We start from the raw sequence: 40,676 nt of genomic DNA, 5'->3' as shown, positions 1-40,676 counted from the left end.
GATCTTCAACGAGGGTCAGGTCATCGACCTGCCGGGGCTGACGAAGTCCGCCGAGCCGTCCTTCCGCTCCGCGCTGAAGTCGCTTCGCGGCGCCCGGCCCCTGCGCCCCATCGACGCGGCGGTGCTCGCCCTCCCGGCCGCGTTGCTGCTGGGGACGGACCGCGCCTCCCGCGAGAAGGCCCGCGCGCAGGCGGACGCGGTGGCGAAGGGCCTGCGCACGCTCCAGGACGAGCTGGGCGTCTGCTTCCCCATCTACGTGCTGTTCACACAGGCCGAGGTCCTCCCCGGGTTCGCCAGCTTCTGCCGCGCGCTGCCCTCGGACATGTGGAACGAGATGTTCGGCTGGTCCAACTCGCATCCGTTCGAAGCGGCGTGGCGCGCCGAATGGATCCCCGAGGCCTTCGAGCGCCTCCACGGGACGCTCACCCGCGTGCAGCTCGAGCTGCTCGCCAGCGAGGAAGGACAGAACGCGCAGGAGCGCGACGCGGCCTTCACCTTCCCCTCCGCGCTGCGGGGGCTGACCGAGCCGGCGCGCGCCCTGCTGGATCCCATCTTCCGGGCCAGCGTCCACCACGAGGCCCTGCCGTTGCGCGGCGTGTACTTCAACGGGGACCTCAGCGCGAGCGAGCGGCTCACGGAGCGAACCCTCGGAGCGCCCGCGCCCGGGCCGCACCCCATCTTCCTCACGCATCTGCTCGACCAGAAGGTCTTCCCTGAAAGCAGCCTGGCCCGTCCGTCCGCTTCGGAGAAGCGCCGCAACCAGCGGGCGCTGATGGCGCTGCGGTGGTCGCTGGCCGTGAGCGTGGTGCTCCTGCCCGTCGGCCTGTGGACGCTCGAACAGCGCCTGCGCGGTGACACGCGGCCCGTGGCCGAGGGCATGGCGGGGCTTGCCCGCCTGAGCACGGAGCGCGCCCAGGGAGCGCCGGACGCGGAGGCTGAACGCCGCCGCGCGGCGACGGTCCTCCAAGAGCTGGCGAAGCTGCCCGGCACGCCCGCGTCGACCCTGGCCGGACAGCTCCAGGACGCGCTCCGCGTCAGCTTCGAGGACCTGGTGCTGCCCACCCTCCACCGGGAGCTCGGAACAAGGCTCCGGCAGATCCTCGACGGTGAGGTCCAGCACCCCGCGCTTCCTGACGGCCTGCTTGCTCCCGAGGAGACCCCCGAGTTCCAGGCGCTGCGCTCGCTGGATCAGGAGCTGGCCATTTTCACCGCCCAGGTGGATGCGTTCAATGCCCTGCAAGGCCAGTCCGGACGCAAGCGGCTGGAGACGGTGGACGGGCTCGCGCGGTACCTGCTGCATGCCGACCCTGGCACCGCGTTCCTCCAGAACGGCGCGCGCTACGAAGAAGCGCTCGCGCAGGCCTCCGCGCCCCGCTTCGAGGCGTCGTTGCAAGAGGCGGCGCCCCGCCGGGCCACCGCGCTCGCCGCGAAGCTCTCGCGCCGCCTGTTCGTGGAGAACCCGCTGGAGGCGCGGCTGGCGGCGTGCGTCGCCCTGGCCACCCGGCTGGAGGGACGTGGCGGGGAAGGCACGTCCGTGGCCCGGACGGCCCGTGAGCTCGCGCAGGCATTGGAGCGTCTGCGGACGGAGCTGGCCCGGCCCGGGGCTGTCTGGCTTGGCCCGCCTGGCCTGGGGAAGTCCCTCACCGGGCTGCTGGACTCCGTGCGCAAGTCGCGCGCGCTGGGTGAGCCGGCGGCGGCGGACATGGAGCGGCAGTGGACGGGAGAGCTGGACGCGCTGAAGGAGCGGCTGTGCGCGCTCTCCACGCGGGCCACGGGGCCCCTGCTGGCGCGCGACGAACAGGGCTGCAAGCTGGAGCTGTCCGCGGGCGCGCTCGCCCTGGAGAAGGCGCTGAAGGACCTGCTCGCCCAGGGCTTCATGGCCGAACCCGACGCGCCCCCGCCCGCTTCGTCCAAGGGGCCCGTCCGCGTCTTCTGGTCCGAGCCCGCGCTGGACGAAGCCCTCCGCCTCACGAAGCTCTACGAAGGCTTCCTCACCGAGGGGCTGGCGGCGTTCCCCGGCGAGCTGCACGAGGTGGTGGCGGAGGTGGCCCGCCAGCAGCTGGAGCGCCGGCTGAGCGTCCAACTGCTCCGCGCCCGGAAGCTGGAGGCGATGCCGGCGGGTGAAGCCGCCACCCACTCACCCCAGGCCGAGTCCCAGCTCGCCGCCGAGCTGGCCAACCTCAAGCAGGTGGACGGCAAGTTGCGGCAACTGCGCGACCTCGGAGACCAGCTCCTCCTGATCAGCACCCGTCAGGAATTGGGAGACCTGCTGGCATCCCAGGCAGGAAGCCTGCTGGAGCGCGTGGACGCCCTCTTCGAGCGGGACACGCTCTACGCGCCGGATCCGCGCTTCTCGCGGTGGCAGGGAAGGTCTCCGGCGGCGCTGGAGGCCTTCGGGGTGTCGGACGCCGTGGCCCTGGGGCAGTACCTCAAGACGCAGCGCACCCGCGCCGCCACGCTGGCCCGGGACTTCGCCACCCTGCCCGTGTCGCTGCTGTGGGAGGTGTCCGCCACCAGCGAGCGTCCTCCGCTGCTCCTCAAGTGGCGCCGCATCGGGGACGAGCTGCGCGACTGGGAACAGCAGGTGCCCGGCAACTCCGTCCAGGCGCTGGAGTCGTTCGTCCAGCAGGGCCTGATGAACGTCACCCGCGAGCACTGCCTCCAGGGCCTCCCGCCCGCCGGAGACGCGGGCAAGGACTTCTTCCTCGCCCGCCGCGCCAGCCTGCAAGGCCTGGTGGCCCGCCGCTGCGACCAGCTCGTCAGCGATCAACTGGGTGAGTCCTACGCCCGGCTCGCGCGCCGCTTCAACACCACCCTGGCCGGCCGCTTCCCGTTCACCACCGACGCGGTGGAGGCCCCGGACGCGCCCCTTCCGGAGGTCCGTGCCTTCTTCCTCGCGCTGGACGAGGTGCTGCCCCTGGTGGACGTCCCGGAGCGCCGGTCGCTCCCGGCCGAGGCACTCGCCTTCCTGGAGCAGGCCCGCGCCACCCGCGCCTTCCTCGCGCCGTTGCTCGTGGACGAGGACGAGGGGCAGGCCGGCTACGGCCTCAAGCTGGAGCCCCGCGTCAACGTGGGCGAGGAGCGGCTCGCCAATCAGATCATCACCTGGAGCCTGGTGATGGGCGGACGGCGGCTGGCCGCGGGCAAGCCGGGCGCGTGGCATCCCGGGGAGCCCCTCCAGGTGGCGCTGCGCTGGGCGAAGGACGCCCCTTCCGCGCCCCTCGCTCGCGGAGAGGCCTGTGGCGGCCCGCGAGCCCCGGACGCGACGGCACGCTTCGAGTTCGGCGGCACCTGGGCCCTGCTGCGCCTCCTGCGTGCCCAGCAGGGCCGGCCCACGGACTTCGGCGGCGGCGCGGATCCGCGGCCACACACCCTGCGCTTCGCCATCCGTGTCGAGGAGAAGCAGAGCCGCCTCTGCGAGCAGGCGGTGGCCTTCCTCCGCGTTCCCCTCACCGGCCTGGAGGGCAAGACCCGCTTCACCTCGCCCCGTCTCTGGCCCACGCGCGCGCCGTCGGGTGCACCCGCCACCTCACTGACCCGGAACTCCACGCCATGAGCGCCCCCCTGCTCGACCTCGAGAAGCTGCTCGCGCCCGTCTCCGAAGACGCTCCAGCGGGCCCCCACCTGCGTCACGATCTGACGTACGACGCCATCCGTGAGGCCCGGCGCGAAGACGATCCCGCGCTGCTGAAGGACATCGGGCGGGACCAGTTCAAGCACGCCCACTGGCGGCAGGTGGCCCAGCTCTGCCAGGAGGCGCTGCCGCGATCCAAGGACCTGCAGCTCGCGGCCTGGCTCACCGAAGCGCTGCTCGAACTGCATGGCCTCCAGGGACTCGCGGAGGGACTGCGCCTGCTGGCCGCGCTGGCTGACAGGTATTGGGACACCGCCTGGCCCGCGCTGGAGGGCGGCGATGTCAGCCCTCGCGTCTCGGTGCTCGAATGGCTCGACCGGAACGCGACCCCGAGGCTCAAGCGCATCCCGCTCTCCCAGCCCACGGGAGGCAGCGGCACGGCCTGCTGCTACGCGGACTGGGAGCGCATCCTCCACCGCGAGAAGCATGAAGCGCGGTCGCGCGACGACGAGCCGGCGCGGGACGGCTCCCAGCCCCTGGACGCCCAGGGCTTCCTGAGCGCCCTGCGGTCCACGCCCGCGGCCTTCTACCCTCCCCTGGGCCAGGCCCTGCGCGAAGTGAACGACGCGGCGCTGGAGGTGGAGAGCGTCTTCTCACCGCACCTGGACGAGGAGCGCCCCCTGCTCGGCCAGCTCCGGCGCGCGCTGGAGGACCTGCGGACGGTGCTGGCGCCGGTCAGTGACCTGATGGAGCCCCCGGCCCGGAGCGACCCTGCGTCCCCGCCGGATCCATCCGCGCCCATCCCGCCCGTGGCCCCCCGGAGCTCCATCCAGAGCCGGACTGAAGCCTATCAATGGCTGACAGAGGCCTCCGACTACCTGCTCCGCACGGAGCCCCACAGCCCCACGCCCTATCTGGTGAAGCGGGCCGTGCAGTGGGGAGCGATGCCGCTCGGGAGACTCCTCGAGGAGCTGGTCCCAGGCACGGACGACCTCAAATCCATCTTCGCGTTGCTCGCCATCCGGGACGCGAAGTGAAGCGCGCAACCCACGAACAGGAGAAGCAAGACCATGAGCAGTGAAAGCAAGCAGCACTGGCTGGACCGGAACAGGCCGCCGCGGGTGCAGATCACCTACGACGTGGAGACGCTCGGCTCCGCCAAGAAGATGGAGCTCCCGTTGGTGGTCGGCATCCTCGCGGACCTGCTGGGCGACACCGTCCTGAGCGACCCGCTCAAGCAGCGCAAGTTCGTCCAGATCGACCGCGACACCTTCGACGACTTCATGGGCAAGCTCGCGCCCACGCTCAAGCTGGGCGGGAAGGCGGGCCCGGCCGGGCTCACCTTCAAGAAGATGGAGGACTTCGAGCCGCTCCAGATCGTGAAGCAGGCCCCCCAGCTGAGCAAGCTGCTGCGCGAGCGCCAGCGCCTGGTGGACGTGGTGGCGCAGCTGAGCGGCAACGACAGCCTGAACACCTCTTTCCAGAAGGTGTTCAGTGCCGACTCCGCGGCCCTCAGTGTCAAGAAGACTCAAATCCAGGAGCAGCGCCAGCCCTTCAAGGGGGCTCGCGACGCCGCCAAGACCCTCACTGCGAAGGCCCAGGTGTTCATGGAGCGTCTGGAGGCCGTGGCCAGCGTCATCCACGTGGCCCAGCAGAGCCAGCGCGTGGCGGGGGCCTTCGACCACCTGACGCGGCTGCTCCCGGGAGAAGACCTCTCGGAGCTCAAGACAGGTGACGCGGCGAAGCTCAAAACCTACCGGGAGCAGCACCAGGGCCTCCTGGCGCCTGATGCCAGCAAGAGGATGGAGGGCGCGATTCAAGCGCTGGAAGGCGCGTTCAGTCAGACGCCACCTGACGACGCCGTGAGCGCGCAAGCACAGAAGGACCTCGGAGGCCCGGCGGCAGGCCTCAAGGCGCTCACCGATCTCACCGCCGGCATCGCCGACCCAACCAAGCGCGCCCAGGCCTTGGACGTGCTCCGCAAGATCGCCAAGGGGGCCAGTGCCATCGGTGATGCCCTGAAGAACCTGGAGGAGGCCCCCGGCGTCAACGCAGCGGAAAAGGCCCGCGACGAGAAGATGTTCGAGGCCGCCAAGGACCGCATCAAGAAGACGTCGCTGGCGAACGCAGACAAGATCATCGCGGAGAGCGAGACCTTCGCCAAGGACCCGAGCAAGCCCGACTCGCTCCAGAATGAGCTCAAGGCTGCCTTCCCCAGGCCGCTCCCGGAGGAACTGGAGCTCTCCCAGGTTCAGGTGCTGCTCGGGCACCAGCAGAAGATCATGGACGGCGCGGAGGCCCGGGTCATCCAGGCCCACCGCTTCATGGATGCCAGGTCGCAGGAGAAGGCCCTCGCGGCGCGCGATGAGGCCCGCCAGGTCCTGGAGACCGCGGAGAAGCTCGAAGGCCTCGTCAAGGTGCTGGACGGCAGCCCCCCCGAGAACCCGGAGCAGCTCGAGTCCGTCCATCAGCGCGTGGAGGCGCTCCGCGGTGCCGCCGACGCCGCCGACGCCGAGACCCGGCTGCAGCTCGAAGCCTTCGACAGCCTCCACTCGTAATCCCAGCCCAGGAACCCAGCCATGCCCTCAGCAAACGCAACGATTGATTCGGAGTTGGTGACAAACCTCGTCAAGCAGATCAAGGGGGTGATTCCAGACGAGACCCTACGGAAAGACGAAGAGCAGGCGCTGAACGCGCTCCTCCTCGATCTCATCCAGACCCGGGAGGTGGTGGTCGGCCCCAATACGGTGACGATGCTCCAAGTCCAGATCGCCCAGATCGACGAGGAGCTCTCCCTGCTCCTCAACGCCATCCTCCACGACAAGGACTTCCAGAAGCTGGAGGCCACCTGGCGGGGCCTGCACTCGCTGGTGAAGAACACGGAGACCGGCACCGGCCTCAAGCTGCGCGTGATGCACGCCACGCAGAAGGAGCTGCGGGTGGACCTGGAGAGCGCCATCGACTTCGACCAGAGCGCGCTCTTCAAGAAGGTCTACGAGGAGGAGTACGGCACCTTCGGCGGGCATCCGTTCAGCCTGCTCATCGGCGACTACGAGTTCACCCACTCGCCGGAGGACGTGGCGCTGCTGACGAACCTCTCCAACGTGGCCGCCGCCGCCCACGCGCCCTTCCTCGCCGCCGCGAGCCCCCAGCTCTTCGGCCTCAAGGACGGCAACTTCACCGGGCTCGACGTGCCCCGCGACCTGGCCATGCGCTTCGAGGCGTCGGACATGATCAAGTGGCGCAGCTTCCGGGAGACGGAGGACTCGCGCTACGTCACCCTGGTGCTGCCACGCGTGCTGATGCGCCTGCCCTACGGCAAGGCCACGGTCCCCGTGGACGGCTTCACCTTCGAGGAGGACCTCAGCGTCGCGGGCAACGGCGGAGACGGCGCCAAGGCCCACGGCAACTACCTGTGGGGCAACGCCGTCTGGAAGCTGGGCGAGCGCATCACCCACGCCTTCTCGCTGTACGGCTGGTGCGCGGCCATCCGCGGCTTCGAGGGCGGCGGCACCGTCTCCGACCTGCCCCTGCACACCTTCACCACGGACAGCGGTGAGGACGCGGTGAAGATCCCCACGGAGCTGGCCATCACCGACCGCCGGGAGAAGGAGCTCAACGACCTGGGCTTCCTCGCGCTCGTCTACCGCAAGGGGGACGACAAGGCCGTCTTCTTCGGCTCGCAGACCACCAACAAGCCCACGAAGTACGCCAGCCTGGACGCCACCGCCAACGCGCAGGTGTCGTCGATGCTGCCCTACCTGCTCGCGGCCTCGCGCTTCGCCCACTACATCAAGGCGATGATGCGCGACAAGGTTGGCAGCTTCATGACGCGCGGGAACGTCGCCTCGTTCCTCAACAACTGGATCAGCGACTACGTCCAGCTCAACGACGAGGCCTCCCAGGACATCAAGGCCAGGCAGCCGCTGCGCGAGGCCCGGATCGACGTCACCGAGGTGCCCGGCAAGGTGGGCTCCTACAAGGCGGTCGTCTACCTCAAGCCGCATTTCCAGCTCAACGAGCTGAACGCCTCCATCCGGCTCGTCGCCAGCCTGCCTCCGCCCGCAGCCTGAACCCTCTCACGTCTGGAATAACCCGCCATGCAAAACATCTACATCAGCTTCCCTGACGTCAAGACGCTCGCTGGCCAGTCCACCACCACGGAAGGCAAGGATCAGATCGAGCTGCTCTCGTTCAGCCACGGGGTGTCCATGCCGCTCTCCGCGGGCGCGCCCTCCAACACCAGCCGCAGGCACGGCCGGTGTTCCCACCAGGACTTCACCATCACCAAGTACGTCGACACGGCGTCTCCGTCCCTCAACCACTACTGCAGCGGTGGCAACACCCTGAAGAAGGCCATCATCACCATCTACCAGGCGAGCGAGGAGGACTCGAAGAGCGCGCCGGTGGCCTTCTTCACCTACGAGCTGGACAACGTGCTCATCAGCTCGGTGTCGGTGGGCGCGGGCGGCGGGGACCTGCCCATTGAAACCATCTCGCTCAACTACACGGCGATCAAGTGGGCCTACAAGAAGCAGAAGCAGGAGAGCCCGGGCACCGCCAGCGGTGATGTCTCGTCGTCCTGGGATCTGACGAAGAACGCGTAGGTCCCCGCGACAGGGGCACCGGAGCCACGAGATGAAACAGCGCAATGACAATCATGTGGCCCCGATGCCCCTGTTCGACCGGCTCATCGACGATGAGCCGAGGCGGCGGAGCGGCCCACCCCTGCCGAAGACCTTGAGCGAGGAGCAGCTGCGGGAGTCGGTGCACCGGGAGCTGACCCGGCTGCTCAACACCCGGGGCCGCCTCTCGCTCCAGCAGGCGGAGACGCTCGCCCCGGACGCGTGGACCGTCCTCGACTACGGCCTGCCCGACGTGGCGACGCTCCGCTCCGCGTCGGCCACGGACAGGGCCCGGCTGGCCCAGGTGCTGTCACGCACCATCACCGCCTTCGAGCCCCGGCTGGGCGAGGTGCGGGTCGCGGTGGAGCCGCACGCCACCCGCGAGGACGTGCTGCGCGTGCTCGTGTCCGGCCTGCCGTGGATGCAGCAGCGGGCCGAGCCCCTCACCTTCGCCCTGGAACTGCGCGACCGCGCGGGAGGTCCCACGTGAAGTCCAGAGATGCCCTGCTGCGGGTGTATCAACAGGAGCTGGATCAGCTGCGCGAGTCGTCCGAGCGCTTCGCCGCGAAGTACCCCAAGGTCTCCCAACGGCTGGGCCTGGTGGACAAGGCCTGGGACGATCCGCACACCGCGCTGCTGATGGAGTCCTTCGCGTTCCTCACCGCGCGCGTGCAGCACGGCTTCCAGCAACAGCTCCCGGAGATCAGCACCGCCCTGCTGGGCCTCATCGCGCCCCATCTGGTGGAGCCGATGCCCTCCATGGCCATCGCCCGCCTGGTGCCGCAGCCCGGCGCCGTTCCTCGGGACGGTCTGAAGCTCCCTCAAGACACCCCGCTGTTCGCGAAGGACGCGCGCAGCAAGGCCACCTGCTGGTTCCGCACCCGCTACCCCACCACGCTGTGGCCCGTGGAGGTGAAGGAGGTCCGCATCCGCGCCATCCAGGACTTCAAGCCCCTCTGGACGGAGCGGGGCCCCGCCCAGGCGGTCTTGTGGATCCAGCTGGAGTCGCAGCGTTGCGCCTTCGCCGACCTGGAGATGGATACGCTCCGGCTGTTCCTCGGGGGAGGCCCCCTGGAGTCCTCCAGGCTCTACGAGCTGCTCGCGGGGCACGCGCTCGGACTGGCCGTCCTCTCTGGCGAGCGGCGAGATTCGCAGGAGCGTGAGCTGCGGCTGGTGCCAGGACAGCCCATCCGGCCGGTGGGGTTCGCGGCGGATGAAGCGATGCTCCCGGGCCACCGGAACGGGCGGACCGGTCACCGGCTCCTGCAGGAGTACTGCGTCTTCCCGGAGAAGTTCCTGTTCTTCGACCTCGAGCCCGGCCGGCGGAACGTCCAGGCGGCGAAGGGCAACCGCCTGGAGTTGGCCATCCCGCTGGACGTCAAACCCGACGACCCGCCTGCCTTCTCGGAGCGCAGCCTGCTCACGGGCTGCACCCCCGCCGTCAACCTCTTCTCCCGGGTCAGCGAGCCCATCCGGGTGGACCACCGGCGCACCGAATACCGGCTGGTTCCCGACGCGCAGTGGGAGTCCATCACGGAGGTGCACTCCATCCAGGAGGTCCGCGCCTCCACGAACGAGAAGGATCCGACCGGTGTGGTGGCGCCCATGTTCGCCTTCAACCACCCCGTCGGGCAGCGCGAGCCCCGGACGTTCTGGAGCGCGCGCCGCGAGCCCGCCCGTGGCGAGCAGGCGCTCGGGACGGACCTGTACCTGTCCTTCCTGGACCTGGACTTCAACCCCAGCGTCCCGGACGAGCGGACGCTCTACGCGCGCATCCTCTGCACGAACCGGCACCTCGCCTCACAGCTGCCTTCGGGCGCGTTGCTGCAGTGGGAGGGAGGCCTCCCGCTCCAGGAGGTCCGCCTCCTGAATGCGCCGACGCCGCAGCGGGACCCACCGCTGGGAGGGAGCACCCTCTGGCAGTTCGTCTCACAGGTCTCCTTCGGCCACCACTCGATCACCGCGCTCCCCAATGGCGTGGAGGTGCTGCGGGAGATGATCCGGCGCCACGGGCACGAAGGCGACGAAGCCCTGGAGGACCAGCTCCAGGGGCTGCTCAAGCTGGAGAGCCGCGAGTTCGTGCACCCGATGGCCGCCGACGGCTGGCGCGGCTTCTGCCGGGGTCAGGAGCTGGCGCTCACCGTGGATGAGTCGCGGTTCGTGGGCGGCAGCGCGCTGCTCCTGAGCGCGGTGCTCAACCATTTCCTCGGGCTCAACGCGCCGGTGAACACCCTGGTCCGGCTGACGCTCGAAGCGCACAACCCGCTCACCGGAAAAACGGAGAGGAGGAAGCAATGGCCGCCCATGTCCGGCGAGATGCACGTTCTGTGAACGAGCGGTTGAGGGACGAAGCGCACCGCTTCGACTTCTACCAGGCCGTGCGCATGCTGAAGGCGGACCCGCGAAAGCCGGTGCGCTTCCGCTCCACGACGTCCATGGCGTTCCCCGCCACGGACGTGGACTCGCTCCGCCGGGACGAGGACGGGACGCTGGAGCTGTGGGTGAACTTCCTCGGGCTGGCCGGAGCGCACGGCCCCCTGCCGGATCCGTTCACCGAGCTGCTCCGCGACCGGCTCCGCGACGGGGACTCCGCGCTGCGGGACTTCCTGGACATCTTCAATCACCGCCTCGTGTCCCTGATGTACGAGGCGCGCGCCCAGCGGCGGGTGGGCATGGGGGTGACGCATCCCCGGCGCCACCCCTTCGCGCGGTACCTGAGCGCGATATTGGGCACGCTGGATTGGCCGGAGCGGCTCCAGCTGGGACTGATTCCCCACACCCGGGTCCTCACGTCGGGTGCGCACGACTCCATGTCGGCCCTGGAGCAGCTGCTGGAGGAGCGGCTGGGAGCCCGCGTGCAGGGCCAGCCGTTCGTGGGCGAATGGCTCCCGCTCGCACCCGAGCAGTGGACGCGCCTGGGCACGAGCAGCCTGGCGCTGGGCCGGGGCGCGGTGCTGGGCACGCGCGCGTGGGATTCGCAGGCGCGCTTCACGCTGCGGATCGGACCGCTGCCGTGGCGCGAGTTCATCCAGCTCCTCCCGGGCCGCACCGGCTTCGAAACGGCTGTCACGTACACCCGCCTGGTGGCGCCGCCCCACCTGACCTTCGACTTCGTGCTGCTGCTGGATGCGAAGGAGGTCCCCGAGCTGAGGCTGCGAGGCCGCCGGAGGATGAATCGCGGTCCGAGGCTGGGGCGGTCCTCCTGGCTGCACCCCATCCCACCGTCGGCCGCCCCTTACGAGGTGCGCCTCTCCAGCCGTCTCATCCGCGACGCCTGAGCCGCCCATGGACACCCAGGACTCCCTCTACCTGAGCATCGAGACGCCGCTGGGCAAGGACGTGCTGCTGGCGCGCTCCTTCCATGGCGAGGAGCGCCTCTGCGCGCCCTTCCGCTTCGACCTGGAGCTGCACTCGCGCCACGGCGACCTGGACTTCACGCAGGTGGTGGGCCAGGGCGCCACGGTGATGCTGGAGCTGCCGGACGGCACGCCGCGCTACTTCCACGGGCTCGTCACGCGCTTCATCCAGGCCGGCACGCGCAAGGACTTCACCACCTACTTCGCGGAGCTGCGGCCCTGGCTGTGGCTGCTCACGCTCACGCGAGACAGCCGCATCCACCAGAACCTGAGCGTGCCGGAGATCGTCGAGGCGACCTTCAAGCGCCACAACCTGGGCGAGTTCCGCAAGGAATTGAAGGGCACCTATGCCGCGCGCGACTACTGCGTGCAGTACCAGGAGAGCGACTTCGACTTCGTCTCGCGGCTCCTGGAGGACGAGGGCATCTTCTATTTCTTCGAGCACGCGCAGGGGAAGCACACCCTGGTGCTCGCGGACGACGCCTCCGCCCACGCAGCGTGCCCGGGCCTGGAGCAGGTGCGCGTGGCGGGACAGGAACCGGCACCGCGGCCCGAGGACACCCTCACCGAGTGCACGCTGGAGCAGCAGGTCGTCCCGACCGCGCACGCGATGGGGGACTTCGACTTCGAGGTCCCCGCCACGCCCCTGAGCGCGGAGGTGCCCGCGAGCGCCAGCCTCTCGCTGAGGCGCTACGAGTACCCCGGCGGCTTCCTGAAGCAGGCGGATGGAGAGGCGCGGGTGAAGCTGCGCAAGCAGGCCGCCGAGGCGCCGGCGAAGACGCTGAGTGGACGGGGCCGGGTCCGGGCCTTCACCTCGGGAGGCAGGTTCACGCTCGCGGAGCACGACCGGGCCAGCATCAACGGGGACTACGTGCTGCGCCAGGTGGTCCACGCGGCGACGGACGAGGCGTACAGCAACAGCTTCGAGGCCTTCCCGGCGGACGTCCCCTTCCGGCCCGCGCAGCGGACGCCCCGTCCGGTGATGGTGGGCGCGCAGACCGCCCTCGTCGTGGGCAAGAGCGGCGAGGAGATCTGGACCGACAAGTACGGGCGCGTGAAGGTGCAGTTCCACTGGGATCAGCAGGGCCAGAGCGACGAGAACAGCTCGTGCTGGATCCGCGTGGCGCAGGGTTGGGCGGGCAAGTCGTTCGGCAGCATGTTCCTGCCCCGCGTGGGCCAGGAGGTGCTGATTACCTTCCTCGAAGGGGACCCGGACCGGCCGCTCGTCACGGGCGGCATCTACAACGCCCAGCAGACCGTCCCCTACGCGCTTCCTGAGAACCAGACGCGAAGCACGCTCAAGACGCAGTCCTCCAAGGAGGGCGACGGATTCAACGAGCTGCGCTTCGAGGACAAGAAGGACGAGGAGGAGGTCTTCCTCCAGGCCCAGAAGGACCTGAACGTCACTGTCAAGAACGCCCGGACGACGACCATCGAGGAAGCGGACGACACGTTGACCGTGAAGAAGGGCAACCGCGTCATCACCGTGGAGACGGGGGATGAGACCCACGACGTCAAGGGCAAGCGGACGCTGACCGTTACCGGTGAGGAGTCGCACACCAGCAAGGCGAAGTTCACCCACGACGTGGGCGGCGACTACGTGCTCACGGTGAAGGGGGACCTGACGCTCGACGTGACGGGCGCCGTGACGATCAAGGCTGGCAAGTCGCTGACGCTCAAGGCGGAGCAGGAGCTGACGGTCACCGCCGGCACGAGCCTCACGCAAAAGTCGGGAACAGACTTCACCAACGAGGCGGGAACCAGCCTGACGAACAAGGCGGGGACGGCGCTGACCAACAAGGCGGGAACGAACCTGGTCAACGACGCGGGCATGGAGCTGACCAACAAGGCCAGCATGTCCCAGACCGTGGACGGCGGCGCGATGCTCACCGTGAAGGGCGGATTGGTGAAGATCAATTGAGCCCGCCCAATGACAAGACCGCCACGGTGACCGAACGCGACGAGCAGGGCCGCAAGCGCAAGCAATACACGCTCGACGCCGACGGCAAGCCACACGGAGTGCTGATGCTGTACGAGGAAGGCACGCTGGCGCAGCAGTTCACGTTCCGCCACGGGGTGCTGCATGGCGAGGCGTTGGTGCATGAGCAAGGACAGCCAAGGCTCATCCAGACCTTCGCCCGTGGGGTGTTGCACGGCCCCTTCACCGCGTTCCACGCCGGGACGGGACAGCCCTCGCTGAAGGCCCACTACCGGGACGGAAAGTTGGACGGAGACCACGAGAGCTTCAGCCCGCGTGGGGCCCTGCTCCGCAAGGCGAGCTACGTGAAAGGCCAGCTCACGGACGAGGTCGTTGAGTTCCAAGACAACGGGCAACTGCGCACCCGGACGGCCTATGTGGATGGCAAGCCCCACGGCGAGGCCCTGGAGTTCCATCCGGACGGGAAGCTCGCGAAGCGGACGGTCTTCGAGCACGGCGTGCCCGTCGAAGGTCCGGTGGAGTTCGCGCCGGAGGATTCCCGCTCGTGGCTCATCAAGGCCGCGGCGTGGCTGAACAATCCGAAAGGGAAACCGACATGAGTATCCAGACCTGTATGGGAGCCACGATGCAGTGCAGCTTCGGAGTGGCGCCGAGCACGTTGGTGGTGCTGCCCGCGAACCGGGTGCTCGTCGGCGGGCCTCCGGCGGCGACGATCATGGACCACGCGCCGTTCGTGAACATCCTCCCGTTCGGGATGTGCACCTCGGTGAGCAACCCCACCGTGGCCGCCGCGACGGCCGCCGCCCTGGGCGTGCTTGTGCCCATGCCCTGCGTGCCGGTAACGCCCGCGCCCTGGCTGGCCGGAGCGCCCACGGTGCTCATCGGGAACATGCCCGCGCTGAACAACACCTCGAAGCTGATGTGCACCTGGGGAGGCGTGATCCAGACGCTCTCCCCCGGCCAGGCCACGACCCAGGTGCCCTGAGCCAACACCCTTCCCCGCAACACCCACCCAGAAGGAGCAGTCCATGCCCACGCCACAGCCGAATGTCGTTGCCTCGAAGCCTCCCCAGGTGCTGCCCCAGGACCTGGAAAATAAGGCCAGGGAAGTGGATGAGCAGCTCAAGCTGCAGCAGGACGAGTTCGAGCGGAACCAGATCGAACTGGAGACGGCCCAGGCCGAGTGGCTGATCGCCGAGATCGACGCGGAGCTCGCGATCGCCCTCTTGGACAAGGAGCGGCGCATCGAAAAGGCCCGTCCTCCGGTGGACGAGGTGGAGAAGGCCCGGACGGAGGCGAAGAAGCAGTTCGAGGCCTTGAAGAGGGAAGAGCCGGAGAAGATCGTCGCCCTGCAGCTCGCACGCGACGGCAAGGCGGCGGAGCTTGAGAAGCTGGTGCCTCCGCAGGACGTCGCCACGAGGGCGCTGAAGGCGGCGGAAGAAGCCCTTGCCGCGGCGAAGGCGCAGAAGGAGTCCGCGGACAAGGCTGCCACCGAAGCCAAACAGGCGCTGGACAAGGCGGAGGGGGAGCTCAAGGCCGCGCTCGACGAGCGGGCGAAGCTCTCCCTGGAAGATCGCGCCAAGGCCCAGGACAAGCGGCGCACGTGGATGGAGGCCGAAGCCGAGCTCAAGAAGGCCGAGGCGCGGTTCCACGCCGAGAAGCTCGAGGCGGAGAAGGAGTACGCGAAGGCCGCCAGCGACGCGCGCAAGCGCCAGCTCGCCATCGTGACGGCTCTTCCCAGCAAGGCGCGCCCTGCCCCCGTCGCGGGCTGAGGCGCACGAGACGTATCGGAACGAACGACTGATCCAGTCCCGGGAGCGCGAGAGGGCGTCTTCGCCTCTCGCTCTTTTTCATAAACATCACCAATACCACCTCACAGCCCCACCACAGCACTTCCGCATCAGACACCCATGCTCACACATCTACTCGTAAAATCAGGTTCGAAGACTGCATTTATGGAAGCGCGCATGCTCCTTCACATCCTGGAGCACGTGATGACAGGCGCCCCCTCGACAGATCCCGCCCAGGATGGAACGATCGCCACCAACGCCTACGACTTAAACGCCATGAGCCCTAAGGAATGGCTTGGCGTGGCCAAAGCACAGCATGCCGCACAGGGCGAACACTGGATGAGACTGGGCGGTCGACTGCTTCATATTGACACCCAGCTCTACGTGAGCGACCGAGGCCCAGCGGAAAACCGAACAAAGATCGTGAAGGATGCCTTCAACGACGGCATAGCGCCATCATATCGAGAGATCGCGCGACGATTGAAAGCCGACGGAATCGACAGTCCAACCATGAGCAAAAAGTTCGCAACGAACATGCGCGCCCTGCTCAAGAACACGAATGGAGGAACACGTGAGACACACGGCAATATGCTTCCAGTCCTCACAGGCGCCATGTTCATTGCGGAGACGCGACGAAACGCAAAGGCATTTCCGATAAACCTGATGCTATTGGATTTCGCAGAAAAGATGCAAACGTACGGCAGGGCGGAAAGAAAGGTCTTCACCTGGGAAAAAATCCTCTGGCACCCAGAGGCTATTGATCTGGATTCCGGAGCGCCCAATCCCGGGCCATTAGCTAGAAGCTCTGTGGCGAAGAAGCAGGCCGGGCCTCTACACAAGGGCAGCACAGAGGTCCTTACTATCGGAGGCTTGCACCGCGTTGGCGGAAAGATGCCTTCGAGCCCCACCTTCGGCGGCAGCGGCGGCGACCCAATCGGCGGCGGCGCAGCAGGCTTTAATTACATTCACCAAAAAGAGGCATCAATCCTCATTCGCTGGCTGGCACTCAAAAACAAAGCCATGAAATGGGAAGCCTGCACGGGAACGCCAAATAACGCATCCACACTGAACCACAACATAAACCACCACAACTACAAGACAGGAGACTTCAAGACAGCCACTGACCAAGTCATTAAGAATCTTAACGAGAGAATCAGCAAATGGGATTTGATGCTCTCCTGACCTTTCAGAAATATAGCTGCCTGTCGGTGTTAACGCCCACGTGCCGTTCTTGCCCCTCCAGAGACGAAGAAAGCCGGCGGCACTGTGGCCACCGGCCTTGCTCTTCATGGCTCCGACGTCAGATCGCAGTCGGGTTTCAGAGCAGGCACTTCAGGGTCGAGGGATCGCACTCGTAACCCTGGTTGCAGTACTTCAACTCGCAACACGGCTGCTTCCAGGCGCCGCAGCCCGGCTTGTTCTGGGCGGAGACGTCGTCCGAGACCGCATCCGTCGTAGGAGCCTGGACATCGGCCGAAACGCCTTCCGTCGGGTCAACGTCCGCCGTCTCCGTTCCACCACAGGCCAGCGCAAGGGACAGCCCCATCACAACGAAAGCACTCTTCACGACACGCGTCAGCATCGGGAGCTCCTCTCGGGTGAGTACCGCGCCTGTCTGAATATCGGAAATCGGCAAGTCCTTGCAATTCAGCAAGGCCAAAACCAATCACCTGAAACATCACGTCGCATTGGGATTGAAGCCCGGGTGTAGAGCTTCACGGCGCGCTCATTATCAAACCTGGGTTCAAAGCCCGTTCACGCCTGCCTCCTGGCGGCCGGTGGAAGCTGGGCGTACCCATCCCGGCATGAGACCGTGCAACCCGCTGCGTCTGTCATGCATCCTCGCTGCCGTGGCCCTCCCCCTCGGGGCCCCGGTGGCGGCGACACCGGCCCAGGGAGGCCCGGAAATCGCCATCTCACGCGGAGGCTCGCGACCCGTGGAGTTGGCGGAGGCCGAGCACTTCACCGGCACCGTGCACCGGCAGGCCCTCTTCGGATCGAACCCACCCGGGCGGGCGACCGGAGGCTCCGTCACCTTCGAACCCGGCGCCCGCGCCGCGTGGCATGTCCATCCTCTGGGACAGACCCTCATCATCACGGCCGGCACCGGGTGGATCCAGCGCTGGGACGGCCCCGTTCAAGAATTCCGGGAGGGCGACGTGGTGCGCATCCCCGCGGGCGTCAAGCACTGGCACGGTGCCACGGCGAACACCCGGATGAGCCACATCGCCGTCCAGGAGGAGCTCGACGGCAAGAACGTGACCTGGCTGGAGAAGGTCAGCGACGAGCAGTACGCCAAGGGGCCGTCCGCGGCCCAGGGAGCCATGAACATGAAGAAGGAACCTTCCGCGCTGAAGAAGCAGCTGGGCGACTTCGCGCCCAAGATGGTGCAGCTCACGGATGACGTGCTGTTTGGCGACGTCTGGGAGCGCACGGAGCTCGCGCCTCGCGACCGCAGCCTCGTCACCGTCGCCGCGCTCACCATGGGCGGCAACACCGAGCAGCTGCCCTTCCACCTGAAGAAGGCCCGGGAGAACGGCGTCTCGGAGCCGGAGCTCGTCGAGGCGCTCACGCACCTGGCCTTCTACTGTGGCTGGCCCAAGGCCCTGTCCGCGATGAACGTCGCGAAGGAGACGTTCAAGACGCCTGCCCCCGCGAAGGACCCGTCCCAGAAGTAGAGGATCGGCCCATGCCCCACGTCACCGTGAAGCTCTACCCCGGCAAGTCCGAGCAGCAGAAGACCCAGCTCGCCGAGCGGATCGTGAAGGACGTGATGGAGGCCCTCGGCAGCACCGAGGGCGCCATCTCCGTCGCCATCGAAGAGGTCTCCCCGACGGACTGGCCGGAGACGGTCTACCGGCCGGAGATCGCCAGCCAGTGGGACCGCCTCTACAAGAAACCCGGCTACAACCCGCTCAAGTAGGCAGCGGGTCGTGGCCGCTTCAGCGCTCGGCGAAGGCCTTCTCGGTGACGTAGTGGCCGGGCTCTCCGGGGGTGCCTTCCCGGAAGCCGCGCTCCTCCAGCATCGTCGTGAGCTCCGAGAGCATGCCGGGGCTGCCACAGAGCATCACCCGGTCGACCTCCGGGTTCAGCGGCGGCAGGCCCACGTCCTTGAACAGCTTCTCGCTCTGGATGAGGTCGGTGATGCGGCCCGTGTTGCGGAAGTCCTCGCGCGTGACGCTCGGGTAGTACGTGAGCTTCTGCTTCACCAACTCCCCGAAGAACTCGTTGTGCGGCAGTTCGTGGAGGAAGAGGTCGTGGTAGGCCAGTTCCTCGGCCCGCCGACAGGTGTGCGTGAGGATGACGCGGTCGAACTGCTCGTACATCTCCGGGTCCTTCACCAGGCTGAGGAAGGGCGCCAGGCCCGTGCCCGTGCTCAGCATGTAGAGGTTCTTGCCGGGGAGCAGGTGCTTGAGGACGAGCGTGCCGGTCGCCTTCTTGCTGACCAGGATGTTGTCGCCCTCCTTCAGGTGCTGCAGCCGGGAGGTCAGGGGCCCGCCGGGCACCTTGATGCTCAGGAACTCCAGGTGGTCGTCATAGTGCGCGCTCACCATGCTGTAGGCGCGCAGCAGCGGGCGGGCCTCCACTTCCAGGCCGATCATCGTGAACTGGCCGCTGGCGAAGCGGAAACCCGGGTCCCGCGTGGTGACGAAGCTGAAGAGGGTGTCAGTCCAGTGGTGCACGCGCAGCACGGACTCCTTCATGAGACTGCTCACGGTTGTTGCTCCAGAAGAGGGCCGGCGGCGTTCTAGACCACCCGAACGCGCCAGTTAACGGGCGATGTTGTGCGACAGATTCCCCCCTCCGTACCAGAGGAAGAGCCCCGGCGGGCAGCCTTGCGCTTATCGGCGGGTTCAGGTCTCCAGGGGGTCCGCCGGCCAGGACGGGCCTCTCCTGCGTCCCAGGGCGCCCTGAAACCGTCCTTCGGGGTTGACGCGTGCCCGTTTGACGCTCGGAAGGCGGTCCGCGAAGCCATTGACGAGCAGCTGATTGCCATTGAGTCCTCCCTGGCCGGTTTCGGCCATGGTCGGACATGGCCCTGGCGGAAATCGGCCACTCTCCCCCAGGGCGCGCCGCGACCACCGCCCTTCCTCCCCGAAGCGCCCGTGCATGACGGGAAGGGCACGGTGATTGCTGTTGACCCGGCGACGGAACGCCAGGCCCGGCGTCGCCGCATCCCTCAAGGGGGGAATCATGGCACCCAGGAATCCATCGTTGCTGCCGCGCTACGAGTCACTGCGCGGTCAGCTCCAGCATGCGCTCGTGGTGGACGCACAGGCGGGAGAGTTGCTGTACACCTTGCGAGCGCTTGATGCGCCTCCGCAAGAGCTGCTGCCAAGGAACGAGGCGGTGGAGGCCGTGCCGCATGTGGAGCTGGCGTTCGCGTGGTACCCGGAGAACATCCCGCTCAGCCTCTACGTGTATTGCAACAACGTGGCGGTCCCCGGAGCCAAGGGCATCTTCTCCGGTGGGCGGCTCTTCGTGCCCATCCATCCCGCACAGCTGAAGCCCGGAGGACAGAGCAACGACGTGGTGGCCGTGATGCGCTTCCTTCATGGGGGCTGGAAGTATCAGCTCTGGGTTGACGTGGGCGGCCAGCGCAGGTTGCTGGACCAGGGGCGCGACAGCGACCCCAGCAACCCGAATGACGACAGCTTCATCCGAAAGGTGAGCTTCGGAGGACTGGGCGGATGAGCACGCACGGCTTCTTCCAGCGGCTCGCGCCTCGGGCCCTCGTCCTGGCCTGCTTGTCGGCCATGAGCGCCAGTGCGGGAGAGAACGACCTTCCTTCTCCAGCGGCCCGTGCCACCGACTCCGCGGTCGAGCGCAACAGCCAGCCCACGGTGGATCCATGGACCGCGTCGACGGCGTCGGCCCTCTTCAGCCGGCCGACGTTGGGCGAGACGTTCAAGTTCTCCAGTGAAGCCAGCAAGGCCGGGACGGTGATGTCGCTCGGCTTCTCACCCGGGTGGCTCTGGGCCCAGAACTCCGCCCTCCTGACGAACCTCCAGGTCATCGGCACGTACAGCATCGGGGACAACATCGGGTCCTTCGGCGTCAAGTGGGCCGCCCCCTTCCGGGATGTCCGCGCCTTCTCCGCCGTGGACTTGAAGAGAATCTCGGACGCTTCGCTGCCCATCTACGAGAAGTGCGACAAGGACGTGAAGGATAAGTCCGACGCCGCGGCCATCGCGGCATGTCGCAAGCTGCAAAGCGATGCCGAGGACAAGGAGATTGCCCGTATCAACGCCCAGCCAGGCCGCCTCGGGCTGAGCCTGGGCGCCAGCGTAGGCTACGGCTTCCGCTCCCGCCGGCTGGAGCGGGTGGCGGCGAACGTGGCCTATGACCAGAAGCTCTGGAGCGGCGCGTCGCTCATCCTCAACGCGGACCTGGAGTCCGAACCGCGGGAGCTTCAAGAGGACGCTGGCGTCCGCGTGGACCGCACCTGGAAGGCGGGAGGCAGCGCGGGCCTGGCCTGGAGGCCCGGGGCCGACTGGTTGAAGCAGCGGTTGGAGCTGTCCGCGGGCGCCAAGGCACTCGCCTGCCTCCAGAGCTGTGGCGAAAAGGCGTCCAGCGTGAAGTTCGGCCCTCAGGCCAGCTTCGCGCTGGACAAGGACACGGTGCTCGGCGCGTCTCTCAGCTGGTCGGCGGAGGCCGTGAGCCTGCGCGAAGCGCTGATCGGCGTGGCCGTGTCGCACAGCTTCGGGCTGAGCGAATAGCGCCCCTCCACGGGCCGTGGGCGCACCGGGGGGAGCGCCCGCGGACTCGCGGAGCGGGAGCCGTCAGTGCTTCCACTCGCAGGTAGGTCGGTACTCGTCATCCCGGACGAGGTCCGCCCACTCGGCGGGGCTGAGGTTGCGACGGAGGCGCGCGCAGGCCGCTTTGATCAGATCCACGGAATGGAGCGGGTAGACCTGGACCGAGTCGTCCCGCGCGGTCGCGAGCCAGTGGCCATCCGGACTGAATGCGACGTCCCAGATCGACGAATCGCCACCACTGAGCGACAAGGCCAGCGAGCCATCCACATTCCAGATGGTGGCCCGCCCCAACGCGCCCGCAGCCGCGAAGCGCGTCCCATCAGGCATGAAGCGCAGGGCCTCCAGCAGTGTCTCGAAGTGAAGTGCTCCCTGGGGCGAGTGCCTCCCGGTGGCGCCGTCCAGGAGCCACAGGTCTCCAAAATCGGTCGCGGAGACCAGGACCTTTCCGTCCGGGCTGAGTGCCATCTGGAAATACTCTCTGGACGTGTCGATGGGTGGGAGCAACACCGGCGGAGCCTTGCTGCTCCGAGAGTGGAGTTCGAACCACCCATCCTTATAAAAAACGACAACGCGCTCACCGTCATTGCTGATACCCACGGCATGGATTTCCACCAGAAAGCCACTCCGAGCTCTGCGAGGCAGCTCGGATGCTTTCTGGGATGTCTTCAAATCGTGTACCCGAAGGGTGCCGCTCTGCACGACGACAGCCCATCGGCAGTTCTCACTGAAGGCGGACTCAAGGACCTGGGCAGGTCCTGAGAGGTCCACGGGCTTGAGTTCCTTCCAGGTCTCCGTTTCCCAACGCCGCACCGAGTTCCTGTTGAGCAGCGCGACCAACGTGCCTTCGTCCCGGTCGAAGCAGAGAGCATGGACAGCGAAAACGGGAGGTTTCTTGTCCGTGGCGGATCGCAGCGGAAGGGCACTGACAGGAGTCCCCGACCTGGCCTGGAAGACGTCGATGCGCTCGCGCGTCAGTGTCGAAGCAAGCCAACGGCCATCCGGGCTCCAGGCGACCTGGGGTTGGGAAAGATGCGAATCGCCAGGGGGTGGGTGCCACACGAGGCTCGCGCCGTGCTCCGCCAGATTCCATACCTTGATCCCCTGCCGTCCCCGGGTCACCCCCAAGGCCCCGGTGGGGCTGAACCGGACATCCGCGAGCTGCTCCAGTCCCGTCTCCAGGAACCGGATCTCCTCATCCCGGTTGCCCAGCGGGGAACCTGGCTCCATGAGACGCCAGAGTCCGACATCCGCCACGGAGTCGGGTCCTCCCAGGGCGTTCTCTCGCGAAGAAGCCACCAGCAACTCACCGCCAGAGGGATGGAATGCCAGCGCCTTGATGGGCTGAAGCATCGAAAGCCGCATGGGCTCGATGAGGGAGCGCTCCTGTCCCCTTCCTCCCAGGTCGAAAAGGCGCACCGAGCCCATCGCCGTCCCCAGCGCCAGCGTCTCGCTGTCCTCCGAGAAGGCGAGGACGTTGATGGATTCATCGAACTGCTCCCTCTCCGAACGCACCACGCGACGCCGTGTCCTCCATGGATCCAGTTCGTGGATTCCGAGGGCACCTGGCTCCATCACGGCCAGCAACTTCCCGTCCGGGCTGAAAGCCACTGGCCCCAGCAGCGGGACCTCCGCCTCTGGCCCCAGGCCGCCGGAGGCCCTGGAAGCAGGAGGCAGAATCCGTCTCCGGCGGGCCGTATCCCAGAGCTGGACCTGATTATTTTCATCCAGCGTGGCCAGGAAGCGCTCATCGGGCCCCACGACAATCCGGGAGAAGGGGCCCTCGGGCAGCCAGGAAACAGGGGCTCCCGTCCTTCGCTCGCGAAGCTCTTCACGCGCTCCATACGAAAGGACGAGCCAGGTTTCGCGTGGGCTGAACCGGAGCCGCTCCACGGAGCTCCCGAGCGAGACACCTCGCGCCAGTGCCGTCGTGGCCCCATCCCACTTCGGCCAGAAGAAGACGTGTGTGCCCACGGCCACCGCGAGCGTCCCCGTCACCGGGCCGACATCCACGGCCAAGGCGCGATCGGTGAGCGTGGAGACCCGGGTGCCCGTGAGCGGGTCTACCACCACCGCCATCCCATCGCGGGTGACGACGGCCACGCGCCGTGAGTCGAGCGAGAAAGCAACGTCACGCAGCGGTCCGAAGCGCTCACTCCAGGCCGCGGGTGGAGGATTCATCTCCAGGCTTCGCCGGACGACCTGATCTCCCTCCGGTGTCGGGTGGCGCCGGAGCGACTCGATCCCCAGCAGCGTGCTCACCACCAGCCGCCGCGCCCCCGGAAGCATCACCATGCTCTCCGCCCGGGCCGCCAGGGTCCTGGCCAGGGCCTCCTCGCGGCGCTCCTCCGCGACCCACCGCAGGACGAGCAGCACCACGACCGCCACGGAGAAGACCGTGATGACGGAGGTCGTGAGGATCCGGTTCCGCCGCTCACGGGCGAGGCGCAGCCGCGTGCTCCGCGCCAGGAACTCCGTCTCCAGGGCGTTGAACCAGTACGGGTCGGTGCGCCGGAGCTGCTCCGCCAGTGGCAGCCGTCCATCCTCCCCCCAGAGGAGCGCATCGGCCCGCCCGCGCGCCTCCCAGTCGGTCGCCGCCTGACGCACCCGGTGCTGCAGGAGCAGGTTCTCCGGCCGCGCCTCGTCCCGCCACTCCAGCAGCCGGGTCCATCCCAGCAGGGCATCGTGCGCGGGCTCCACCGAACTCCCGTCCGACACCAGCAGGCGCGCGTTCACGAGTTGCGCCACCACGCTCTCCACGCGTGCGTCCTCGTCCTGCTCGCCCTGGCCGGTGACCTCGAAGCGCAGCTCGCGCATGGGCACGCGCCGCCTCGCCGCTTCGCCCGCCTCCGTGGCGCTCAGCCGCAGCAGGAGCCGGCGCATGCTGTCCTGGTGGGCAGGGGCGAGCTCGTCATGGACCCGCTCGGCCCGCTTCCACAGGGCCTTTCGCACCCCGCCCAACTCCACGTAGTCCGACTCCCGGAGCTTGCGATCCCCCGCCTTGAGGCAGGCGCCGTACAGTTCGCCGAGGGTGAACGAGAGCAGCGGGAGCGCTCCCGGCATGCTCGCCATATCGTCGAGTAGCCGTTCCACCAGCGTGGGAGGCTCGAAGAACAGGGCCCTCGCCGATGCCGGCCGGACGATGGCCGCGCGCAGTTCGTCCCGCTCCATGGGGGCCAGGAGCATCCGCGCCGCGTTCCACTGCTCTCCCAGCTCCGCGACCAGACGCCACTCACTGTCCAGCCTCAGGGTTCCCACCACACGCACCCGTCCCGAGGGGTGTTCGGCCGCCTCACGCAGGTCCGTGAGGAAGCGCGCACGTCGGCCTGCGTTCCGCTCGCGCGTGAACAACTCCTCCCACTGGTCCACCACCACGAGCAGCCGGGCCCCCTCTTCCGGATGGCGCCCCAGCCAGGTGGCCACCGCCGCGGACAGGCTCGGTGTCGCGGCGGCTTGTCCCAGCAGCTCTCGGGACGCGCGGGTGAGCGCCGCGCCAATGTCGTTCTCCGGCCGGAGCGGGCCCAGTACGTCCCAGCGAGGGGCGGGGGGCCTCATCGCCGCGAGCGCTGGCAGCAGCCCCGCCATCACCAGGCTGGACTTGCCTGTGCCCGACCGGCCCACCACCCCGGTCAGCGCCGCCTCGTGCACCCGCTCCGTCAGCACCCGCGTGAGCCGCTCGCGTCCGAAGAAGAGGTCGGCATCATCCACCTCGAAGGCGCCCAGCCCGCGGTAGGGGTTCGTCCGTGCGCTGAGCGCGGGCGTGCTGGTGAGCGTGAGTGGACGCCCCGGCACGCGGAACAGGAACTCGCCACCCTCGTGGTGCTCGAAGTGGGACAGGCCAGGTGTCTGCCGGACCTGCTCTCCGAAGGCGCCCTGGAGCCGGCGCTCCTGGAGGTAGACATAAAGCTCGGTCGCGGTGATGAGCCCGTCGCCTTCCACCGCGCCCGATGGCGGTCGGTCCGCCTCGGCCCGCAGCCCTTCGAGCAGTGCCTGGGCGAAGGGCGAGTGAGACTGCCCCTCGCGCTCGCGCCGGCCGAGCGCGTACCCCGCTCCGACGACGTCGAGCGCCTTCTCGTCGTGGGCCGCCGACGTCAGCACCTGGGCCGCGCGGTTGCGCAGGAAGTATTCGTAGCGCGCCTCGTACATCACCTCGTCGGCCAGGACCGCCTCCCGCCGATTGGCCCAGCGGAAGGTCGCCGCGAAGCAGCAGTCCAGGACCACCAGCAGGTGGTGACAGGGCAGCTCCGAGAGCCAGCGGTACACACTGCGCATCGGGAGGAAGCTCTCCTCGCGGGTCGCCTGGGCGTCCTGAGGAAGCAGGAACCCGTCCGGCCCCGTCTGGGCGCGCAGCACCACCCCATGTCCCGCGTAGTAGACGAGCAGTCGCGAGCGGTTCGGGGCCATGCCCTCGAACCTCTTGGGGAGCTCCTCCTTGAAGAGGTGCACGAGCCGCGCGCGTGTCGCGTCCGTGTCCAGCAGCATCAAGACCGTGTAGCCATGGGCCTGCTCCAGGAGCTGTCCCACCGCCTCCGCGTCCGCGGTGGCGGTCCGCAGGGGGCTCACGCCATTCCCGTAGTCCTGGATGCCGATGACGACCGCGAGGCTGAGCTGGAACTGTTCCATGGAGTGCCGACTACTCCGCCTCGGACGGCTCGTCCCGGCGCTCCAGCCGGCGCTCCACCGCCTTGCGGCCGATGCCGAGCAGCCGCGCCGCGCCGCTCTTGTTTCCGCCAGCGAGCGCCATGGCCTCGTTGATGAGGGTGGACTCGATGGCCTCCAGCTTGTTCGCCAGCGGCAGCTGCAGGATGGAGCGCGCCATGGCCATCAGCCCGTCCTCGGCGGGGACCAGGCCCTGGGACGGCTCCAGGTAGGCCGCCACCGTCTCCGCGCCGATGGGGTCCTCGTCACAGAAGACAGCGAGCCTATCGATGAAGTTGCGAAGCTGCCGGACGTTGCCGGGCCAGGAGCGTCGCGACAGGGCCTCCAGTGCGTCCTCGGAGAAGCGCAACGGGCGCGGCTGCTGCCGGCAGAAATGGGCCACCAGGGCGGGGATGTCCTGCGTGCGCTCATCCAGCGAGGGCACCCTCACGTTGAGCACGTTGAGCCGGTGGTACAGATCCTCTCGAAAGCGCCCCTGACGCACGCGCGCCTCCAGCTGCGCGTGCGTGGCGGCCACCACGCGCCCCTGGAAATGCTCCTCCGTGGTGGAGCCCACACGGCGGAAGCGCCCCGTCTCCAGCACGCGGAGCAGCTTGGCTTGGAGCGACAGCGGCAGCTCCGCCAACTCGTCCAGGAACAGTGTGCCCCGGCGCACCGCGGTGAAGTAGCCGTCCTGGCGCCGCTCCGCGCCGGTGAAGGAGCCCCGCTCGTGGCCGAAGAGCTGGGACTCCATCAGCATCTCCGGAATGGCGCCGCAGTTGAGGTCCAGCAGCGGGTCCGCGGAGTGCGGGCCAAGGGTGTGGATGGCGCGCACCACCACCTCCTTGCCCGACCCGGTGGGCCCGGTGACGAGCACCGGCCGGTCCGAGAGGACGACCCGCTGGATGGTGGTGCGCAGCCGGCCGATGACCTCCGACGTGCCCATGAGCCCCTGGATGCCCGTGTCCGGCGTGAGGCGTGCGCGCAAGCGCAGCACCTCGTGCTCCAGCCGGCGCCGGCTGCCCAGTCCCTGGACGATGGGGAGCACCAACTCCTCGCACAGCTCGTCCTTCAGGATGTAGTCGTAGGCCCCCGCCCGCATGGCCGCGCGAATCTCCGCCATCTCGCTGGAGGCGGTGACGACGACGGGCAGGGCCGTGGACTTCTCGCGGATCTCCGCGACCAGCACCAGCCCATCCCGGTTGCGGGCGTCCGAATCCAGCCGCACGTCGATGAGCCCGATGTCGATGGCAGTCGTGGCCAGCACCTTCCGCGCCTCTTCGAGCGAGGACGCCTCATGCAGCACCAGTCCCTCCTGCGTGGACAGGATGCTCGCGAGGATGCGACGCGCACTGCGCTGGTCGTCAACGATGAGGATGTTCATGGGCCGGTCGGGTTCGTACTCCTGGGGTCCAAGACACCGCAAGCCATGTGCCACCGCCACGGAACGCCCTCGCATGGGGCCCCGGTCCCAACGTCCGGAGCAGTGGACGGAAATGACCAACCGGCGCGCGACGCTGGCCGGAAACGTCCACACAGATGACAGAGGCCCGCGGCGTCCCCGTGGGACAAGCCATTGGTTCAATCCTTGCCATGACGAGTCTTCGCGCAGTGCCAAGCGAGGGGAGTCGCCATGACGGACGAGAAGAAGCCGAACGAGGCCAGTACGTTGAGCACCGCGGAGGAGACACAGAGGACCCCCACGACCGTTCCCAACAGGGTCGCCGACGATCAGCGGAAGACGGTGCGCCGGGTGCTCAGGACGCTCTTCAACGAGAGCGACGGCGGCCAGTCCGTGAAGGCGCTGCGCGACGCCTTGTTCAGCAGGTCACCCGGTGAAGCGAAAGAGCAAGCCAACGCGATCCTGGCCTCGCTGAACGCCGTCGACGGCACGCCCACGGATGCCCGCTTCAACGATCTTCAGCGCGCGGGGCTCAAGGCCCTGCTGTCCGAGCTGAAGTACTCGCCCGTCTCGCCCATCGGTCCCTACGCCCAGCCCGACCTCCGCAACCGCATCTCGAAGGACGCGCTGCACTTCTGGCGCGAACTGCTCTCCAAGGAGCCGGGAGAGGTGGAGGACTTCCACCTCCGGATCAGCGACTACGCGGCGGATCCGGGCAACCCGATCCGGCTCGAACGCCTGCTCGAGACGATGCGCGCGTATGCCCCCGAGGGGGCGTGGGGCAAGAGGCACGCGAACGCGCTCGCGGCGCTCAACACCCGGAGCGTCGAGTTCCGAGGGCTGGCCTGGTACCACTTCGTCTCGGACATCTGGTGAGGGGGCCGCCATGAGCATGGACGCGACCTTCCAGGAAGTCCTCCGCGGCCTTCCGACTCCGCTCCAGGACTACGGACACACCCTGCCCTACCGTCTGGGCCTCACCCAGGAGCCCGCCGGCGCATGGGAGGAGTTCTGGGTGCTCGACATCAACCGCGATCTCCCCGGTTATGTGGCGGAGGATCCGGAGCACCCCGGCACCCGCCTCGTCTCCGACGCCGCGCTCGGGCACTACCGCGCCGCGCACCACTGCGCGGCCATTCATGGGCTCATCGCCGACCGGCTCGTGGATCGCCAGGTCGACCCCGACATGGGGCTGCTGCTGTTTCGCGGCATCTTCCTGCGTCAATGGGAGCGAGAGCTGACGGCGGCCACGGGCGACCGGCAGGTGGCGCGCGAAGCGCTCGCGCGGGCCCTCATCTCGCTCCGTCGCGGCACCGCACTGGAGCTGCGGACGATGGCGCGGCGTGAGTTGGACCCGCGCACGTACGCCCTCCAGACGCGCGAGAAGCTGCGCTGGGGAGGAACGGCGGCGAGGTGCCTGCTGCGACAGACCGGACAGGCACGGCGGGCCGAGCTGCTGGAGCGCAGCTACGACCTGTTCTGCTTCGCCCTGCAGTGCATGGACGACGCACTGGACTGCGCCGAGGACGAGCGGACACGCGGGGTGAGCGTCCCCTCGGTGCTGGGCCTCCCCTCCGGGAGCCTCGTCCGGGCCATGCCAGCCCTGCTGGGCTCGGCGATCACGCTTGCGCGGGAGGCCCGGCTGGAGCGCCTGGCCTCGTGGCTGGGGAGCTTCTCCAGGCTCGCGCACGCAATCCACCCCGAGGGCGATGCCGACAGGAATGAAGAGCTCGGGCGGCGGCTCGCCGTCCTCGCGGAGGGGGCACTATGGGCCTGAAGCACCTCGGATACGCGCGAAGGGTCATTCTGGACGAAGAGCTCGATGAGGCGCTGCTGGCCATGTATGGCGACAAGGTCCTCGTCGTCTGGTGTGGCCCGGGGATCGACGGCCACACTCCGCAGGCCGTCATCGGTGGCCTCCAGCTCTACCTCATGGGGAAGCAGGAGGTTCCTCCCCCCTGCCCGCAGCTCGTCACCGCGCAGCCCGTCCTGTGCGCCCGCCGGGGCGGACTGATGCTCTCCACCGAGGAAAGGAGGGATGGCTTTGTCGGCATCGATGACGAGGTGTGCACCGACCTCTCCCTGATCGACCTGTGGCAGGGCGCGGGAGGAATACCGAAGCACGGCGAGCTCCCCGAGCCCCAGGTCATCTCCCACGAGGAGTCACTGCTCGTGTCCGCGCTCGACCTCATCGGGCTGACGCAGGCGAATGCCCTCCTCGGACCGGGGCACCCCACGCCCCGCATCGCCATCATCGATGAGTCCTTCTCGGGGCTTCCCAGTGACCTCCCGGACGGCTTCGAGCCTCCGGTCTTCCACGGGTTGCCGCGCCCGCCGTCCAAGTACCTGGGCCCCACCGAGGTGGGGCATGGCACTCGCATGGCGGCCACGCTTCAGGAGGCCTTGGGCCCCACCGTCCAGTTGGGCCTGTTCCGCCTCGTTCCCACCGAAGCGGATGTGCACAGCTCGTGGCTCGCGCCCACGGATCTCGCGCTCACCCTCGCGCACGCCATCCAGGCGTGGAAGGCGGACCTCGTCCTCATTCCGATGGGCGACGCCCTGTGGGGCACCCCGCGCCATCTCCGGGCCGTGCTCCGCGAGGCGCAGCGGGTGGGGCGCGGGGGAAGGGGCATCCCCATCCTCTGTGCCGTAGGCGACTCGACCAAGAACCACTGCCGGGACGGCCCCGTCTCGTACGCCCTGGGCGCCGACGAGCTGGCCAGCCAGCCGCAGGTGCTCGCGGTCTCCTCCACGGATACCGCGGGCCGGTGGTACCGCCGGTACAACGAGACGTTCTGCGCCCCCATCAACCGGTTCGGCCCCGCGGTCGCATTCAGCGCTCCGGGTGAGATGTACCGGGTGACGAGCATCGACGAGAGGCTCGTGGATGATTCCAGCGTGGCGTCCGCGCTGGCCGCAGCCGCCACCGCCGTCGTGCTGCGCCAGGCGCCACACCTGCACGTGCACGAGCTGCGGGAAATCCTCCAGCGGACGGCGGATGTTCCTCCTCTCGTGGACGACGGCCCCGGTACCGCGCACGAGCAATTCAACGCGTGGGACCGGGAGGGCCACAACCCCAAGCTCGGCGCAGGCCGGGTCAACGCCCTCGCGGCCATGCTCGCGGCGGCGGACCCCGTCTGCTTCGCCCTGCTGATGACCCGTTCCCGTCCGAGCCGACTCCCCGCGCGCGGCGTGGCGGAGTCCGAGCCGGCCCTTCTTCGCGCACTGGCCTGGTACCACTGGATCCAAGTCCACGCGGTCACGCCGGGAGAAGACCTGGACGCCGAGGGCCAGCGCCTGCTCTCGGGCTACCTCCGGGTGCGTGGAGTGATGGCGCGCTGGCTGCTGTCCTCCTCAAGGTGGAGGGAGTCCCTGATGTGGCTGGCGCGCCACCTGATGGCGCTCTGGGACGGGGAGGACACACTGCTGGATCCCGAGGGGAATCGCGACCACGGCGCCCTGGTGCTCCGGCTGGACCATGCGCTCGAAACACTCCGAGACGAGCTGGTCACCCCCTCATTCCCCGAGGACGCGGCAGAGCTCCTGCCGTGGCTCGATGCGCTGCGGGCGGAGCTGGAACGCAGGGGCGGACGCTGGCTCCAGCGGTTCCTTTTCGGAGGGAGCAGTGCATTCGACCCGGTATGGCGGCCCGGGGTGCCCATTGGAACTCTCCTTCGCGCCATCCTGGCCACGCGCAAGCCACGGGTCGACGTGGTCGAGGTGGGATAGGCTTGCGCGAATGCCCTCCTCCGGCAACGTCCCCTGGCGTCAATCCAGGCCCGTGACGTGGCTCGCCGTGACCGCGGTGGCCCTGCTGCTGTCAGTGGCCGCCGCGGCCTCGGTGAACGCCTGGCGCAGTTTCGGAGCGCCCTTCCCCGGGCTCTTCGTGGATCCGTACGCGGACTTCTCCAACGTCTCCATGCCGGCCTGGGCGCAGGAGGGGCTACCACTCAGGTATCCCGACCGGCTCGTCGCCATCGAAGGCCAGGCGTTGCCGCGCGCTCACCTCTTCCCGTCCCAGACCGCGGCCGCGCGCATCGCCGCGCTCGCGAGAGACGGGGCCACGGAAGCACGGCTCACGTTCTCCACGTCCGAAGGCCCACGCGAGGTACGGCGCCCCCTGCTGGAGCTGGGCACCAACGAGGTGGGCTTCTTCTTCGGCTTCTACGCCGTGGTGGCGCTCTTCCTCCTCTGGACGGGAGGCGTCGTGCTGGTGATGGCGGGACACCGCCCGGGAGCACGCGCCTACGCCGCGTGGACAGTGGGCGCGTACCTGCTCTTCCTGACGTTCTACGACTACCACACGACGGCGAGGCTCCCGGCGGCCTTCTCCCTGGGCGGCGTGGGCTTCGACCTGGGCTTCCTATGGCTGGCCTATGCCTTTCCCGAGCCCCCGAAGCGCGGGCGCGCGGTGCTTCGCACGGTCCTGCTGGCGGTGACGGCCTGGGGCGTGGGCGCCGCGGTGTGGATGGTGGCCGCGCCATGGCTGGGGCATGACGCTTCCACCACGCGCCAGGTGGTGGGACAGGGCGTCCCGGCCAGCATGGCCGTGCTGCTGCTGTCCATCCTGCTACGCCTGGGCCGGGGCAGCGGGCGGGAGCGGGCCGAGTTGCTGTCCGCCGCCTGGGGACTGGCCGCCGCGCCCGCGACGCTGGCCGTGGGCTTCTTCGTGGCGCTCGCGTCCGGCAGCGGCGTGGTGCACCTGTTCGTGCCCTTCGTCATCCCGCTGCTGCCGCTGTCCGTCGGCTTCGCGCTGGTGCGCCACAACATCCTGGAGACGGACGTGGTGCTGTCGCGCCGGCTGCTGGCTGGGCCCATCGGGTTGGCCTCGCTGGGTGGCGCACTCCTCGCCTGGCTCGCGCTTCGGCTGCTGGTGCGTGAGGGCGTGGAGACGTGGCTTCCCACGCTGCTCTCCGTCCCCGTGCTGGTGGGCGGGCTCATGGCCTGCAACCGCCTGACGCTGTGGCTGTTCTTCCCGGCCGCGTCGCAATTCCGCCCCAGCATCGAGCAGCTCAGTGATCAGCTCTCCAGCCTTCACGAGCTGCCCGCCATCCGTCAGGCCGTGGAGGCGGTCGTGTCCCGCTGGCTGCCCACCAGCGGCCCCGTGCGGGTGCTGGAGGCACGAGTGCTGACGTCGGTCCCCCACCTCCCCGAGGACGCGCTGGAGCGGCTCAACACGGGCCAGCACGTGTGGACGCTGGAGACGCCGTGGCAGCGCCTGCTGGTGGTGCCCATGCGTTCGCTGGGGCGGCTGCGCGGCGTGCTGCTGCTGCCCCCCAAGCACCAGGCCGCCCTCTACACCAGCGAGGACCTCACGCTGCTGGCCACCATCGCGAGCCTGGGCGCGGTGTCGCTGCACCACGCCGAGGCGCTGAAGGAACTGGAGGCCCTGCGGCGCAGTGACGTGGAGGCCACGCGCGACGAGAAGCGGTTCACGCTCGGGCTGCTGGGCGCCGAGATGTCGCACGAAATCGCCTACCCGCTGAACTTCTTCCGCTATCTGCTCAAGCGCAGCGGCAAGGGCCACACGTTGGAGCCCCAGGACGTGGAGATTGGCAGCGAGGAGGTGGCGCGGCTGGAGCGGATGCTCGCCACGCTGCGCAAGTTGAAGTCTCCCGCGCCACAGCTCGCGCCGGTGCCGCTGGTGGGGCCGCTCAAGCGCGCGCTGGAGCTCATCCGCGAGCCCGTGGAGGAAAAGCGGCTCTCCGTGTCCGTGGAGGTGCCGGAGGACCTGCTGGTGCTGGCGGATCCGGACATGGTGCTTCAGGTGTTCGCCAACCTGCTGCGCAACGGGGCGCAGGCGGTGGACCCCGGGGGACGTCTTGGCGTGAGCGCCGCGCTGGAGGAAGGGGGCATCCAGTTGAAGTGCTGGGACTCAGGGCCTGGAGTGCCCGAGGCGCTGCGCGACAGCATCTGGAATCCGTGGGTGACGACCAAGGAGGGCGGCTCCGGGCTGGGGCTGGCCATCACCCAACGGCTGGTGAGCAGCCTGGGGTGGCGCATCAGCCTGGAGCGGAAGGAGGAGCACACGTGCTTCTGCATCCACGTGCCAGACCGTGCGCTCCTCACTTCACCCGCGGCGGCGAACTCCACCGCCGCGAGCGCCTGACGACTCGAAGCAAGCTTCACAGCTGCTGCACTGCCGCCGATGGTCACCGCGGGACTGGCCCATGGCGTCGGATGGCGCGGGAGGAAACTGAGCCGCGGTGGGAGATTCCATGAAGCGTGTGCTGCGTCCCAGGACACCGAGCCGGATCGATCAGGACGTGCGCCCACCGCTGGCGGTGGTGATTGGCATCGCGCGCCACGCGCAGTCACGGCTCACGCTCCAGACGCCGGTGAACGACGCCCAGACTTTGGCGACGGTGCTGAGCCGGTGGCACGGCTACGAGGTGTGGCTGCGCACGGACGAGGATGCCTCGCTGGCGGCGCTGCACTCCCTGCTCACCGAGGAACTGCCCGAGGCCGTGTCCAGCGAACGAAAGGACGAGGCGAAACAAGAGGGGCGCCGCGTCCTCTTCTACTTCGCGGGGCACGGCATCTCCGCGCAGGGGCTGGAGGGACCCGACGGGCACCTGGTGCCCTACGACGCGGACGATACGCTGGACTCGCTGCTGCCGATGGCGGAGCTGAACACCGAGCTTCAGGCGCTCCCCTGCCGCCATCTGCTGCTCATCCTGGACTGCTGCTTCGCGGGAGCGTTCCGGTGGTCCGGCCGGCGCGAGGCCGTCTTCACCGCGCCCGCCCTATACGAGGAGCGCTACCAGCTCTACCTGCGCACCTCCGCATGGCAGTTCATCGCCTCGGCGGCCTACGACGAGCGGGCCATGGACGTCCTCGCGGAACGAACCCTGGGTGCACGGGGGCCGCTCAAGGGCACGGCGGCGCGACACTCGCCCTTTTGCTTCGCGCTGCTCCGAGGGCTGCTCGGAAATGCCGACATCTTTCCTCCCGCCCTCCAGGAGAAACAGGCGAAGGGCGACGGCGTCATCACAGCCACGGAGCTGTACCTCTACCTCAGGAACGAGCTGTCGGACGGGAACACGACAGCGGGCCCCACGCAGACCCCCGGCCTGTGGCTCCTCCCCCGGCACCACAGCGGCGAGTACGTCTTCCGGACACCCTGGGACACCCGGCCGCTGAAGAAAGCCCCCGAGCTGAGCCTGGAGAACAACCCGTATCGCGGCCTGGAGCCCTTCTCGCACCAGCATGCGGACCTCTTCTTCGGACGTCGGGACGTGGTCGAACGACTGCGCTCCCAGGTGGAGCGGCACCCCTTGACCGTCGTCCTCGCGCCTTCAGGAGCGGGAAAGACGAGCCTCGTCCAGGCCGGGCTCCGCCCCGAGCTCTCCAAGTGGCACGCGGACTGGGCGCAGTATTCGCTGCGTCCGGGCGGCACGCCCTTGCAGGAACTGGCGAAGGTGCTCGCGCTCCTGATCGGCCCTGAAGCGTCCGCGGCTTCGCGCCCTCTGGCGGACCAGGTGCGTGACCTGCCCCCGGGCCCACCCGTGGTGCTCATCGTCGACCAGCTCGAGGAGCTCATCACGCTACGCCCAGGCGAAGCCGCGCGAGAAGCCTTCCTGGCCACCCTGGCTGCCGCCGTGGCTTCGAACCGGTTCCACATCGTCTGCACGCTGCGGAGCGACTACGAGTCCAGCTTCGTTCGGGGAGCCCTCGCCGGCTGGGACCAAGCCCGCTTCCACTTCGAGCCCATGGAGCCGAGAGCGCTCCAACTCGTCATCGAGGGGCCCGCCGAAGCCCGAGCGCTCGTGTTCGAGCCTCCCGATCTGCCCTCGCGGCTCGCCCACGAGCTGGCCGCGATGCCAGGCGCTCTCCCGCTGTTGTCCTTCACCTTGAGCCAGCTCTATCTGAAGTACCTGGAGCGCGGCGCGACCGACAGGCGACTGACGCAGAAGGATTATGAAGAGCTGGAAGACGTGCACGGCGCCCTGTGGAAGCGCGCACGCGACGTCTTCGAGGCGCTCGATGCCCCCACCCAGGAGACCATGCGTCACCTGTTGCTGCGCATGGTGGCCCTGGAGGGAGACCGGGCCCGGCGCAAGGTGCCGCGAGATGAGTTGGTGTTCAGGGACGAGGCACTGAACCAGCGCGTCGAGCAGGTCCTCCAGGTCCTTTCCAGCGCCGATGCCCGGCTGGTCGTTCCGGACACGAACGCACAGGGCATCGGGCACGTGGAGCCCGCGCACGACGCATTGGTGCGCGGATGGAGCTACCTGGACATCTGGCTGGAGGAGGAGAAGGACACCCTTCCGCTCCAGCGCCAGCTCACGGAAGCGGCCCGTGAATGGGAAGCCCGGGGCCGGGACCAGGGACTGTGGCACGATGATCCCCGGCTACCACACACCTTGGACCTGGAGCCCTGGCTCAACGTCACCGAGCGGGAGTTCATCGAGGCCAGTTACCACGAGCAGCGAAGCCAACGGGCCGTGCGCAACCGATTCCTGGCAGCCATCGCGCTGACGGTTCTCACGGTGCTGGGTGTCACGGTCAGCAGGAACTCACAGCTGGCCCAACGGGTGGCCGCCAGTTCTGCCGCGTCGGCCGCCTCCGCCGAAGCCGAGGGAGACGTGGTCCTCGCGCTCCTGCTGGCCTCCGAGGCGGTGGAGCAGCTCCCTGCCGACGACCCGATGCGTCCCTCCTACGTGGCGAAGCTGATCCAGCTCGCCGCCCGGGCTCCAGAGCAGGTCGGCAACGCGGCGTTCGAGGCGGAGCGAGCCTTCTTCAGCCCCGACCTGGACTTCGCGCTGATGCTCTCCCCCGGGGACCATGCCCTCGCGGTCTGGGACGCCCAGGCACGAGCCCGGCGTCAGACCCCCATCCAGACCCTGGGGCAGGGTCTTCACGCGCATCCCGCCTTCAGCCGGGACGGCATGAGCATCGCCGCCGTGGCGAGCACCGACATGGAACAGGAACCACTCGTCCTCCATGCCTGGGACACCCGCTCCGGGACTCCGTGGTTCGCCCGGGAGCTGCGCCGTCCTCGGGTGGGTCCCAGGCCGAAGCTTGGCATGTACGAAGGACGCTCCCCCCTGACCTTCTCCGGAAATGGCGCCGTGCTCATGATGCGCTCTTACGGTGCGTTGACGAGTTGGGGCACCGACGGGGGCGTGCTGTTCGAGAGTGAGGGGCCAGGCGTCGACGAAATCGCGCTCATGGACACCGACTGTTCCAATGGAGGCGCGGGAGCCGTTCCTCGAACCCGATACACCATCGACGGCGGTGTACCGGAGGCATGGGTGGAGTTACAGGACGTCACGACAGGGCAGATGAGCCCCCTGCTTCCCGGACAAGCCCATCAACGCGTCGAGCAGGTGACACCCCTTGGGGGCTCGGGCCGGGTCGCACTCGTGACGCGCGCCGTGGTCCCCGCGACAGCCGCATGTGCCTACGAACGGCAGCGAGATCTCGCGTACCACCCCGCTCCTGGATGCGTGGATCCCCCGGTGCCCCTGCCACGGCCGGTCGGCCGAGCTGGAATTGACGGAGGGGTGGAGATTTCCCGGCTCCAGGTCTGGCAGGGGCCTCCATGGTTCCCCGCCCCCGGATTCCGCCCCTACGACCTTCCCGAGCGCTTCCACATCGTGGATGTCTCGAAGGATGGCACCCGGGTGCTGACCACCAGCGAGAGCAACGTCAACCATGAAGCGCATGGGGTTCGTGTCTGGCGGGTGGAGGACGGTGCCTACTTCATGCTCTCGCTTCCCCTCGATGAAGCTTGGGCCAGTTTGCGCCTGAGCGAGGACGGGCGCCGGCTCATCACGACGTCGAGGCAGCGAAGTGTCCAGGTCTACGACGTTGAGACAGGAGTACGCCTGGGGGGCCCACTGCGTCTTCCCTTCCGCGCTGCCGGCACTTCCGTATCCAGGGAGGGTTCGCACCTGGCTGCGGTCAGCAACGAAGGCATGGTGCTCGAATGGAAGATCCCCCTCTCGCGCCCCATCCAGACAGGTCGACTCCCCATGCCGGAGTCACGGGAATGGATCGCCATCAGCCCCTTGATGGAGCAGGTCGTCTCCTGCTCCAACGTGCGGACCCAGGGCTGCGACACTCCACAGCTCCTGGATGTCCAGACGGGAGAGGTCCGATGGTCCCCCCGGTCGCCCGCGTCCGGCGCCTACTCCCGCCTCTTCGCATTCAGTTCCGACGGCTCTCGCATCGCGAGCGTGCTCCTTCCAGACGCCTCTGCCCGATCTTCTGATGTCGAGGTCTGGCGCATCAATGACGGTGCGCGGCAGAGTGGCCCTCTCCATCTTGAGGGCCTTGTGGTCGCGCTCGGATTCCTCCCGAAAGGCGACCGACTTACCACGGTGACCCAGCCCTCGTTGGAGACGGAGCAGGGCGACATCCTTCAGACTTGGAAGCCGGACACGGCCGCCGTTGTCTGTCAGCAGGAGCTGCCTCGGGATTGGCAGCCCCTCGGTCTCACCCGGAGCGCTCGGCACCTCGTGGTGGAAGATGTGAGACGGGCTCGGGTCCAGCTGTGGAACACGGACACGTGTGAGCCTCTGAAGCTGATCATCCCGGTGGGCGGTGACACCACCGAACTGGGAAGCCTGGCCCGAAGAGCCCTCCTGGAGTCCACCGACGTGCTGCGGGAGTCATGCGCGGAGTTACGCCTGTCCTTTGCTGGAGGAGGAACGTGGATCCTGCGCACCGGGGAGAAGACGGTTCAACTCATGGACGGTGCAACGGGCCAACCGGTGTTGCCCCCCATTGCTCCACCCGAGGGCACACGCCACGTCGTGCATGTGGGGCCTGGCGGACGATGGGTGGTGTCCTCGACGGTCATCAATCGGATGGTGGCGGGAGAGAACCAGCTTCTTGGGGAGTGGCTCCAGGCATGGGACTCCTGGACAGGCCGCGCCCTCACTCCCGACATCTGGAGCAGGCAAGGAAGTCTCTTCACAACCATCCATGCCTTGGATGGAACCCTGACGACGCTGGCTGCGGATGGAACGATCCAGCGTTGGTTCGTGGCCGCTCCGGTCCGGGATGAGAACTGGCTGCGCGGGCTCGCGAGCGCCATCACCGGCATGGCGCTCGATGTGTACCGCCTCCCTCAGCCCCTGCCTCCGGAGAAGCACCGGGCCCTGGTGGAGTCCGTGCGCAAGCAATTGCTGGAAGCGGCTCGGAACGGCGATGCCAACGCCCGAGCCCTTGTCCCAGTCCTCGTCGAAGACGGGCCGCTCAGGCCATGAGGTCCAGCGCTGGCCGCGGATGCCCCACGGAGTCCTCCGCCTTCGGGGGCTCCAACAGGAAGGACATGCAGCGGACCGCGTAGCTCACCGTGTCCTCCTGGATGATGGCCTCGCGCTTCCCGCCCCAGGTCGCCTGCTGCACGAGACTTTCGAGCTGGGACCCAGGCCCCTTGAAGGTCGCGTCCCTCACGCCATGGGCCTCCAGGCTTCGCAGGTCCTGCGGAGCATTGGAGACAATGACCACTAGCGACTCCAACCCACGCACACCCGTCGCTGGCACTGAGTCCGGCCACGCCAGCTCGAATCCCTCCAGCGGAGCATCCCCGGGCCGCTTGCCAATCCACCGCTCCTTGCCAGGTTCCACCAGCATGCCAGAAGGCTCCGAGGCATTGAGGACGCGGATGCGGCTGCTCACGCCCACGTCGAACCCTGTGGCGTAGAGCTTCGTTGTTCCCTCGTTCCGGATGCGCACGTAGAAGCGCTCGCCTGGAGCCAGGCAAGCTCCAGACACAGGGAGCGGCTCCGCCCGACCCGCCACGACACGTCCCCACTCGATGGCGCAGGGCTCCGCCAGGGCATGCGCCTCCGAGCCGCTCTCCAACTCCCGGAGCAACTGCGCCCGCGCCGTGACCTCCAGGTTGTCGATGAGCAGACCCACGCTCTCCACCTTCGCGGGCAACGGCCTGGCCGCGAGCACCCGGTCCCGGTCCCGAAGCTCGATGCGGTCCGTGGTGAAGCGGACGTGCATCAGCACCGGGCCATCCCCGGTCCCCATGGACTTGCGCACCAGCGTGGATGTCGCGAGCCGCTTCTCCAGTTCGGCACGCACTGCCTCGTGATGCTCGGCGTCCGACGTGGGCGACTCGATGTCGATGGGCCGGCGTGGCAGCAATGCGCGCGTCAAGAAGGCCACGGCCTTGTCCACTCCCGTCGGAGCCTTCGGCGACAACGCGACCTCACTTCGCTCCGCGAGCACGCTCTTGACCTCGGCCCTCGCCAACTGGCGTGCCGGGTCCACTTGCATCGCCGGGAAGGGCATGAGCGTGTACTCGTCGCCCACGTGCACCCCGTGCAGGCGCCCACCACGCAGCCAGTGCCGGCCGTCGGCGGTGAAATAGGGCAATGACGCCTGCGGCACCGGCTCGTCGAGCCCGAACACGACTCGTCGCACCGGGCCCTCCACTTCCGGGCGCTGCGTGGGAAAGCGGGCCAGCACCTGCTCGCGAATCCTCCGGCCGAGCACCTCCCATGACACCGGCAGCCCCTGGGCCTCCTCCAGCGCCCTCAGGAAACACTCGGTGAGGATGCCCGTGCGGAGCCCTGACGCACTCGTGTACTCCCAGGCCGACTGGTCCACGCCCGCCGCCGCCAGCCGCACCGCATGCGGGTTCGACTCCAGGAAAGGCCCCTCCGCGCGTGCCCCCTGCTGGCGTAGCCGCGCCAGGTGCTCGGAAGCCCGCTGGGGCCAGGGCTTGCCTCGCGACTTCAGCGCCTCGTGCTGCTTCGCCGCCAATTCCAGGTCGTCCAGCGACCGCACCGTTGAATCCAGATCGGGCGCGCGGGACATGGCACTGGAGTGGCAACAGTCCAGCACCACCGTGACGTTGCGCGTCTTCGCCGTCAGCGCGCCCTGGAGCGCCGACAGCTCGGGTGCGGTGATGCCTCGGAAGTCGTCATCCGTGGACTGAGCGAAGTCCGTGGGGATGATGAGTTGCACATGACTCTCCGCGGGCCCCGAGCCCCCGGTCACGGCGAGCCGCGAGCCATGCCCCGAGTAGTAGATGACGGCGCAGTCCCCGTCCTGGCTCGCGCCGATCAGCCGTCGATAGGCGTCCAGAATGCCCTGCCGCGTGGCGTTCTGGACGCACGATTCGACCTCGAACCCCAGCGCCCCCAGCGCACGCTCCATGCGCTCCGTGTCGCTGAGCACCCCAGTCAGACCGAACGTCTGGCATCCCATGACCAATGCACGCTTCTTCATTCGCTCTCCCTCCCGGGGCCGAGCGTTTCAAGAAGGGCGCCACCCTGACGCCCCGTCACGGCGGTCACATCCGGCGGCGACGGGGCCTTTCGGTCGGTGGTCGCTTTCGTCCACCCGCTGGCGGGTTCCGACCAGCGCCCACCACAGGCACAACACCAGCCACGGCAGACGCACGCGAGACTCCGGAGCGCGAAAACGAAAAAGGCCGGCTGCCACAGGGGCAACCGGCCTTTCTCTTCTTGGAGCCGACATCCGGATTTGAACCGGAGACCTACTGATTACGAATCAGTTGCTCTACCAACTGAGCTATGTCGGCGCACCGAAAGCGGCGCGTAAGTACCATCCGCATCCGGACCCGGCAAGGAGTTTCTCAGGGGATTTTCGAGCCCCCGCCCC

General features: G+C 68.3%; 27 protein-coding genes and 1 tRNA gene. 22 read left to right on the top strand and 6 right to left on the bottom strand.

Features of this window, described 5'->3' with window-relative positions; all coding sequences use genetic code 11:
* The 13 genes from D7Y11_RS18215 to D7Y11_RS18155 form a co-directional block, all read left to right on the top strand.
* Positions 1–3,556 (top strand): type VI secretion system protein (locus tag D7Y11_RS18215; protein WP_148139213.1); only part of this gene is annotated, 3,556 nt, incomplete at its 5' end.
* Positions 3,553–4,611, top strand: coding sequence for a type VI secretion system protein TssA (gene tssA / locus D7Y11_RS18210; RefSeq protein ID WP_120574299.1), 1,059 nt, complete (start codon positions 3,553–3,555; stop codon positions 4,609–4,611). The genes D7Y11_RS18215 and tssA, both read left to right, overlap by 4 nt.
* A 33-nt stretch (positions 4,612–4,644) precedes the next feature.
* Complete coding sequence (gene tssB, locus D7Y11_RS43835; protein WP_199753747.1) at positions 4,645–6,132, top strand: type VI secretion system contractile sheath small subunit; 1,488 nt, start codon at positions 4,645–4,647, stop codon at positions 6,130–6,132.
* A gap of 21 nt (positions 6,133–6,153) precedes the next feature.
* On the top strand, positions 6,154–7,647 hold the full coding sequence (gene tssC / locus D7Y11_RS18200; protein ID WP_126934314.1) for a type VI secretion system contractile sheath large subunit: 1,494 nt from the start codon (positions 6,154–6,156) through the stop codon (positions 7,645–7,647).
* Between the two features lie 27 nt (positions 7,648–7,674).
* Entirely contained in the window at positions 7,675–8,181 is a 507-nt protein-coding gene (locus D7Y11_RS18195) for a type VI secretion system tube protein Hcp (protein WP_126934313.1), read from the top strand.
* A 31-nt stretch (positions 8,182–8,212) separates the two neighbouring features.
* A complete protein-coding gene (tssE, locus tag D7Y11_RS18190; RefSeq protein ID WP_126934312.1) occupies positions 8,213–8,689 on the top strand; it encodes a type VI secretion system baseplate subunit TssE in 477 nt (158 codons plus the stop codon).
* Positions 8,686–10,530, top strand: a complete 1,845-nt coding sequence (gene tssF, locus D7Y11_RS18185) for a type VI secretion system baseplate subunit TssF (protein WP_158641959.1) — start codon at positions 8,686–8,688, stop codon at positions 10,528–10,530. Before tssE ends, tssF begins: the two co-directional genes overlap by 4 nt.
* On the top strand, positions 10,494–11,477 hold the full coding sequence (tssG, locus tag D7Y11_RS18180; RefSeq protein WP_126934310.1) for a type VI secretion system baseplate subunit TssG: 984 nt from the start codon (positions 10,494–10,496) through the stop codon (positions 11,475–11,477). Before tssF ends, tssG begins: the two co-directional genes overlap by 37 nt.
* A 7-nt stretch (positions 11,478–11,484) precedes the next feature.
* The gene (locus D7Y11_RS18175) at positions 11,485–13,476 is read left to right on the top strand and encodes a type VI secretion system Vgr family protein (protein WP_126934309.1); all 1,992 of its coding nucleotides are present in this window, start codon (positions 11,485–11,487) and stop codon (positions 13,474–13,476) included.
* Entirely contained in the window at positions 13,473–14,093 is a 621-nt protein-coding gene (locus tag D7Y11_RS18170; RefSeq protein ID WP_126934308.1) for a toxin-antitoxin system YwqK family antitoxin, read from the top strand. The genes D7Y11_RS18175 and D7Y11_RS18170 overlap by 4 nt, the downstream gene beginning before the upstream one ends.
* Positions 14,090–14,479, top strand: coding sequence for a DUF4280 domain-containing protein (locus D7Y11_RS18165; RefSeq protein ID WP_126934307.1), 390 nt, complete (start codon positions 14,090–14,092; stop codon positions 14,477–14,479). Before D7Y11_RS18170 ends, D7Y11_RS18165 begins: the two co-directional genes overlap by 4 nt.
* 43 nt (positions 14,480–14,522) lie before the next feature.
* Positions 14,523–15,266: a hypothetical protein gene (locus D7Y11_RS18160; protein ID WP_126934306.1), complete on the top strand. Its 744-nt coding sequence runs from the start codon at positions 14,523–14,525 to the stop codon at positions 15,264–15,266.
* Positions 15,267–15,461: 195 nt separating this feature from the next.
* Positions 15,462–16,466: a hypothetical protein gene (locus tag D7Y11_RS18155; protein WP_126934305.1), complete on the top strand. Its 1,005-nt coding sequence runs from the start codon at positions 15,462–15,464 to the stop codon at positions 16,464–16,466.
* Positions 16,467–16,602: 136 nt separating this feature from the next.
* Here D7Y11_RS18155 and D7Y11_RS18150 read toward each other — a convergent pair whose 3' ends face one another.
* Positions 16,603–16,866 (bottom strand): hypothetical protein, encoded by a 264-nt coding sequence (locus tag D7Y11_RS18150; protein WP_120574311.1) that lies wholly within the window; start codon positions 16,864–16,866, stop codon positions 16,603–16,605.
* Between the two features lie 268 nt (positions 16,867–17,134).
* Between D7Y11_RS18150 and D7Y11_RS18145 the strand changes: the two genes are divergently transcribed.
* Together D7Y11_RS18145 and D7Y11_RS18140 are read left to right on the top strand one after the other, a co-directional pair.
* A complete protein-coding gene (locus tag D7Y11_RS18145; protein WP_233607324.1) occupies positions 17,135–17,962 on the top strand; it encodes a carboxymuconolactone decarboxylase family protein in 828 nt (275 codons plus the stop codon).
* A gap of 11 nt (positions 17,963–17,973) precedes the next feature.
* Positions 17,974–18,207, top strand: coding sequence for a tautomerase family protein (locus D7Y11_RS18140; RefSeq protein WP_120574313.1), 234 nt, complete (start codon positions 17,974–17,976; stop codon positions 18,205–18,207).
* A gap of 19 nt (positions 18,208–18,226) precedes the next feature.
* On the opposite strand, the gene D7Y11_RS18135 is transcribed toward D7Y11_RS18140, so the two are convergent.
* A complete protein-coding gene (locus D7Y11_RS18135) occupies positions 18,227–18,988 on the bottom strand; it encodes a ferredoxin--NADP reductase (protein ID WP_126934315.1) in 762 nt (253 codons plus the stop codon).
* Between the two features lie 490 nt (positions 18,989–19,478).
* On the opposite strand from D7Y11_RS18135, the gene D7Y11_RS18130 reads away from it, so the two are divergent.
* On the top strand, positions 19,479–19,979 hold the full coding sequence (locus D7Y11_RS18130; protein ID WP_126934304.1) for a hypothetical protein: 501 nt from the start codon (positions 19,479–19,481) through the stop codon (positions 19,977–19,979).
* Positions 19,976–21,004, top strand: coding sequence for a hypothetical protein (locus tag D7Y11_RS18125; protein ID WP_126934303.1), 1,029 nt, complete (start codon positions 19,976–19,978; stop codon positions 21,002–21,004). The genes D7Y11_RS18130 and D7Y11_RS18125 overlap by 4 nt, the downstream gene beginning before the upstream one ends.
* Before the next feature lie 63 nt (positions 21,005–21,067).
* On the opposite strand, the gene D7Y11_RS18120 is transcribed toward D7Y11_RS18125, so the two are convergent.
* Together D7Y11_RS18120 and D7Y11_RS18115 are read right to left on the bottom strand one after the other, a co-directional pair.
* Entirely contained in the window at positions 21,068–25,663 is a 4,596-nt protein-coding gene (locus tag D7Y11_RS18120; protein WP_126934302.1) for a caspase family protein, read from the bottom strand.
* A gap of 10 nt (positions 25,664–25,673) precedes the next feature.
* Positions 25,674–27,062: a sigma-54 dependent transcriptional regulator gene (locus D7Y11_RS18115; RefSeq protein WP_158641958.1), complete on the bottom strand. Its 1,389-nt coding sequence runs from the start codon at positions 27,060–27,062 to the stop codon at positions 25,674–25,676.
* Between the two features lie 249 nt (positions 27,063–27,311).
* On the opposite strand from D7Y11_RS18115, the gene D7Y11_RS18110 reads away from it, so the two are divergent.
* The 5 genes from D7Y11_RS18110 (at position 27,312) to D7Y11_RS18090 (ending at position 38,299) form a co-directional block, all read left to right on the top strand.
* Positions 27,312–27,956 carry a hypothetical protein gene (locus tag D7Y11_RS18110; protein ID WP_126934300.1) on the top strand — a complete coding sequence of 215 codons (645 nt, stop codon included), beginning with the start codon at positions 27,312–27,314 and terminating at the stop codon, positions 27,954–27,956.
* A gap of 10 nt (positions 27,957–27,966) precedes the next feature.
* Entirely contained in the window at positions 27,967–28,857 is an 891-nt protein-coding gene (locus D7Y11_RS18105) for a hypothetical protein (protein ID WP_126934299.1), read from the top strand.
* On the top strand, positions 28,848–30,809 hold the full coding sequence (locus D7Y11_RS18100) for a S8 family serine peptidase (protein ID WP_126934298.1): 1,962 nt from the start codon (positions 28,848–28,850) through the stop codon (positions 30,807–30,809). The genes D7Y11_RS18105 and D7Y11_RS18100 overlap by 10 nt, the downstream gene beginning before the upstream one ends.
* Positions 30,810–30,819: 10 nt before the next feature.
* Positions 30,820–33,189: a PAS domain-containing sensor histidine kinase gene (locus D7Y11_RS18095; protein ID WP_158641957.1), complete on the top strand. Its 2,370-nt coding sequence runs from the start codon at positions 30,820–30,822 to the stop codon at positions 33,187–33,189.
* A gap of 109 nt (positions 33,190–33,298) precedes the next feature.
* Positions 33,299–38,299, top strand: coding sequence for a caspase family protein (locus tag D7Y11_RS18090; RefSeq protein ID WP_126934296.1), 5,001 nt, complete (start codon positions 33,299–33,301; stop codon positions 38,297–38,299).
* Here D7Y11_RS18090 and D7Y11_RS18085 read toward each other — a convergent pair.
* Both D7Y11_RS18085 and D7Y11_RS18080 read right to left on the bottom strand, forming a co-directional pair.
* Positions 38,289–40,280 (bottom strand): caspase family protein, encoded by a 1,992-nt coding sequence (locus D7Y11_RS18085; protein WP_126934295.1) that lies wholly within the window; start codon positions 40,278–40,280, stop codon positions 38,289–38,291. The genes D7Y11_RS18090 and D7Y11_RS18085 overlap by 11 nt on opposite strands.
* A gap of 240 nt (positions 40,281–40,520) precedes the next feature.
* Positions 40,521–40,596, bottom strand: a tRNA-Thr gene (locus D7Y11_RS18080).
* Between the last annotated feature and the right edge of the window lie 80 nt (positions 40,597–40,676).

The organism is Corallococcus sp. AB018, assembly GCF_003986945.1.
Lineage (GTDB): Bacteria > Myxococcota > Myxococcia > Myxococcales > Myxococcaceae > Corallococcus > Corallococcus exiguus.
Note: the sequence above shows the minus strand (reverse complement) of the source record. Positions and strands in the feature narration are given on the sequence as shown.

Excerpts from the sequence above, each read along its gene's own strand:
- tssA (WP_120574299.1), top strand. The coding sequence starts at position 3,553 with ATGAGCGCCCCCCTGCTCGACCTCGAGAAGCTGCTCGCGCCCGTCTCC.
- tssB (WP_199753747.1), top strand. The coding sequence starts at position 4,645 with ATGAGCAGTGAAAGCAAGCAGCACTGGCTGGACCGGAACAGGCCGCCG.
- tssC (WP_126934314.1), top strand. The coding sequence starts at position 6,154 with ATGCCCTCAGCAAACGCAACGATTGATTCGGAGTTGGTGACAAACCTC.
- D7Y11_RS18195 (WP_126934313.1), top strand. The coding sequence starts at position 7,675 with ATGCAAAACATCTACATCAGCTTCCCTGACGTCAAGACGCTCGCTGGC.
- tssE (WP_126934312.1), top strand. The coding sequence starts at position 8,213 with ATGAAACAGCGCAATGACAATCATGTGGCCCCGATGCCCCTGTTCGAC.
- tssG (WP_126934310.1), top strand. The coding sequence starts at position 10,494 with ATGGCCGCCCATGTCCGGCGAGATGCACGTTCTGTGAACGAGCGGTTG.
- D7Y11_RS18175 (WP_126934309.1), top strand. The coding sequence starts at position 11,485 with ATGGACACCCAGGACTCCCTCTACCTGAGCATCGAGACGCCGCTGGGC.
- D7Y11_RS18165 (WP_126934307.1), top strand. The coding sequence starts at position 14,090 with ATGAGTATCCAGACCTGTATGGGAGCCACGATGCAGTGCAGCTTCGGA.
- D7Y11_RS18160 (WP_126934306.1), top strand. The coding sequence starts at position 14,523 with ATGCCCACGCCACAGCCGAATGTCGTTGCCTCGAAGCCTCCCCAGGTG.
- D7Y11_RS18155 (WP_126934305.1), top strand. The coding sequence starts at position 15,462 with ATGCTCCTTCACATCCTGGAGCACGTGATGACAGGCGCCCCCTCGACA.
- D7Y11_RS18150 (WP_120574311.1), bottom strand. The coding sequence starts at position 16,866 with ATGCTGACGCGTGTCGTGAAGAGTGCTTTCGTTGTGATGGGGCTGTCC.
- D7Y11_RS18140 (WP_120574313.1), top strand. The coding sequence starts at position 17,974 with ATGCCCCACGTCACCGTGAAGCTCTACCCCGGCAAGTCCGAGCAGCAG.
- D7Y11_RS18135 (WP_126934315.1), bottom strand. The coding sequence starts at position 18,988 with ATGAAGGAGTCCGTGCTGCGCGTGCACCACTGGACTGACACCCTCTTC.
- D7Y11_RS18130 (WP_126934304.1), top strand. The coding sequence starts at position 19,479 with ATGGCACCCAGGAATCCATCGTTGCTGCCGCGCTACGAGTCACTGCGC.
- D7Y11_RS18125 (WP_126934303.1), top strand. The coding sequence starts at position 19,976 with ATGAGCACGCACGGCTTCTTCCAGCGGCTCGCGCCTCGGGCCCTCGTC.
- D7Y11_RS18120 (WP_126934302.1), bottom strand. The coding sequence starts at position 25,663 with ATGGAACAGTTCCAGCTCAGCCTCGCGGTCGTCATCGGCATCCAGGAC.
- D7Y11_RS18115 (WP_158641958.1), bottom strand. The coding sequence starts at position 27,062 with ATGAACATCCTCATCGTTGACGACCAGCGCAGTGCGCGTCGCATCCTC.
- D7Y11_RS18110 (WP_126934300.1), top strand. The coding sequence starts at position 27,312 with ATGACGGACGAGAAGAAGCCGAACGAGGCCAGTACGTTGAGCACCGCG.
- D7Y11_RS18105 (WP_126934299.1), top strand. The coding sequence starts at position 27,967 with ATGAGCATGGACGCGACCTTCCAGGAAGTCCTCCGCGGCCTTCCGACT.
- D7Y11_RS18100 (WP_126934298.1), top strand. The coding sequence starts at position 28,848 with ATGGGCCTGAAGCACCTCGGATACGCGCGAAGGGTCATTCTGGACGAA.
- D7Y11_RS18095 (WP_158641957.1), top strand. The coding sequence starts at position 30,820 with ATGCCCTCCTCCGGCAACGTCCCCTGGCGTCAATCCAGGCCCGTGACG.
- D7Y11_RS18090 (WP_126934296.1), top strand. The coding sequence starts at position 33,299 with ATGAAGCGTGTGCTGCGTCCCAGGACACCGAGCCGGATCGATCAGGAC.
- D7Y11_RS18085 (WP_126934295.1), bottom strand. The coding sequence starts at position 40,280 with ATGAAGAAGCGTGCATTGGTCATGGGATGCCAGACGTTCGGTCTGACT.